This is a genomic window from Modestobacter versicolor, from assembly GCF_041028285.1.
GTDB lineage: Bacteria > Actinomycetota > Actinomycetes > Mycobacteriales > Geodermatophilaceae > Modestobacter > Modestobacter versicolor_A.
In genome coordinates this window covers 1-54,977 of the sequence record NZ_JABGDB010000003.1, presented here as the reverse complement: position 1 = coordinate 54,977, position 54,977 = coordinate 1, and the positions used below count along the sequence as shown (strand labels likewise).

General features: G+C 75.6%; 59 protein-coding genes (1 of these 59 running past the window's edge). 20 read left to right on the top strand and 39 right to left on the bottom strand.

Annotation, left to right across the window (positions count from 1 at the left end):
• A protein-coding gene (locus HL054_RS11495) for a TetR family transcriptional regulator (RefSeq protein WP_369139140.1) crosses the window boundary here: on the bottom strand, positions 1-423 show its 5' portion. Its footprint begins 291 nt before the window's first position; 423 of the gene's 714 nt are visible here — the first part of the coding sequence; it begins with the start codon at positions 421-423; the stop codon falls past the left edge of the window.
• Between the two features lie 109 nt (positions 424-532).
• On the opposite strand from HL054_RS11495, the gene HL054_RS11490 reads away from it, so the two are divergent.
• Entirely contained in the window at positions 533-1,216 is a 684-nt protein-coding gene (locus HL054_RS11490) for a DUF4386 domain-containing protein (protein WP_369139139.1), read from the top strand.
• A gap of 51 nt (positions 1,217-1,267) precedes the next feature.
• Here the strand turns inward: HL054_RS11490 and HL054_RS11485 are convergent, their stop codons facing one another.
• The 7 genes from HL054_RS11485 to mftA form a co-directional block, all read right to left on the bottom strand.
• Positions 1,268-2,200: a vWA domain-containing protein gene (locus tag HL054_RS11485; protein ID WP_369139690.1), complete on the bottom strand. Its 933-nt coding sequence runs from the start codon at positions 2,198-2,200 to the stop codon at positions 1,268-1,270.
• A gap of 60 nt (positions 2,201-2,260) precedes the next feature.
• Positions 2,261-3,247, bottom strand: a complete 987-nt coding sequence (locus tag HL054_RS11480) for an AAA family ATPase (RefSeq protein ID WP_369139138.1) — start codon at positions 3,245-3,247, stop codon at positions 2,261-2,263.
• 53 nt (positions 3,248-3,300) lie between these two features.
• The gene (locus HL054_RS11475) at positions 3,301-4,137 is read right to left on the bottom strand and encodes a mycofactocin-coupled SDR family oxidoreductase (RefSeq protein WP_369139137.1); all 837 of its coding nucleotides are present in this window, start codon (positions 4,135-4,137) and stop codon (positions 3,301-3,303) included.
• On the bottom strand, positions 4,134-4,949 hold the full coding sequence (locus HL054_RS11470) for a mycofactocin-coupled SDR family oxidoreductase (protein WP_369139136.1): 816 nt from the start codon (positions 4,947-4,949) through the stop codon (positions 4,134-4,136). The genes HL054_RS11475 and HL054_RS11470 overlap by 4 nt, the downstream gene beginning before the upstream one ends.
• 146 nt (positions 4,950-5,095) lie before the next feature.
• A complete protein-coding gene (gene mftC / locus HL054_RS11465; RefSeq protein WP_369139135.1) occupies positions 5,096-6,331 on the bottom strand; it encodes a mycofactocin radical SAM maturase in 1,236 nt (411 codons plus the stop codon).
• Positions 6,328-6,714 (bottom strand): mycofactocin biosynthesis chaperone MftB, encoded by a 387-nt coding sequence (gene mftB / locus HL054_RS11460; RefSeq protein WP_369139134.1) that lies wholly within the window; start codon positions 6,712-6,714, stop codon positions 6,328-6,330. The genes mftC and mftB overlap by 4 nt, the downstream gene beginning before the upstream one ends.
• A 26-nt stretch (positions 6,715-6,740) precedes the next feature.
• Entirely contained in the window at positions 6,741-6,863 is a 123-nt protein-coding gene (mftA, locus tag HL054_RS11455) for a mycofactocin precursor MftA (RefSeq protein WP_369139133.1), read from the bottom strand.
• A 134-nt stretch (positions 6,864-6,997) separates the two neighbouring features.
• On the opposite strand from mftA, the gene mftR reads away from it, so the two are divergent.
• Positions 6,998-7,591, top strand: a complete 594-nt coding sequence (gene mftR, locus HL054_RS11450; RefSeq protein ID WP_369139132.1) for a mycofactocin system transcriptional regulator — start codon at positions 6,998-7,000, stop codon at positions 7,589-7,591.
• A 171-nt stretch (positions 7,592-7,762) separates the two neighbouring features.
• On the opposite strand, the gene HL054_RS11445 is transcribed toward mftR, so the two are convergent.
• The 4 genes from HL054_RS11445 to HL054_RS11430 all read right to left on the bottom strand — a co-directional run bounded on the left by HL054_RS11445 (position 7,763) and on the right by HL054_RS11430 (position 11,465).
• Positions 7,763-8,314 (bottom strand): hypothetical protein, encoded by a 552-nt coding sequence (locus HL054_RS11445; protein WP_369139131.1) that lies wholly within the window; start codon positions 8,312-8,314, stop codon positions 7,763-7,765.
• 129 nt (positions 8,315-8,443) lie between these two features.
• Complete coding sequence (locus HL054_RS11440; protein WP_369139689.1) at positions 8,444-9,646, bottom strand: cysteine desulfurase-like protein; 1,203 nt, start codon at positions 9,644-9,646, stop codon at positions 8,444-8,446.
• Positions 9,647-9,658: 12 nt separating this feature from the next.
• Complete coding sequence (locus HL054_RS11435) at positions 9,659-11,077, bottom strand: bifunctional 3-(3-hydroxy-phenyl)propionate/3-hydroxycinnamic acid hydroxylase (RefSeq protein ID WP_369139130.1); 1,419 nt, start codon at positions 11,075-11,077, stop codon at positions 9,659-9,661.
• A 28-nt stretch (positions 11,078-11,105) separates the two neighbouring features.
• Complete coding sequence (locus tag HL054_RS11430) at positions 11,106-11,465, bottom strand: hypothetical protein (RefSeq protein WP_369139129.1); 360 nt, start codon at positions 11,463-11,465, stop codon at positions 11,106-11,108.
• Between the two features lie 171 nt (positions 11,466-11,636).
• On the opposite strand from HL054_RS11430, the gene HL054_RS11425 reads away from it, so the two are divergent.
• From HL054_RS11425 to HL054_RS11415, 3 genes are all read left to right on the top strand, one after another.
• The gene (locus tag HL054_RS11425; RefSeq protein ID WP_369139128.1) at positions 11,637-12,764 is read left to right on the top strand and encodes an NDMA-dependent alcohol dehydrogenase; all 1,128 of its coding nucleotides are present in this window, start codon (positions 11,637-11,639) and stop codon (positions 12,762-12,764) included.
• Positions 12,765-12,875: 111 nt separating this feature from the next.
• A complete protein-coding gene (locus HL054_RS11420) occupies positions 12,876-13,868 on the top strand; it encodes an AAA family ATPase (protein WP_369139127.1) in 993 nt (330 codons plus the stop codon).
• Positions 13,869-13,999: 131 nt separating this feature from the next.
• On the top strand, positions 14,000-14,917 hold the full coding sequence (locus HL054_RS11415) for a vWA domain-containing protein (protein ID WP_369139126.1): 918 nt from the start codon (positions 14,000-14,002) through the stop codon (positions 14,915-14,917).
• On the opposite strand, the gene HL054_RS11410 is transcribed toward HL054_RS11415, so the two are convergent.
• The 5 genes from HL054_RS11410 to HL054_RS11390 all read right to left on the bottom strand — a co-directional run bounded on the left by HL054_RS11410 (position 14,914) and on the right by HL054_RS11390 (position 19,078).
• Complete coding sequence (locus HL054_RS11410) at positions 14,914-15,480, bottom strand: MOSC domain-containing protein (protein WP_369139125.1); 567 nt, start codon at positions 15,478-15,480, stop codon at positions 14,914-14,916. The genes HL054_RS11415 and HL054_RS11410 overlap by 4 nt on opposite strands.
• Positions 15,481-15,573: 93 nt before the next feature.
• Entirely contained in the window at positions 15,574-16,695 is a 1,122-nt protein-coding gene (locus HL054_RS11405) for an XdhC family protein (RefSeq protein ID WP_369139124.1), read from the bottom strand.
• 74 nt (positions 16,696-16,769) lie between these two features.
• A complete protein-coding gene (locus HL054_RS11400) occupies positions 16,770-17,900 on the bottom strand; it encodes a vWA domain-containing protein (protein ID WP_369139123.1) in 1,131 nt (376 codons plus the stop codon).
• Positions 17,893-18,780, bottom strand: a complete 888-nt coding sequence (locus HL054_RS11395) for an AAA family ATPase (RefSeq protein WP_369139122.1) — start codon at positions 18,778-18,780, stop codon at positions 17,893-17,895. The genes HL054_RS11400 and HL054_RS11395 overlap by 8 nt, the downstream gene beginning before the upstream one ends.
• Positions 18,781-18,808: 28 nt before the next feature.
• Complete coding sequence (locus tag HL054_RS11390; RefSeq protein ID WP_369139121.1) at positions 18,809-19,078, bottom strand: hypothetical protein; 270 nt, start codon at positions 19,076-19,078, stop codon at positions 18,809-18,811.
• 111 nt (positions 19,079-19,189) lie between these two features.
• Between HL054_RS11390 and HL054_RS11385 the strand changes: the two genes are divergently transcribed.
• Both HL054_RS11385 and HL054_RS11380 read left to right on the top strand, forming a co-directional pair.
• Positions 19,190-20,182, top strand: coding sequence for an aldo/keto reductase (locus tag HL054_RS11385; protein ID WP_369139120.1), 993 nt, complete (start codon positions 19,190-19,192; stop codon positions 20,180-20,182).
• 116 nt (positions 20,183-20,298) lie between these two features.
• On the top strand, positions 20,299-21,570 hold the full coding sequence (locus tag HL054_RS11380; protein ID WP_369139119.1) for a M18 family aminopeptidase: 1,272 nt from the start codon (positions 20,299-20,301) through the stop codon (positions 21,568-21,570).
• A gap of 3 nt (positions 21,571-21,573) precedes the next feature.
• Here the strand turns inward: HL054_RS11380 and HL054_RS11375 are convergent, their stop codons facing one another.
• Positions 21,574-22,437, bottom strand: coding sequence for a patatin-like phospholipase family protein (locus HL054_RS11375; protein ID WP_369139118.1), 864 nt, complete (start codon positions 22,435-22,437; stop codon positions 21,574-21,576).
• 106 nt (positions 22,438-22,543) lie between these two features.
• On the opposite strand from HL054_RS11375, the gene HL054_RS11370 reads away from it, so the two are divergent.
• Positions 22,544-22,948: an STAS domain-containing protein gene (locus tag HL054_RS11370; RefSeq protein ID WP_369139117.1), complete on the top strand. Its 405-nt coding sequence runs from the start codon at positions 22,544-22,546 to the stop codon at positions 22,946-22,948.
• 18 nt (positions 22,949-22,966) lie between these two features.
• Here the strand turns inward: HL054_RS11370 and HL054_RS11365 are convergent, their stop codons facing one another.
• The 3 genes from HL054_RS11365 to HL054_RS11355 all read right to left on the bottom strand — a co-directional run bounded on the left by HL054_RS11365 (position 22,967) and on the right by HL054_RS11355 (position 25,305).
• Complete coding sequence (locus HL054_RS11365; RefSeq protein ID WP_369139116.1) at positions 22,967-23,203, bottom strand: hypothetical protein; 237 nt, start codon at positions 23,201-23,203, stop codon at positions 22,967-22,969.
• A gap of 121 nt (positions 23,204-23,324) precedes the next feature.
• Positions 23,325-24,773, bottom strand: a complete 1,449-nt coding sequence (gene argG / locus HL054_RS11360; protein ID WP_369139115.1) for an argininosuccinate synthase — start codon at positions 24,771-24,773, stop codon at positions 23,325-23,327.
• 43 nt (positions 24,774-24,816) lie between these two features.
• Complete coding sequence (locus HL054_RS11355; RefSeq protein WP_369139114.1) at positions 24,817-25,305, bottom strand: hypothetical protein; 489 nt, start codon at positions 25,303-25,305, stop codon at positions 24,817-24,819.
• A 52-nt stretch (positions 25,306-25,357) separates the two neighbouring features.
• Here HL054_RS11355 and HL054_RS11350 point away from each other — a divergent pair, with 52 nt between their 5' ends.
• Entirely contained in the window at positions 25,358-25,744 is a 387-nt protein-coding gene (locus tag HL054_RS11350) for a YchJ family protein (RefSeq protein WP_369139113.1), read from the top strand.
• An 85-nt stretch (positions 25,745-25,829) separates the two neighbouring features.
• On the opposite strand, the gene HL054_RS11345 is transcribed toward HL054_RS11350, so the two are convergent.
• On the bottom strand, positions 25,830-26,762 hold the full coding sequence (locus HL054_RS11345) for a serine/threonine dehydratase (RefSeq protein WP_369139112.1): 933 nt from the start codon (positions 26,760-26,762) through the stop codon (positions 25,830-25,832).
• A gap of 95 nt (positions 26,763-26,857) precedes the next feature.
• Here HL054_RS11345 and HL054_RS11340 point away from each other — a divergent pair, with 95 nt between their 5' ends.
• The 5 genes from HL054_RS11340 to ppk2 all read left to right on the top strand — a co-directional run bounded on the left by HL054_RS11340 (position 26,858) and on the right by ppk2 (position 32,011).
• Positions 26,858-27,502 carry an FMN-dependent NADH-azoreductase gene (locus tag HL054_RS11340; protein ID WP_369139111.1) on the top strand — a complete coding sequence of 215 codons (645 nt, stop codon included), beginning with the start codon at positions 26,858-26,860 and terminating at the stop codon, positions 27,500-27,502.
• 135 nt (positions 27,503-27,637) lie between these two features.
• Complete coding sequence (locus HL054_RS11335; RefSeq protein ID WP_369139110.1) at positions 27,638-28,540, top strand: lysophospholipid acyltransferase family protein; 903 nt, start codon at positions 27,638-27,640, stop codon at positions 28,538-28,540.
• Positions 28,530-29,678: a glycosyltransferase family 4 protein gene (locus HL054_RS11330; RefSeq protein ID WP_369139109.1), complete on the top strand. Its 1,149-nt coding sequence runs from the start codon at positions 28,530-28,532 to the stop codon at positions 29,676-29,678. The genes HL054_RS11335 and HL054_RS11330 overlap by 11 nt, the downstream gene beginning before the upstream one ends.
• Positions 29,679-29,741: 63 nt before the next feature.
• Positions 29,742-31,010, top strand: a complete 1,269-nt coding sequence (locus tag HL054_RS11325) for an inorganic phosphate transporter (RefSeq protein ID WP_369139108.1) — start codon at positions 29,742-29,744, stop codon at positions 31,008-31,010.
• 14 nt (positions 31,011-31,024) lie between these two features.
• Positions 31,025-32,011 (top strand): polyphosphate kinase 2, encoded by a 987-nt coding sequence (gene ppk2 / locus HL054_RS11320; RefSeq protein ID WP_369139107.1) that lies wholly within the window; start codon positions 31,025-31,027, stop codon positions 32,009-32,011.
• Between the two features lie 21 nt (positions 32,012-32,032).
• On the opposite strand, the gene HL054_RS11315 is transcribed toward ppk2, so the two are convergent.
• Positions 32,033-33,160, bottom strand: a complete 1,128-nt coding sequence (locus HL054_RS11315) for an NAD(P)/FAD-dependent oxidoreductase (RefSeq protein WP_369139106.1) — start codon at positions 33,158-33,160, stop codon at positions 32,033-32,035.
• 146 nt (positions 33,161-33,306) lie between these two features.
• A complete protein-coding gene (locus tag HL054_RS11310) occupies positions 33,307-34,227 on the bottom strand; it encodes a DUF2382 domain-containing protein (RefSeq protein WP_369139105.1) in 921 nt (306 codons plus the stop codon).
• A 280-nt stretch (positions 34,228-34,507) separates the two neighbouring features.
• On the opposite strand from HL054_RS11310, the gene HL054_RS11305 reads away from it, so the two are divergent.
• Positions 34,508-35,338: a DUF3097 domain-containing protein gene (locus tag HL054_RS11305; RefSeq protein WP_369139104.1), complete on the top strand. Its 831-nt coding sequence runs from the start codon at positions 34,508-34,510 to the stop codon at positions 35,336-35,338.
• A gap of 133 nt (positions 35,339-35,471) precedes the next feature.
• On the opposite strand, the gene HL054_RS11300 is transcribed toward HL054_RS11305, so the two are convergent.
• Positions 35,472-36,311, bottom strand: coding sequence for an aldo/keto reductase (locus HL054_RS11300; protein WP_369139103.1), 840 nt, complete (start codon positions 36,309-36,311; stop codon positions 35,472-35,474).
• 173 nt (positions 36,312-36,484) lie between these two features.
• Here HL054_RS11300 and HL054_RS11295 point away from each other — a divergent pair, with 173 nt between their 5' ends.
• The gene (locus HL054_RS11295) at positions 36,485-37,495 is read left to right on the top strand and encodes a LacI family DNA-binding transcriptional regulator (RefSeq protein WP_369139102.1); all 1,011 of its coding nucleotides are present in this window, start codon (positions 36,485-36,487) and stop codon (positions 37,493-37,495) included.
• A 9-nt stretch (positions 37,496-37,504) separates the two neighbouring features.
• Here the strand turns inward: HL054_RS11295 and HL054_RS11290 are convergent, their stop codons facing one another.
• From HL054_RS11290 to HL054_RS11275, 4 genes are read right to left on the bottom strand one after another with little or no spacing between them, the layout of a single operon-like run.
• Positions 37,505-38,659 carry an NAD(P)/FAD-dependent oxidoreductase gene (locus tag HL054_RS11290; protein ID WP_369139101.1) on the bottom strand — a complete coding sequence of 385 codons (1,155 nt, stop codon included), beginning with the start codon at positions 38,657-38,659 and terminating at the stop codon, positions 37,505-37,507.
• Positions 38,656-39,579 carry a dihydrodipicolinate synthase family protein gene (locus HL054_RS11285; protein WP_369139100.1) on the bottom strand — a complete coding sequence of 308 codons (924 nt, stop codon included), beginning with the start codon at positions 39,577-39,579 and terminating at the stop codon, positions 38,656-38,658. Before HL054_RS11285 ends, HL054_RS11290 begins: the two co-directional genes overlap by 4 nt.
• Before the next feature lie 10 nt (positions 39,580-39,589).
• The gene (hydA, locus tag HL054_RS11280) at positions 39,590-40,963 is read right to left on the bottom strand and encodes a dihydropyrimidinase (RefSeq protein ID WP_369139099.1); all 1,374 of its coding nucleotides are present in this window, start codon (positions 40,961-40,963) and stop codon (positions 39,590-39,592) included.
• Positions 40,963-41,340: an allophanate hydrolase-related protein gene (locus tag HL054_RS11275; RefSeq protein ID WP_369139098.1), complete on the bottom strand. Its 378-nt coding sequence runs from the start codon at positions 41,338-41,340 to the stop codon at positions 40,963-40,965. The genes hydA and HL054_RS11275 overlap by 1 nt, the downstream gene beginning before the upstream one ends.
• A gap of 69 nt (positions 41,341-41,409) precedes the next feature.
• On the opposite strand from HL054_RS11275, the gene HL054_RS11270 reads away from it, so the two are divergent.
• The gene (locus HL054_RS11270; protein WP_369139097.1) at positions 41,410-41,856 is read left to right on the top strand and encodes a nuclear transport factor 2 family protein; all 447 of its coding nucleotides are present in this window, start codon (positions 41,410-41,412) and stop codon (positions 41,854-41,856) included.
• On the opposite strand, the gene HL054_RS11265 is transcribed toward HL054_RS11270, so the two are convergent.
• The 6 genes from HL054_RS11265 to HL054_RS11240 all read right to left on the bottom strand — a co-directional run bounded on the left by HL054_RS11265 (position 41,853) and on the right by HL054_RS11240 (position 49,067).
• Positions 41,853-43,457 (bottom strand): DUF885 family protein, encoded by a 1,605-nt coding sequence (locus tag HL054_RS11265; protein WP_369139096.1) that lies wholly within the window; start codon positions 43,455-43,457, stop codon positions 41,853-41,855. The genes HL054_RS11270 and HL054_RS11265 overlap by 4 nt on opposite strands.
• A complete protein-coding gene (locus HL054_RS11260; protein WP_369139095.1) occupies positions 43,454-44,419 on the bottom strand; it encodes an oligopeptide/dipeptide ABC transporter ATP-binding protein in 966 nt (321 codons plus the stop codon). The genes HL054_RS11265 and HL054_RS11260 overlap by 4 nt, the downstream gene beginning before the upstream one ends.
• The gene (locus HL054_RS11255) at positions 44,416-45,420 is read right to left on the bottom strand and encodes an ABC transporter ATP-binding protein (protein ID WP_369139094.1); all 1,005 of its coding nucleotides are present in this window, start codon (positions 45,418-45,420) and stop codon (positions 44,416-44,418) included. Before HL054_RS11255 ends, HL054_RS11260 begins: the two co-directional genes overlap by 4 nt.
• Positions 45,417-46,337, bottom strand: a complete 921-nt coding sequence (locus HL054_RS11250) for an ABC transporter permease (protein ID WP_369139093.1) — start codon at positions 46,335-46,337, stop codon at positions 45,417-45,419. Before HL054_RS11250 ends, HL054_RS11255 begins: the two co-directional genes overlap by 4 nt.
• A gap of 10 nt (positions 46,338-46,347) precedes the next feature.
• Positions 46,348-47,394 carry an ABC transporter permease gene (locus tag HL054_RS11245; protein WP_369139092.1) on the bottom strand — a complete coding sequence of 349 codons (1,047 nt, stop codon included), beginning with the start codon at positions 47,392-47,394 and terminating at the stop codon, positions 46,348-46,350.
• A gap of 86 nt (positions 47,395-47,480) precedes the next feature.
• The gene (locus HL054_RS11240; RefSeq protein WP_369139091.1) at positions 47,481-49,067 is read right to left on the bottom strand and encodes an ABC transporter substrate-binding protein; all 1,587 of its coding nucleotides are present in this window, start codon (positions 49,065-49,067) and stop codon (positions 47,481-47,483) included.
• A gap of 124 nt (positions 49,068-49,191) precedes the next feature.
• Here HL054_RS11240 and HL054_RS11235 point away from each other — a divergent pair, with 124 nt between their 5' ends.
• From HL054_RS11235 to HL054_RS11225, 3 genes are all read left to right on the top strand, one after another.
• A complete protein-coding gene (locus HL054_RS11235) occupies positions 49,192-49,605 on the top strand; it encodes a Rid family hydrolase (protein WP_369139090.1) in 414 nt (137 codons plus the stop codon).
• Positions 49,602-50,609, top strand: coding sequence for an LLM class flavin-dependent oxidoreductase (locus HL054_RS11230; RefSeq protein WP_369139089.1), 1,008 nt, complete (start codon positions 49,602-49,604; stop codon positions 50,607-50,609). Before HL054_RS11235 ends, HL054_RS11230 begins: the two co-directional genes overlap by 4 nt.
• 259 nt (positions 50,610-50,868) lie before the next feature.
• Positions 50,869-51,306 carry a hypothetical protein gene (locus tag HL054_RS11225; protein WP_369139088.1) on the top strand — a complete coding sequence of 146 codons (438 nt, stop codon included), beginning with the start codon at positions 50,869-50,871 and terminating at the stop codon, positions 51,304-51,306.
• Between the two features lie 4 nt (positions 51,307-51,310).
• Here the strand turns inward: HL054_RS11225 and HL054_RS11220 are convergent, their stop codons facing one another.
• Genes HL054_RS11220 through HL054_RS11205 form a run of 4 tightly spaced genes read right to left on the bottom strand, consistent with a single transcriptional unit; the run spans position 51,311 to position 54,832 of the window.
• A complete protein-coding gene (locus tag HL054_RS11220) occupies positions 51,311-52,231 on the bottom strand; it encodes a tryptophan 2,3-dioxygenase (RefSeq protein ID WP_369139087.1) in 921 nt (306 codons plus the stop codon).
• Positions 52,228-53,247: an LLM class flavin-dependent oxidoreductase gene (locus HL054_RS11215; RefSeq protein ID WP_369139086.1), complete on the bottom strand. Its 1,020-nt coding sequence runs from the start codon at positions 53,245-53,247 to the stop codon at positions 52,228-52,230. Before HL054_RS11215 ends, HL054_RS11220 begins: the two co-directional genes overlap by 4 nt.
• A complete protein-coding gene (locus tag HL054_RS11210; protein WP_369139085.1) occupies positions 53,244-53,564 on the bottom strand; it encodes a TIGR04076 family protein in 321 nt (106 codons plus the stop codon). Before HL054_RS11210 ends, HL054_RS11215 begins: the two co-directional genes overlap by 4 nt.
• A complete protein-coding gene (locus tag HL054_RS11205) occupies positions 53,561-54,832 on the bottom strand; it encodes an amidohydrolase family protein (protein ID WP_369139084.1) in 1,272 nt (423 codons plus the stop codon). Before HL054_RS11205 ends, HL054_RS11210 begins: the two co-directional genes overlap by 4 nt.
• Positions 54,833-54,977 lie beyond the last annotated feature (145 nt).

Below are 54,977 nucleotides of genomic sequence, written 5' to 3'. Positions count from 1 at the left end.
CATGACGTGGTGGGTCAGGTCGACGGAGAACCCGCCGCGCCGGAACACCCCGGCCAGGGCGTCCATATACCCCAGCACGACCGGTGTCCGGTGGGTGCGCGACTCGATGGCCGGGCGCGCCCACGGGTGCCGCAGCACCGCGCGCCGCGCCGCCAGGACGCGCTGCCGGACGGCGTCCTGCCAGCCCAGCTCCGGGTCGACCGGCCCGACCTCCCCGAGCACGACGTCGACCATCCCGTCGAGCAGCTCGTCCTTGTTCGCGATGTGCTTGTACAGCGCCATCGGGACCACGCCCAGGTGCTGCGCGAGCCCTCGCATGCTCACCGCGTCGATGCCGGCCTCGTCGGCGAGCGCGACGGCGGCGGCGAGCACCCGGTCGCGGTTCAGCGGCACCCGACGTGCCGGTGCGGCCCGGTCGGCCATCGGACCCCCGATCCGGACCGGCGCGCGGTCCTTGACAGGCGTACACCGTACACCTACCGTCCGACCGCATAGGTGTACGCCGTACACCTCTGGACGGAGGGGCACGCACATGAGCTCGACCAGACCGACCGCGGTCGTCACCGGGGTCTTCTTCGTGGTGGCTGCGGTCGCCGCCGTCGTCGGCCTCGCCCTGTACGGGCCGGTGCTCGACGACCCGGCATACGTCCTCGGGGCGGGCGCCGACACCCGCGTGCTGCTGGGTGCGGCCTGCGAGGCGCTGCTGGTCGCCAGCGTCATCGGCACCGGCGTGACGCTCTACCCGGTGCTGCGGGCGCACGGCGCCGGCCTGGCCCTCGGCTACGCGGCCGGCCGCACCCTGGAGGCGGCCGTGATCACCGTCGGCATCGTCAGCCTGCTGGCGGTGGTCACCCTCCGCCGGGACGCCGCCGGTGCCGACGCCGACAGCCTGGTCACCGTCGCCCGCGCGCTGGTGGCCGTGCACGACTGGACGTTCCTGGTCGGCCCCGGCCTGGTGATCGGGGTGAACAGCTGGCTGCTGGCCCTGCTGGTGTACCGCTCGCAGCTCGTGCCCCGGCCGATCGCCGTGCTCGGGCTGGTCGGGGGCCCGCTGGTCCTCCTCTCCTCGACCGCGGTGCTGTTCGGCGCCTACGAGCAGCTGTCCCCCCTCGGCGGCCTCGCCGCCGTCCCGGTCGCCGCGTGGGAGATGAGCCTGGCCGCCTGGCTGATCGTCAAGGGCTTCCAGCGGTCCGCCCGCGAGCTCGTGCCGGCCTGAGGCCGGGCCGCCGGTCGCCGGTCACCGGTCGCCGGTCGCCGGTCGCGCTGGTCAGTCGGCGAAGACGGCGGTGAGCGCGGCGGCGACGTCCCGGTGGTCGCGCACCAGCCGGACCCGGCCCCGACCGGCGCGGGCCAGGTCCCGGCCCAGCTCGACGTCGACCTCGCCGGAGGTGTCCAGCAGCACGTCCAGCCGCGGCAGCCGCGCGGCGGTGAGCCTCGGGTCGGGGCCGGCGTTGTGCACGCAGTCGCTCAGCAGCAGCACCCGGGCGTCCCGCTGCGGCACCCCGGCCAGCTGCCGCGCCGCGGTCTCCAGCGCGAAGGTCACGTTGGTCAGCCCCTGGGTGGGCACCCGCAGCAGCAGGTCCAGGACGGCCAGCGGCGCCACCTGCTCCCCGCGCCGCACCAGCACCGCCGCGTCGGACCAGAACGCGACGACGGCCAGCTGGTCGCGCGCCAGCTCCCCGGCCAGCGCGCCCACCGTCGCGGCCGCCGTCCGGAGCCGCTCGCCCTTCATCGACCCGGACACGTCGACGACCAGCACCACCGAGCGCTGCTGCCGGACCCGCTCCCGCACGACGACGTCGGTCGCCTCCGGGAAGGGGTCGCCGGCGATCGCCTCCAGCGTGCGCTCCAGGTCGAGCTCGTCGGACCCGCCGCTCCAGGGGGCGCTGGTCAGCTCGCCGACCCCGCGCCGCGCCCGGCGGTCCCGCGGCGGGCGCGGCACCGCCAGCCGCCGCGCGATCTCCCGCGCCCGCCGGCGCGTGAGCTGGTCGCCCGTGCTCTCCGTGGCCAGGTCGGCGAGCGCGATCAGCTCGGCCGGCTCGTCGGTCGTCCCGGACGCCGTACCCCCCGCCCGGGTGGCCGCGGTCCGGGTGCGCCGCCGGTCACCGGACGAGAGCGCGAGCCCCCCGCCCCCGCGCGCGGGCTCGTAGAGCGACGGCTGGTCGGTCAGCTGCTTGGGCCTGCGGCGCAACGGGCGCATCCCCCGGGGCGCCCCGGACCGGTCCCGTCGGGTCACCGGCGAGTCGGCCTCGACGGCTCTTCAACCAGGCTCGGCCGCCGCCGGCTGCAGCAGGAAGTGGTCCTCCCAGATCTCCCGCAGCACCGCCTCCGGCGTGGACTCCAGCGTCTCGTCGAGGAAGATCCTCCCGGACAGCGCCAACAGCACGGCGTCCAGGACGACGGCGGTGTACTCCTCCGGCAACCCGCGGGGCGGGGCGACCGACGGCTCGTCGGGCAGCGGCACCCCGCGCATGGCGGCCAGCTGGGCGGCGACCAGCGCGGTGTCGATGGCGCCGCGCACGCTGCTGCCCTGCCGGACGTCGTCCCGCTCCCGGGTCGCCCGGGTCAGCGCGACCGCGTCGGCGACCAGCCGGGGCGACTCCACCCCGGTGCGCCGGCCGACGATCCCGCGCTCGGCCTCGGCGTCCTGGTAGCCGATCGCCAGCCGGCACAGCCGGTCGTGCACCGAGGTGGACAGCCGGGTCGTGCCCACGTTGTCGTAGGGGTTCATCGACGCGATGACCCGGAAGCTGGCCAGGGCCTCCACGACGCCGACCCGCGGGACGGCGATCCGGCGCTCGGCCATGGCCGTGAGCAGCGTGTTCAGGGTGTCCTCGGGAGCGCGGTTGAACTCCTCCACGTAGAGGAACCCGCCGGTGCGCATGGCCTCGACCAGCGGGCCGGGGACGAAGTTGTCCGGCGAGTAGTCCTCGCGCAGCACCCGGGCGGGGTCGTGGTGGCCGACCAGCCGGGTCGGGGTCAGGTCGGCGTTGCCCTCGACGAAGACCAGCGGGATGCCCCACTCGGTGGTGATCGACCGCAGCAGCGTCGACTTGGAGGTGCCCGGCGGCCCCTCGAGCAGGACGTCGCGGCCGGCGGCGACCGCGGCGAGCAGCAGGTCCAGCTCGCGTTCCCGGCCGACGAGGTGCCGGGCCACCCGCCCGCGCACCGCGCGGACCGAGGCGCCGTCGTCACCGGTGACCCGCCGTCCGGTCACCAGCGGGTCGTCGTCCTCGTGCCTGCTCATGCGCCCCTCGGTCCCGAGGTCGCCGGGCGGCGTCCCCGCCGCCCGGCGACTGCTCACTTGACGGTGTAGCCGGCGTCGACCGGGAGGGTCACGCCGGTGATGTAGCGCGCCTCGTCGGAGACGAGGAACAGGATGGCGTTGGAGATGTCCACCGGCTCCACCCACGGGATGGGCAGGGCGTTGGTCGAGGCGAAGATCGGCTCGGCCTTCTCCCGGCTGGGTGCCGGGTCGTCGGGCGCGAACAGCCCCCAGGTCTTCTCGTTCTGGATCATCACCGTGTCCACCCCGGTCGGGTGCACGCTGTTGACCCGGATCGAGTGATGGGCGAACTCGTTGGCCAGCGTCCGCATGATGCCCACGACGCCGTGCTTGGCCGCCGTGTAGTGGATCGTGTTCGGCGTCCCCTTGAGCCCGGCGGTGGAGCTGGTGAGCACGATCGCCCCGCCCCGGCCGCCCTCGATCAGGTGCGGCAGCGCCACCTTGCAGGTGTTCCAGACGCCGGTGAGGTTGATGTCGATCATCTCCCGCCAGGCGTCGTCGGTGATCTCCAGTGCGGGCTGGATCTCGAACACCCCGGCGTTGCCCAGCACGATGTCGAGCCGGCCGAGCTGGGAGACGCCGTCGTCCACGGCCGCCTTCAGCGCCGCGGTGTCCCGGACGTCGGCCTTGGTGGCGACGATCCGGCGGTCGAGCGCCTCGACCTGGCGCACCGTCTCGGCCAGGTCCTCGTCGGTGGCCGGCGGGTACATCTGGATCGACTCGACCGGCCCGGCGATGTCGACGGCGATGATGTCGGCGCCCTCCTGGGCCAGCCGCAGCGCGTGGCTGCGGCCCTGGCTCCGGGCCGCACCGGTGATGAACGCGACCTTGCCCTCTACGCGGCCGCTCACTTGGCCAGGATCCCGGCGTCGACGGGCAGGGTGACCCCGGTGACGTAGCGGCCGTCGTCGGAGACCAGGAACAGGATGGCGTTGGAGATGTCCACCGCCTCGATCATGTCCACCGGCAGCAGGTTGGTGATCGCACCGGCGATCGAGGGGTCCTCGGCCAGGAACTTCTCCATCACCGGGTTGACGACCATCGGGGTGTTCACGCCGGTCGGGTGCACGGTGTTCACCCGGATCCGGTGCTTGGCCAGCGTGTTGGCGAAGGTGCGCATCAACCCGACGACGCCGTGCTTGGCCGCGGTGTACCCCTCTCCGCCGGGGCTGTCCCCACCGATGCCCTTGAGCCCGGCGGTCGAGCTGGTCAGCACGATCGCACCGCCGTCGCCCTGCTCGACCATCGTCGGCAGGGCCGCGTGCACGGTGTTCCAGACCCCGGTCAGGTTGACGTCGATGACGTCCTGCCAGGCCTGCGGTGTCTCGCTGCCCTCGCCCATCGGCGCGATGCCGGCGTTGGCCAGCACGATGTCCAGCCGGCCCAGCTGGGCGACCCCCTCGCGCACCGCGGTGTCCAGCGCCGCCCGGTCGCGGACGTCGGCCTGGCTGGCGACGATCCGCCGGTCGAGGGCCTCGACCTCCTTCACCGTCTGCTGCAGGTCCTCCGGCGTGGCCATCGGGTAGGCGACCGAGTCGATCTGCTGGCACAGGTCGACGGCGATGATGTCCGCGCCCTCCTGCGCCAGCCGGACGGCGTGGCTGCGGCCCTGACCGCGCGCCGCACCGGTGATGAAGGCGACCTTCCCTTCGAGCTTTCCCATGCGTCCTTCTCCTCTGACGTCGTCGTCTCGGATCCGGTCTCTCGCCGCGTGCGGCGGGGGATCGATCCCCGGCTCCGTCGTGGAGCCGAGTTCAGGGGCGGCCCGCCGGCGGCAGGGCGGGCCGCCGGCAGCCGGCGCGCTGCGGGTCAGCCCAGCTGCAGCCCGGCCAGCGGGGACTCGTCGCAGATCTTCGCCGGCGGGACGGCCGGCATGCCCAGCAGCGTGGGCTGGCCGCGGACCGGGCCCTTGTGGCTGTGGTCGATGTGGCTCTTCGGCGTGACCAGCTGCAGGTCGCGGGCGGCCAGCGCCGTCTCGCCGTAGCCCTGCACGCACTCCGGGTCCGGGCCGTCCAGCGGCAGGCCGGTGAAGAACTTGGCCGCCATGCAGCCGCCCCGGCAGGAGTCGAAGTGCTGGCACTTGGTGCACGCGCCGCCGGTCTGCGGGTTGCGCAGGTCGGCGAACAGCTCGCTGTTCTGCCACACCTGCTGGAAGCCGCCGGGGGAGCGCACGTTGCCGGCCAGGAAGTTCTCGTGGATGGCGAACGGGCAGGCGTAGACGTCGCCCACCGGGTCGATCAGGCACACGACCCGGCCGGCACCGCAGAGGTTCAGCCCGGGCAGCGCCTCACCGAACGCGGAGAGGTGGAAGAACGAGTCGCCGGTGAGCACGTTGTCGCCGTTGGCCAGCAGCCACTGGTACAGCTCCCGCTGCTGGGCCTGGGTGGGGTGCAGCTGGTCCCAGACGTCGGCGCCGCGGCCGGACGGCCGGAACCGGGTGATCCGCAGCTGGGCGCCGTAGCGGTCGGTGAGCGCCTTGAAGTCGTCGAGCTGCGAGACGTTCTCCCTGGTGACGACGACGGAGACCTTGAAGTCCTTCATCCCGGCCTCGGCCAGGTTCTCCAGCGCGCGGGTGGCGGTGGCGAAGGAGCCGGTGCCGCGGACGGCGTCGTTGACCTCGGCCGTGGCGCCGTCCAGGGAGATCTGCACGTCGACGTAGTCGGTGGCGGCCAGCTGCTGCGCACGGGTGCGGTCCAGCTTGATGCCGTTGGTGGAGAACTTGACGCCGACGTCGTGGCCGACGGCGTAGTCGAGCAGGTGCCAGAAGTCCGGGCGGACGGTGGGCTCGCCGCCGCCGACGTTGACGTAGAAGACCTGCATCCGCTGCAGCTCGTCGATGACCGCCTCGGCCTCGGCGGTGCTCAGCTCCCGCGGGTCACGCCGTCCGGAGGAGGACAGGCAGTGCACGCACGCCAGGTTGCAGGCGTAGGTGAGCTCCCAGGTCAGGCAGATGGGCGCGTCCAGGCCGTACTCGAACTGGTCGATCAGCCGGCCACCGGTGGGGCGCGGCGGCGCTGCGGGGCGGACGGGCAGGACGGCGGTCATGGTTCCTCCGTGGGGGCCGGGCCGGCGGGCGACGCCGTCCGTCGTTCGATCATCTGCGAGCGGGCCAGCGTGGCCAGCGCGGTGACGTAGGCCGGGTGCTGCGCCTCGGGCACGGCGCAGGCGACGAGGGTGCTGGGGACGTCGGGGTGGTCCTGCAGGGCCTTCACCACGGCGACCAGGGGCATCGACTTGAGGAAGGACAGCTTCCGGTTGCCGAAGTGGTAGACGAGCGCACCGAAGGGCTCCGGGCGCAGCGCCACCGACGGCGACTTCCGCCAGGGCACCGAGGGGTCGAACGGGACCTCGTCACGGGGCACGGTCACCGGCTCCGCGACCGGCTGCACGCCGGTCGCGGAGTCGGTCACCAGTGCGGGCTGCGTCACCGGCGTGGCGGTCGACGGCGCGTCGATCAGTACACCCCGCACATGCCGTCGATGGAGACCTCCTCCACGAGGGACTCCTCGACGAGGGCCTCCTCGGCAGCCGCCACGGGGGCGTCGGTCTGGATCTCGGCCTGCGTCGTCTCGGGCATGCGGACCTCCGGTGAGCTGGATCACGGTCGGGACCCCGCAGACGTTAGTGACACCGAGTGCCACGAGCAAGACCCGTTCCGGACTCGTCGCGTCGGGCCGCCGCCCCGGCCCGCCGACGGGGCAGGATGGGGGCATGACCCAGACCGTGGTCGTCGCCGACGCGCGCGAGGAGACCCGCACGCGCATCGAGTCCGCCGCCCTGGACCTGTTCACCGCCCACGGCTTCGAGCGGGTGACCACCGACGAGATCGCCGACGCCGCGGGCATCAGCCGGCGCACGTTCTTCCGGCACGTCAGCGGCAAGGCCGACGCGGTGTGGGGCGACTTCGACGCCCACGTCGTCCGGCTGGCGGAGATGCTGGCGGCCACCACCGACGACGCGTCGGTGCTCGCCTCGATCTGCGCGGCCTACGTCGAGGTCAACGACTACCGCGAGGCCGACCTGCCGATGCTGCGGCAGCGGATGCGGCTGATCCTCACCGAGCCGGCGCTGCAGGCCCACTCGCAGGTGCGCTACGCCGCGGTCGACCGGGTGGTGGCGGCGCACGTGGCGGCCCGGACCGGGGTGGACCCCGACGCGCTGGTGCCGCGGCTGGTCGCGATCAGCACCCGGGCGGCGGCGACCACCGCGTTCGAGGTGTGGCTGGCCGACGGCCGGGTGCCGTTGGGCGCCGCGCTGCACCAGGCCTTCGACGAGCTGGCCGGCGGCTTCCCCTCGCTGCGCTGACCACCGGCCCGGGCGCCGACCCGGGCGCATTGCACGCATACCGGTCGCAGCGCACGCGCTGCGGCCCGTCCGGTGCGACCGGAGTGCGTGCGGTGCGGGGTCCGACGTCGTGCCGCCCGGGACGCGGGGCCTGCGCGGCAGGCCCCGATCCCCGCGTCCCGGGCGCGGACGTCAGAGGGTGGAGTTCTTCTCCGAGATGCCGCGCAGCACCTCGGACGGGCGCTGCTGCTCGCCGGCGTAGGAGCTGAGGACCACCAGCGTGCCGGTGATCGCCGGGATGACCCACTGCAGCTGGTCGAGGCGCTCCTGGGCGGCGGCGATGTCGGCGCGGGCCCGCTTGGAGGGCTTGGTGCCGCGCTTGGACGGCGTGGCGCCGCCCTGCGAGACGACCTTGCCGAGCACCCGGCTGTAGGCGGTGACGCCCAGAGCCGCGGCGGTGAGCACCGTCTTGGCCGCCGACATGCCGCCGACGCCCTTCTGCTGGGCGACCCGGTCCTTGTTGGCGCCGAGCTGGCCGACGCTGCCGATGAGGTGCGCGCCGATGGCGGCGGCGTTGACCGGGGTCCAGCGGTTCCAGCCGGCGTTGGCGACGGCGCCGGTGGCGGCGTCGCTGCCGGCCTCGGCCGCGGCGGGGTTCAGCGCGACCGCGTTGGCCAGCGTGCCGCCGAACCAGGCGGCGAGGCCGACGTCGTGCAGGGAGCGGGACAGCGTGTTGCGGGCCATGGGTGAGCTCCTGTGATCGGGGGTCGGTGCAGCTCCGGTACCCAGGCGTTCCGGTTGCACGCGTCCGATCGGGTGCCGCGTCGATCTGCCCCAGGCCGGACCACGCCCCGGCCGGGGGCCGGCGCCGGCTCAGCTCGCCAGCCACTCCCGCAGGCCGGTGAGCAGCCGGTCGACGTCCGCGTCGTCGGTGTAGGGCGCGAGCCCGACCCGCAGCCCGCCGGCGTCGCCCAGCCCGAGGTGCCGCGACGCCTCGAGGGCGTAGAACGAGCCGGCCGGTGCGTTGACCCCGCGGTCGGCGAGGAACCGGTGGGCGTCGGCGGCGTCCCGGCCGGCGAAGGTGAGCAGCAGGGTGGGGGTGCGGTGGCCCGCCCGCGACCAGAGCGTCACGCCGGGCAGCTCGCGCAGCGCGTCCTCGATGCGGGTCCGCAGCCGGTCCTCGTGCTCCTCCAGGGCCGTCATCGCCGCGGTGAGCCGGGCCCGCCGGTCGCCCTCGGGCCCGGCGAGGCCGGCCAGCAGGTCGATCGCCGCCGTGGTGCCGGCCAGCTGCTCGTAGGGCAGCGTGCCGAGCTCGAACCGCTCCGGGACGGCGTCGGTCGAGGGCAGCAGCTTGTCCGGGTGCAGCGTCCCCAGCAGGGCCGGGGCGGCGACCAGGCAGCCGCAGTGCGGGCCGAGGAACTTGTACGGCGAGCAGACGAAGAAGTCCGCGCCGAGGGCGGTGACGTCGACCGGCGCGTGCGCGGTGAGGTGCACGCCATCGACCCAGGTCAGCGCGCCGGCGGCGTGCGCCAGCGCGGTGATCGCCGGCACGTCGGGCCGGGTGCCGAGCAGGTTCGAGGCGCCCGTGACGGCGACCAGCCGGGTGCTCGGCGACAGCAGGGCGCCGACCGTCGCGGGGTCCAGCTCGCCGGTCGCCGGGTCGAAGTCGGCCCAGCGCACGGTCGCGCCGCGGGCGGCGGCGGCCTGCACCCACGGGCGGACGTTCGCGTCGTGGTCCAGCCGGGTCACCACCACCTCGTCGCCGGGGCCCCAGCCGGCCGACAGCACCCGGGACAGCTCGTAGGTGAGCGCGGTCGCGCTGCGGCCGAACACCACCCCGCCGGGGTCGCCGCCGGTCAGGTCGGCGATCGCCTGCCGGGCCTCCCGGACGACGGCGTCGGCGTTGCGCTCGGCCTGCGTCACCGCACCGCGGTTCGCCATCGGCCGGGTGAGCGTGTCGGCCATCGCCCGGGCCACCTCGACCGGGGTCTGCGTGCCGCCCGGACCGTCGAAGTGGGCGGCGCCGTCGGCCAGGGCGGGGAAGGAGGCGCGGAGGGCCGCGACGTCGAGACTCATCACCGCCAGACGCTAGCCCCGGGCGACGGCGGCGACGATCCGGTCCGGCCGCACCAGCACCGACCGGCCGCGCAGCCAGCGCACCAGCTCCGGGGACCCCAGCTGGTCGGCGCGCAGCACCGGTCCCGGCCAGCCGGCGGGCACCGCGCCGCCGGCGGTCAGCACCGACCAGCCCTCACCGAGGACGTCGTCCAGCCGCCCGCCGCCCGCCACCGCCGGCTGGGGCAGCAGCCCACCGACCGGCGAGCCGGGCGCCCACCCGGGACGGCGGACCAGCGGGCCGGGCCGCAGCGGCGGCGTCCGGCTGGCCGAGGCGAAGGCGGCCAGCCGCGGCAGCCGGCGGACCGCGGCGAGCACGCCCCGCCGGAGCAGCGCCGCCCGGTCGCCGCCGCCGGTCATCAGCCGGCCGAGCAGGACCGCGAGCCGGACCAGCGCGGTGGCGTGCGGCGCGCGCTCGGCCTGGTGGGTGTCCAGCAGGGCGTCGTCGGCGCCGGCCAGGACCGCGGCGAGCTTCCAGCTCAGCTGGTGCACGTCGCGCAGCCCCAGGCCCAGCCCCTGGCCGATGAACGGCGGGGTCAGGTGGGCGGCGTCCCCGCAGAGCAGCACCCGGCCGCGGCGCCATCGGTCGGCCACCTGCGCGGCGAAGGTGTACTCGGCGGCCCGGACGACGGTGCAGCCCGCCGCGCCGAACCGGTCCAGCAGCGCGCCGAGGTCGAGCCCGGCCGCCGTCTCGCCGTCGCGCAGCCGGAACTCGGCGCGGTAGCGGTCGCCGGTGACGGGCATGAAGGTCGCCGGCCGGACCGGGTCGCAGACCTGGTGCACCCCGGGCCAGACGTCCAGCGGGGCGTCGGCCAGCAGGTCGACCACCAGCCAGCGCTCGGCCGGTCCCAGGTCCCGCATCCGCGCCCCGAGCAGCCGCCGCACCGTGCTGTGCGCCCCGTCGCAGCCCAGCACCGCCTCGGCCTCGACCACCTGCTCCTCACCGGTCGCTCGGTCGCGGACGGTGAGACGAACCGGTCCGCGCTGTTCCACGTGCAACACCTCCACGTGCACCACTTCCACGCCGCCGCGCAGCTCCGCCCGCGGTTCGGCGGCCAGCGCGCTGCGGAGCACCCGCTCCAGGTCCGGCTGGCTGAACATCGACGCCTGCGGCCAGCCGTGCTCACCGTCCCCGCGGGGGAACTCGGCGAGCGTGCGGCCGTCGCCGTCCAGCAGCCGGAGCCCGGCCATCGGCCGGCTCACCGCGGCGAAGGCGTCGGCGACCCCGGCCGCCTGCAGCACCCGCAGCGACTCGTCGTCCAGGTGGACCGCCCGCGGGTCGGGGTGCGCGGCGGTGTGCCGGTCCAGCACCAGGACGTCGACGCCGCGACGGGCCAGCAGCAGCGCCGCCGTCACCCCGACCGGCCCGGCGCCGACGACCACGACCGTCACGCCGCCGAGTCTGCCCGCCGCTGGCCGGTCAGCGACCGGCGCGCTCGTCCCGCACGCCGGCCAGCAGCGTCAGCAGACCCCAGGCGGCGGCACCGGCGGCGACCGGGACCCGGGTGGGGCGTCCCGCCAGCCCGGTGCCGAAGGCGGCCGCGTCCCCGCAGTCGGCAAGCACCCGGGCGGCGACGAACAGCCACCGCGCCCGTCCGGCCGGCGCCACGGCCAGCGCGAGACCGAGTGCGGTGTCGCGGACCCCGAGCGAGCGGACCAGCGTGCGGGTGTCCCGGGAGTCCGCCAGCCCGGCCGGCCCGATCAGCACGCCCGGCGCGAGGACGAGGGCCGCGGAGTACGCGGCGGTGGCCGCCCCGACGACGGCGGTGGACGACGGCACGGCGCTCCTCCGGGGTTCGACGACCGCACCATCCGAGCAGCCCGGAGCTGCGCGCGCCACCTGGCACCCGATCGGCCCCTACCCGTCGGTGTGACGCGTGTCATACGGTGCCAGGGTGCGCTCGAGCGCACGTCCGATGCCCTCGACGACGAGGGCGACGAGGAGGTCCCTGTGCCCGTCAACACCCGCGGTGCGATCCTGCGCCAGGCCCCCGGCTCCTGGGAGGTCGTCGACCTCGTCGTCGACGACCCGCAGGCCGGTGAACTCCAGGTCAAGCTGGCCGCCTCCGGGCTGTGCCACTCCGACGACCACATCGCGACCGGCGACATGCAGGTCGGCAAGTACCCCTTCCTCGGCGGCCACGAGGGAGCCGGCGTCGTCACCGCCGTCGGCCCGGGTGTGACGGGCTTCGAGGAGGGCGACCACGTCGTCTTCTCGTTCCTGCCCGGCTGCGGCCGGTGCCGCTACTGCGCCAACGGCCAGCAGTACATCTGCGACTCCGGCGCCAACCTGCTGATCGGCTCCCGGTGGGACGACGCGACGAGCTTCCGGGTCAAGACCTCCGACGGCGAGGACGTCGGGCAGATGTGCGGGCTCGGCACCTTCGCCCAGATCACCACGGTGGACATCCGCTCCACGGTCAAGATCGACAAGAGCATCCCGCTGGACGTCGCCTGCCTGGTCGGCTGCGGCGTCGGCACCGGCTGGGGCACCGCGGTGCAGGCCGGCGAGGTGCGGGCCGGCGACACGGTCATCGTGATGGGCATCGGCGGCATCGGCATCAACGCCGTCCAGGGCGCGGCCCACGCCGGCGCCAGCCACGTCATCGCCGTCGACCCGGTGGCGTTCAAGCGGGAGAAGGCGGTGGAGCTCGGCGCGACCGAGAGCTTCGCGACCATCGAGGAGGCCGGCGAGTTCGCCCGCAGCGTCACCAACGGGCAGGGCGCGGACAAGGCGCTGGTGACCGTCGGGGTGCTCAAGGGCGAGCACGTCGCGCAGGCGTTCGACGCCATCGGCAAGGGCGGGCGGGTCGTCATCACCGGCCTGGGCGACCTCACCGACGTGGGCATCCCGATCAACCCCAGCATGCTGGCGCTGTTCACCAAGGAGATCCGCGGCGCGCTGTTCGGCGACCAGAACCCCAGCTCGGACATGCTGAAGATGCTGCGGCTCTACCAGGAGGGCAACATCAAGCTCGACGAGCTGATCACCACGCGGTACAAGCTGGACGACATCAACCAGGGCTACGAGGACCTGCACGCGGGCAAGAACATCCGCGGTGTGATCGTCTACGACTGAGACGCCCGGGATCAGGTGACCTGATCGTGCGTGCTCCTGGCTCACCTCACATGCTGAGCCAGGAGCACGCACGGTGAGCCCGGACGTCGCGGTGCCGCGGCCCAGCTCGCCGTGACCCCAGCACCGTCCGCAGCGCTCGACGAGGAGCCGACGATCAACGACCCCCGCGCCCCCCAGGACCCGCCGACCCGCCCGGGGGCCGCGCACCCCGGCCACTCCCGACCCGATGCCGCCCGGCTGGACGCCGTCGGGATGGTCCGCACCGCCCGGGAGCGCGTCGTCGCCCGCGTCGGCGAGGCCGAGGTGGTCGCCGCGGCGCTGTCCGCCGGCCGCAACGTCGTCCTGGAGGGCCCGCCCGGCACCGGCAAGACGACGCTGCTGCGGGCGCTCGCCGACGGCACCGGCGTCCCGCTGGTGCTGGTCGAGGGCAACGCCGAGCTCACCCCGACCCGGCTGGTGGGCCACCACGACGCCTCCCGGGTGCTCACCGAGGACTACCGGCCGGAGAACTTCGTGCCCGGGCCGCTCACCCGGGCGATGACCGAGGGCGCGCTGCTCTACGTCGAGGAGTTCAACCGGGTCCCCGAGGAGACGATGAACGTCCTGCTCGGCGTGCTGTCCGAGCGGGAGATGCACGTGCCGCGCTACGGCCGGGTGCCGGCCCGGCCGACGTTCCGGCTGGTCGCGGCGATGAACCCGTTCGACGCCGTGGGCACCGCGCGGATCACCCCCGCGCTCTACGACCGGTCGTGCCGGGTGGCGATGGGCTACCAGGACGAGGACGCCGAGCGCGCGGTCGTCGCCGCGGCCACCGGGGGCCTGGAGGCGCTGGTGCACCGCGCCGTCCGGGCCGTGCGGATCACCCGCGACCACGCCGAGCTGCGGATCGGCGCCTCGGTGCGCGGCGCCATCGACACGGTGCTGATCGCCACCGAGCTGGCCGTCGTGCGGGGTGTCGCCGAGGTCGACGAGCGCACCGGCGCCGACGCCGCCCTGGCCGCGCTGACCGGCAAGGTGACCGTCGCCGACGGGCTGACCCGGCCGGTCGAGGCAGTCGTCTCCGACATCTGGCGGCGGGCCGGTGAGGAGCTGGGAAAAGCCTGACGCCCGAGGCCGAGGAGCCCCGGGGAGAAGGCGTCCCACCACCGCCACCGCCACCACCGCCGCCGAGCGGACTCGCCGACCCGCCCGGCGGCCGGCCGAAGCCGCAGCCCGTCGTCCAGGAGCCCGGCGAGGTGGCCGAGCTGCTCGACGAGCGGCAGGCCCGCCGCACCGGCCGGGACGAGCTGGACCGCGCGCACCCGGAGTTCCAGCAGGTCAGCCCGCAGCTCGGGGAGCTCGACGAGGAGGCGCTCGCCGATCTCGCCGGCCGCGACCCCGACCAGGCCGCCCGGCTGCTGACCGCGCTGGGCCGGGCGTTCGACCCCGGGCTGCGCCGCGCGGCCCGGGCGCTGGCCGCCCGGTTGCCGGTGACCGCGCCCCGCACCGGGGTGCCGGACCGGTCGGGCAGCCGGCGGGTGGTCACCCGGCGCGACCCGACGGGCTCCGACGTCGACCTCGACGCCACGCTCGCCGCCCGCGGCGCCGAGCCGCACTGGCGGGCCGAGCACCTGCACACCCGCGGCTGGCGGGCCACCGGCCGCGCCTGCGTGCTGGTGGTCGACGCCTCCGGGTCGGTGGCCGGTGACGAGCTGGCGGCCGCAGTGCTCACCGCGTCCGCGCTGGCCCAGCGGATGCGTCCCGGCGACGAGCTGGCGGTGGTGGCGTTCTGGTCGACCGCGGTGGTGCTGCAGCCGTTGGGCGCCGGCGTCCGGCCGGACGTCGTCATCGACCGGTTGTTCGACCTCAAGGGCGGCGGGACGACAAACCTGGACCTCGCGCTGCGGACCGCGGGTCAGCAGCTCGCGCGCACCCGGACCGCGGCCCGCGACGTGCTGCTGCTGTCCGACGGGATGCCCACCGACAGCCCCGACCCGCGCCCCGCGGCGGCCGCGCTGGTCCGGGCCGGCGCCCGGCTGAGCGTGCTGGGGCTGTCCGCGGCACCGGAGTCGGTGGAGAACTGCACCGCGCTGGCCGCCGCCGGGGGTGGCCGGGCGGCGGCGCTGCACCGGCCGTCGCAGGCACCGGCCGCCGTCCGGGCCCTGCTGGACTAGCGGGCGCGGGGCGCCGGCCGGACGGCGTTCCCGGCCCGCGCCGGGTCCAGCGGCACCGCGGAACGCAGCACCGCGGGGCCCAGCCGCAGGACGCCGTCGGTGCGGGGCGCGCACCGGATGCCGCCGCGGCCGCGCATGCCGCGGTGCGCGCCGGGGGCCAGCGCCAGGTCCAGCCAGGCGCAAGGGTTCGCGGGCCGGCCGCCGGCGAGCACGACGCCGTCCAGGCTGAACAGCCGGCCGCGCAGGGCCTCGACCTCGGCGCCGCGCAGCACGACGTTGCGCCGGGTGGCCAGCGGGTCGAGCGGACCGGTGCCCAGCTCGGCGGCGAGTGCGTCCAGGCCCTCGGCGGCGATCACGGTCACCGAGGCGTCCCGGTGGGCGGGCACGCCGGCGTAGCGGTCGCCGACGATGCCCAGTCCGGCCCGGACCTCGACCCGGTCCCGCGACTCCACCGCCAGCGCGGCGACCGCGGCGTCCGGCCGGCCGTCCCAGCGGTGCGCCGGGGACGCGAGCAGCCCGACGACCTCGACGTCGTAGCGGTACGGCAGCTCGTCCCCGGTCACCGCTCGATCATCGCGTTCGACCCCACCGTGGGGCGAAGATGGCCATCTCCGCCCCACGGAGGAGGGCGGAGATGGCCATCTCCGCCCTGGGAGCTAGCGGTCGGCGGTGCGGTGGATGGGGCCGGCGATCTCGGTCAGCCGCTCGCCGGAGCCGCCCCAGCGGCCGGAGATGATCTCCGCGGCGATCGACACGGCGGTCTCCTCCGGCGTCCGGGCGCCCAGGTCCAGCCCGATCGGCGAGGACAGGCGCTCCAGCTCGTCGTCCTTGAGCCCGGCCTCGCGCAGCCGGTCCAGCCGCTCGTCGTGGGTGCGCCGGGAGCCCATCGCCCCGACGTAGGCGACCGGCAGCCGCAGGGCGACCTCCAGCAGCGGGACGTCGAACTTCGGGTCGTGGGTGAGCACGCAGAGCACCGTGCGCTCGTCGATGCGCCCGGCGTCCGCCTCGGCCTGCAGGTACCGGTGCGGCCACTCCACGACCACCTCGTCGGCGTCGGGGAAGCGGCGGGTGGTGGCGAACACCGGCCGGGCGTCGCAGACGGTGACCCGGTAGCCGAGGAAGGACCCGACCCGGGCGACGGCGGCGGCGAAGTCGATGGCGCCGAAGACGACCATCCGGGCCGGCGGGGCGAAGGAGGAGACGAACAGGGTGAGGTCGTCGCCGCGCCGCTCGCCGTCGTGGCCGTAGGTGAGCGTCGCCGTCCGGCCGGCCGCGAGCAGGCCGCGGGCGTCGTCGGCGACGGCGTCGTCGAGGTGCTGCTCACCGAAGGAGCCCGACAGCCGGTCCGGCCAGAGCACCATCCGCCGGCCCAGCCGGTCGTCGGGGCCCTTGACGCAGGTGACGACGGCGACCGGCTCGTGCGCGCCGACCGACTCGGCCACCTCGCCCAGCTCGGGGAAGGACTCCCGGGAGATCGACTCCACGTAGACGTCGAGGATCCCGCCGCAGGTCAGGCCCACGGCGAAGGCGTCGTCGTCGCTGACGCCGTAGCGCCGCAGGGTCGGCTCGCCGGTGGCCACGACGTCGGTGGCCTCCTCGTAGACCGCGCCCTCGACGCAGCCGCCGGAGACGCTGCCGACCGCGGTGCCGTCCGGGCCGACCAGCATCGACGCACCCGGTGGCCGCGGTGCCGACCGCCAGGTGCCCACCACGGTGCCCACGCCGACGGTCTGCCCCGCCTGCCACCACCCGACCAGGTCGTCCAAGACGTCACGCATGTGCTTCCTCCAGCATCAGTCGGCCTCGATCAGGCTCGCCGCGAGCTTGCGAGTGGTGAGGGGATCGAGGTCCTTCAAGCACGGGTCATCACCCCTACCAGTTCCTCGAAGGCGGCCAGGCTGTGCCCGGCGACGAAGTGGTCAACGCTCGGCAGCGCCGCGACCATGCCCGCGGTGAGCGGCTCGTAGCCGTGCCGCCCCTTGTGCGGGTTGACCCAGACGACGGCGTGCGCCAGCCGCTGCAACCGGGCCATCTGCTCGGCCAGCAGGTCGGCGCCACCGCGTTCCCAGCCGTCGCTGCAGACGACGACGACCGCGCCCCGGGCGGTCCCGCGCTGCCCCCAGCGGTCCAGGAACGCCTTGAGCACCTCGCCGATCCGGGTGCCGCCGGACCAGTCCGGGATCGCCGAGCCGCTGGCGGCCAGCGCCTTGTCCGGGTCGCGCAGCCGCAGCTCGCGGGTCACCCGGGTCAGCCGGGTGCCGATGGTGAACACCTCGGTGCTGGCCGGCCGGGCCCGGACGGCGGCGTGCGCGAACCGCAGCAGCGCGTCGGCGTAGGGGCTCATCGAGCCGGAGACGTCGACCAGCAGCACCACCCGGCGCGGGCGGGGGCGGGCCCGGTGGTGCGCCAGCCGGGTGATCTCGCCGCCGTCGCGCAGCGCCCGCCGCACGGTGCGGGCGCGGTGCACCGAGCCGTGCGCCGACGGGCTGCGCCGGCGGGAGGCGCGCATCGGGGCGGCCGGCACGAGCAGCGCGAACAGCCGGCGCAGCTGCTCCCGCTCGGGCACGGTCAGGTCGGCGACGTCGCGGTGCCGCAGCACCTCCTGCCCGCTGGCCCGGGTGGCCAGGTCGGTGGGGTCGCCGCCGTCCTCGCCGCCCTGCCCGACGTCCATCGGGGCGCTCTGCACCACCCGCGGCTGCTCGGCGCCGGCGCTCTTCCGCGGCCGCGGCGCCTCGCCGCCGAAGTACGCGGAGAAGGCGGCGTCGTAGCGGTCGAGGTCGTCGGGGCTGCCGCACAGCGTCAGCCGGCCGGCCCAGTAGACGGCGGTGGCGTCCAGGACGTCGAGGTGCCCGACGGCGTCCAGCATCGCCTCGACCCGGTCGGGCGAGGCGGTGACCCCGGCGTGCCGGAGCGTGCGGGCGAACCCGAGGACGGTGGTGACGACGTCCCGGGTCGGCGCTGGAGCGGTGCCGTCCTCACGCACCGAACAGCGCCCCCCGGGCCAGCGCGTGCACGCGGTCGGTGTCCTCGCGGTACTTGAGCACCGCGCCCAGCGTGCGGGCCGCGATGTCGGGGTCCAGCTCCCGGGCGCCCAGCGCGTGCAGCGCGGTCGCCCAGTCCATCGCCTCCGCCACGCCCGGGGGCTTGAGCAGGTCCAGGGTGCGCAGCTTCGCGGTCGCCCCGGCCACCTGGCGGGCCAGCGTCTCCGTGACGTCGGGCAGCCGCCGGCGCAGGATCGCCACCTCGCGCTCGAAGTCGGGGTGCTCCAGCCAGTGGTAGAGGCAGCGGCGCTTGAGCGCGTCGTGCACCTCGCGGGTGCGGTTCGAGGTCAGCACGACCAGCGGCGGCGTCTCGGCGCGAACCGTGCCCAGCTCGGGGATGGAGATGGTGAAGTCGCTGAGCACCTCGAGCAGGAAGGCCTCGAACTCGTCGTCGGCCCGGTCGACCTCGTCGACGAGCAGCACCGCCGGTGAGTCCTCCAGCGCCTGCAGCAGCGGCCGGGCCAGCAGGAAACGGCGGTCGTACAGCGAGGCCTCGAGGTCCTCGGTGCGCTCGGCGGTGCCGGCGGCCTCGGCGGCGCGCAGGTGCAGCAGCTGGCGGCCGAAGTCCCAGTCGTAGAGGGCGTGGCTGGCCTCCAGGCCCTCGTAGCACTGCAGCCGGTACAGCGGCCGGCCGGTGACCTCGGCCAGCGCCCGGGCCAGCGCGGTCTTCCCGACCCCGGCCTCGCCCTCGAGGAACAGCGGCCGGTGCATGACGAGCGCGAGGTACGCCGCGGTGGCCAGGCCCTCGTCGGGGAGGTAGCCGGTGCCCTCCAGTGCGAGGCCGAGGGCGACCGGGTCAGCGGGGAGGGTGGGCTGGCTCACGTCAGCAGCATCCCACCCCGCCGCGCGGTCAGTCGGCGGCCATGGCCTCCAGGTAGTCGTCGTAGCCGGCGATCACGTCGTCCAGGTCGATGACCTCGGGGAAGTCGGCGACCTCCTGGTGCCGGCGCAGGAAGACCACGGTGCGCCGGACGACGTCCTCCTCGTCGTCGGCGCCCAGCCGGTCGAGGGCCTCGGGGGTGACCGTGACGTAGGTGCGGACGTCCTCCAGCTCGCTGGGCTGGACGACCAGGTACGTGTTGTCGCCCTGGGCGTCGATCTCGATGTCGTCGTCGGCCATGTCCCCGCCCTACCCGCACGGCCGCCGCGGTCACACGCCGACCCGGTGGCCGAGCAGCAGGGGCCGGGACTGCGGCGGCGCACCGGACCCATCGGGGGCGAGACTGGGGGCATGCGGACACGAGCACTCGGCACCCAGGGCCTCACCGTCTCGGCGGAGGGGCTGGGCTGCATGGGGATGAGCTCCTACTACGGCGCCTTCGACGACGCGGAGAACCTGCAGACCCTGCACCGGGCGCTGGACCTGGGCGTGACGCTGCTGGACACCGCCGACGTCTACGGCCCGTGGACCAACGAACGGCTGCTCGGGCAGGTGCTGGCCACCCGCCGGGACGAGGTGGTGCTGGCCACCAAGTTCGGCAACGAGCTGGACGGCGAGGGCCGCCGGACCGGGGCCGTCAACGGGACGCCGGAGTACGTGCGGGCGTCGGTGGACGGGTCGCTGCAGCGGCTGGGCACCGACGTGATCGACTTGTACTACCAGCACCGCGTCGACCCGGCCGTGCCGCTGGAGGAGACCTTCGGCGCGCTCGGTGAGCTCGTCGCCGCGGGCAAGCTCCGGTACCTGGGCATCAGCGAGGCCTCGCCGGAGAGCATCCGCCGGGCCCACGCCACCGCGCCGCTGTCGGCCGTGCAGACCGAGTGGTCGCTGTTCACCCGGGACGTCGAGGACAACGGCGTGCTGGCCACCGTGCGCGAGCTGGGCATCGGCTTCGTCCCCTACTCCCCGCTGGGCCGCGGGTTCCTCTCCGGGAAGATCCGCAGCGTCGACGACTTCGCCGAGGACGACTTCCGGCGCAGCTCGCCGCGGTTCCAGGGCGAGAACTTCGCCCGCAACCTCGAGCTGCTCGACCGGGTGGTCGCGCTGGCCGGGGCCAAGGGCGTGACGCCGACCCAGCTGGCGCTGGCCTGGGTGCTCGCCCAGGGCGAGGACGTCGTCCCGATCCCCGGCACCCGGCGGACGGCGAACCTCGAGGAGAACGTGTCCGCGCTGGACGTCGAGCTGACGGCCGCCGACCTCGCCGCGATCGAGGAGGTCGCGCCGATCGGCGTCACGGCGGGCGAGCGCTACTCGCCGTCCGGGATGCGCTGGCTGGAGACGTGAGCGGGTGAGCCGGCGCCCCGACCGATGAGCCGGGTAGCGGCCCGGCTCATCGGTCGGGCAGGCGGCTCCAGCGGGCGGCTCCGGGTCGCCGTCGAGCGGCGGGGCAGGATGGCGGCATGCCGGACCTCTCCCTCGGTGACGACCTGCGCGCGTTCGTCGACGCCTCCCCCTCGCCGTTCCACGCGGTCGCCGAGCTGTCCCGCCGCCTGCGCGCCGCCGGGTTCACCGAGCTCGCCGAGGCCGACGCCTGGTCGCTGGCGCCCGGGGCCGAGCACTTCGTCGTCCGGCACGGCAGCCTGATCGCGTTCCGGGTGGGCACGGCACCGCTGGCCGAGGCGGGCCTGCGGCTGGTCGGTGCGCACACCGACTCGCCCACCTTCAAGGTCCGGCCGCACTCCGACGTCCGGCAGGCCGGCTACCGGCTGGTCGGCGTCGAGCCCTACGGCGGCGGGCTGTGGCACACCTGGCTGGACCGCGAGCTCACCGTCGCCGGCCGGGTCGCCCTCCGCGGCGGCACCACGGCGCTGGTGCAGCTGCCCGGCGCGCCGCTGCGGCTGCCGTCGCTCGCCATCCACCTGGACCGCAGCGTCCGCGAGGGGCTGACGCTCGACCCGCAGCGCGACCTGGTGCCGGTCTGGTCGCGCGACCTGGGCAGCGAGCCCGGCCTGGCCGCGGCGCTCGCGGCGGAGCTGGGGGTGGCCGCGGACGACGTCGTCGGGCACGACCTCGTGCTGGCCGACACCCAGCCGGCCGCCCGGGCCGGCGCCGACGGCAGCTGGGTCGCCGCGCCGCGGCTGGACGACCAGGCCTGCTGCCACTCCGGGCTCACCGCCCTGCTCGCCGCGGACGCCGGCCCGCGCACCCAGCTGCTGGTCTGCAACGACCACGAGGAGGTGGGCAGCGGCTCGATGTCCGGCGCGCGCGGCAGCTTCCTCGAGGACGTCGTCCGGCGGCTGGTCGCGGTGCTGGACGCCGGCGACCCGCAGGCGCTGCCCCGGGCGATCGCGCAGTCGCGGCTGGTGTCGGCCGACATGGCGCACGCGGTCCACCCGACCCGCTCCGACCGGCACGAGCCGGCCCACCGGCCGCAGCTGGGCGGCGGCCCGGTGCTCAAGGTGAACGCCAACCAGGCCTACGCGACCGACGCGGCCTCCAGCGGCTGGTTCGCCGAGCGGTGCGCGGCCGCGGGGGTGCCGGTCCAGTGGTTCGTCACCCGCGCCGACCTGCCCAGCGGCAGCACCATCGGCCCGCTGACCGCCACCCGGCTGGGCATCCCGACCGTCGACGTCGGGGCCCCGATGCTGGCGATGCACTCCTGCCGGGAGCTGGCCTCGGCGCTCGACGTCCCGCTGATGGTGGGCGCGCTCACCGCCTGCTTCACCGACTGAGGGTCACGACCACAGCGCCGCCACCGCGGCCGCCTGGGCCGCACCGACCGCCCGACCGGCCCGGGCCGAGGCCGCCCGCGTCGCCGGGGACAGCGCGTTGGTGCCGAACGCGTCGACCGAGGCCTGGTCGGCGTGCACGACGTGCACCGCGGACGGCGCGAGGGCGGCGATCTCGGCGTCCAGGCTGCTGCCCCACAGGGCGGGCGCCCCCTCCAGCGCGGGCAGCAGGACCAGCACCCGGTCGGCGCCCGCGGCCAGGTCGGAGTTGGCCATCGAGCGGACCCCGCCGTCGACGTGCGGCCGGCCGGCGAGGTCGACCGGCGGCCACACCCCCGGCACCGCGCAGCTGGCGGCGACCGCGTCGACCAGGGCGACGCCGGAGTCCCTGGTGAGCACCGCCAGCGCGCCGGACCGGGCGTCGACCGCGGTGACCAGCAGCCGGCGCTCCGGCCACGTCGGGACGGGCACCCGCGCGGCGATCGCGGCAAGCCGGGCGGCCGGGTCGGTCGTGCGTGCGGCCAGCGCGAGGGCGCCGATCCGCCGCCCGGCGTCCTCCGGCCCCTCGGCGCCGGCCATGGCCGCGTTGATCTGCTCGACCAGCGCCGGCAGGTCGACGTCCACCTCGATCTCGGCCGTCTCCGGGCGGAGCTGGGCCTCGTACAGCTCGTCGAGCGGCACCCCGCTGGTGACCTGGGCGGCCACCGACGACCCGGCCGAGGTGCCGACGACGAGGTCGGCGGCGAGCACCCGGTCGGCCAGCGCCGGGTCGGCGTCGGCCAGCCCGCGCAGCACCCCGAGCTCCCAGGCGATGCCGGCGACGCCACCGCCGGCCAGGACGAGGGCGGTGGCTGCAGCTGGAGTCGTCACGCCGTGCACCGTAGGCGACGGCGGGGCACCGACCGCACCCACCGAGTGGATGTTGCTTTACGCTGTAAACGGCCCGCCCCACGCACGGCGACCGACGGAGACCCTGATGACCGCACTGCCCGCGGACCTGGGCCCCGACTCAGGTCCCGACCCCGGCGTCGACCCCGGCGTCGATCTGGACGTCCTGACGACGGCCGGCCCGCACGGCTGCACGGTCCGGGTCCGCGGCGAGCTGGACACCCGTGGCGCGCCGGTGCTGGTCGACCGGGTGCTGGACGTGCTGCAGCTGCCCGGCGTCCCGGTGGTGGAGCTGGACCTGCGGCAGGTGACCTTCCTGGGCTCGGCAGGCCTCACCGCCCTGGTCACCGTGCACCGGGCGGCCGGGGGCGCGGGCCGGGTGCTGCAGATGCGCTGCGGCACCAGCCGGGCCGTGCTGCGGCCGCTGGAGATCACCGACCTGACCAGTGTCTTCACCGTCGTCGACGGACCGGGCGGGTCGCCGGTCGGCTGACGCCGGGCGGACCCGGGCTCAGGCCGGCAGGCCCAGGGCGGGCATCCGGGCGATGGTCCGCGACCACGCCTGCTGCACCTCGACCGTCCGGCCGGCGGCGAGCCCGGCCGCGCAGGCCAGGGTGTCCCGGCCCTCGCTGACGATGTCCTCGAAGGCCAGCCGGAAGAGCAGCTCCCGGATCTCCTCCAGCGGCAGCCCCGCGTCGACCAACGGCTGCACCACCCACTGCTCCCGCGCCCGCGTGTCCGAGTCCACGCCCCCTCTTCGGCACGGGCACCCGTGGCGGATGCACCAGCGGCGCCCCGGCCCTCCTGCAGGAGGGCCGGGGCGAGCCCCGCCACGAGCTCGCGAGTGGTGGGGGCACGGGGGTCCTTCGTCAGTCGGTGCCGGCCTCCATGGCCGCCCGGTCGAGCAGCTCGTCGGTGGCCGAGACCGTCCCGCGGGAGGCGATCGCCTCGGCCCCGCCGGCCTGCGAGGCGTCGATCAGCCCGGTCGAGGCCGCCTGGGCCGCGCCGATGGACGTCGGCGTGGCACCGCCGACCATCCCCATCCGGGCGTACTGCTCCAGCTTGGCGCGGGAGTCGGCGATGTCCAGGTTGCGCATGGTCAGCTGGCCGATCCGGTCGACCGGGCCGAAGGCGGAGTCGACCGTGCGCTCCATCGACAGCTTGTCCGGGTGGTAGCTGAACGCCGGGCCGGAGGTCTGCAGCAGCGAGTAGTCCTCCCCGCGGCGCAGCCGGAGGGTCACCTCGCCGGTGACGGCCATGCCGACCCACCGCTGCAGCGACTCGCGCAGCATCATCGCCTGCGGGTCCAGCCAGCGGCCCTCGTACATCAGCCGGCCCAGCCGCCGTCCCTCGCTGTGGTAGTTGGCCAGGGTGTCCTCGTTGTGGATGGCGTTGACCAGCCGCTCGTAGGCGGCGTGCAGCAGGGCCATGCCCGGCGCCTCGTAGATGCCCCGGCTCTTGGCCTCGATGATCCGGTTCTCGATCTGGTCGCTCATGCCCAGGCCGTGCCGGCCGCCGATCGCGTTGGCCTCCAGCACCAGGTCGACGGCGCTGCCGAACTCCTGGCCGTTGATGGTCACCGGCCGGCCGTACTCGAAGCCGATCGTGACGTCCTCGGTGGCGATCTCCACCTCGGGGTCCCAGAACCGGACGCCCATGATCGGCTGCACCAGCTCGACGCTGGCGTCCAGGTGCTCCAGGGCCTTGGCCTCGTGGGTGGCGCCCCAGATGTTGGCGTCGGTGGAGTAGGCCTTCTCCGCGCTGTCCCGGTAGGGCAGGCCGTGGGCGACCAGCCACTCGGACATCTCCTTGCGACCACCGAGCTCGGTGACGAAGTCGGCGTCCAGCCAGGGCTTGTAGATGCGCAGCGAGGGGTTGGCCAGCAGCCCGTAGCGGTAGAACCGCTCGATGTCGTTGCCCTTGTAGGTCGACCCGTCGCCCCAGATCTGGACGCCGTCCTCGAGCATGGCGCGGACCAGCAGCGTCCCGGTGACGGCGCGACCGAGCGGGGTGGTGTTGAAGTAGCTGCGGCCGCCGGAGCGGATGTGGAACGCCCCGCAGGTCAGCGCCGCCAGGCCCTCCTCGACCAGCGCGGCGCGGCAGTCGACCAGCCGGGCGATCTCGGCACCGTAGGTGGTGGCGCGGCCGGGCACCGAGCCGATGTCGGGCTCGTCGGCCTGGCCGATGTCGGCGGTGTAGGTGCAGGGCACCGCGCCCTTGTCGCGCATCCAGGCGACCGCCACCGAGGTGTCGAGCCCTCCGGAGAAGGCGATGCCGACGCGTTCGCCGACGGGCAGGGAGGTGAGCACCTTGGACACGACGACGATTATGCACCGGCATGCATGACCATGCAAAGCCGGGTCAGCGGCGCCTCGCGGCCGGCCAGTCCAGCTGCCAGACCTCCCCGGGGCGCAGCGCCGCCCAGCGACGGCGGGCCTCGGTGAGCGCGGCGGCGGCCGCCGCCAGGTCACCCGCCGCCCAGCCGGAGGCGGCGACCTCGCCGGGCAGCACCTCCGCGCCGAGCGACAGCCGGCGGACCAGGTCGGCGAGCCCCTCCGCCTGCTGGATCGCGGCCGCCCGCCGTCGCTTCAGCTGCGCCGAGCGCTCGGCGGCGTGCGGCGGCTGACGGCCGGACACGTGCCGCATGCTCTGCCAGACCACCCCGTCGGCCACGCAGCCCCAGATGCCGTCGGGCACCCGCAGCGCCGTCTCGACCAGCGCGTGCACCAGGTCGTGCGGCAGGTCCGCCCCGCCGCCGGCCCCGCGCATCTCGAACACCACGCCGTCGTCCCGCTCGACCCGGGTCTCCACCGGCCGGCGGTCGGCCATCCGCCGGAACGTCATCCGCACCCTGTCAGCGTCCGACGGCGGTCAACCGAGTTCCGGCTGGGAGACTGCCCCGGTGGCCCCTCGACGCTGCCCCTGCGGCACCGGCCTGCCCTACGCGGAGTGCTGCGGCCGGCTGCACGACGGGACGGCCACCGCCGGCACAGCCGAGCAGCTGATGCGCTCCCGGTTCAGCGCGTTCGCCGTCGGCGACCCGGCGTACCTGCTGCGCACCTGGCACTCCCGCACCCGGCCGGCGGCCCTCGACCTCGACCCGCGGGTCCGATGGACGGCGCTGGAGGTGCTCGCGACGACCGGCGGCGGGCTGCTCGCCGCCGAGGGGACGGTGGAGTTCCGTGCGCACTCCGTCGTCGACCGGACGGCGGGCAGCCAGCACGAGGACAGCAGGTTCGTCCGGGAGGACGGCGGGTGGCGCTACCTGGACGGCGTCGCGCTGCCCTGACGCCGCCACTGCTCCACGTGGGACACCAGCCCGCGGGACACCAGCGGGCTCGACGTCAGCGTGCTCGACGTCAGCGGGCTCGACGTCAGCGGGCGGGGGCCAGCGTGGCGGGGTCGGTGTTGGCGCCGCAGACCACGGTGACCACCCGCTCCCCGGGCGCCGGCACGTAGGCCCCCGAGGTCAGCGCGGCGTGCGCCGCCGCGGCCCCGTGCTCGGCGGCGATCCGGGTGTCGCGCCACAGCTGCTCCCGCGCCGCCACCACGTCGTCGTCGCCGACCAGCAGGCTGACCAGGTCCGGTGCGGCGGCGGCGAGCTCGAAGGCGATCGCGCCGACCCGCCGGGCACCGAGCGAGTCCCGGGCCACCCCGGAGACGGCGACGTCCACCGGCTCGCCGGCCGCGAGCGCCGCGTGCAGGGTCGGCGCGGTCACCGGCTCCACCGCGACCACCCGCAGCTGCCCGGCGACCGCCGCCAGCACCCCGGCCAGCAGCCCGCCGCCGCCGACCGCGACCACCACGGTGTCGGCGTCCGGCAGGTCGGCGAGCACCTCCTCGGCCAGCACGCCGGCGCCGGCGGCGACCTCCGGCTGGTCGTAGGCGTGGCAGAACACCGCGCCGCGCCGGGCGGCGAAGGCCACCGCGGCGGCGTACGCCTCGGCGTACTCGCGGCCGGCCACCCGGACGTCGGCCCCGTAGGCGTGCAGCCGGTCGACCTTGACCGCGGGCGTCCCCTCGGGCACGAAGACCGTCGCCGGGACGCCGATCGACCGGGCGGCGAAGGCGTGTGCCATCCCGGCGTTGCCCCCGGACGCGGCGACGACGCCGGTCGCCGGGTCCAGCTCGCCCCGCTCCGCCGCGGCCAGCTGCCGGTTGAAGGCGCCCCGGGCCTTGAACGACCCGGTGTGCTGGAGGAACTCGGCCTTGAGCCAGGCGTCCTCGTCGACCTGCAGCAGCGGCGTGCGGCGGACGTGGCCGGCGGTGCGCCGCTGCGCGGCGAGGACGTCGTCCCGGGTGATCACCGCAGCACGATACGGCCGGTGGCGGGCCGCTCGGCGGCGACTGCTTGGGTGGGGGTGTGCGGCGACCCCGCGCACCCCGACCCGGGAGGCCCACGATGCCGCACCTGCTGCACCTCGACTCGTCCGCCGACCCGCGCACGTCCGCGTCGCGTGAGGTCACCGCCGCCTTCGTCCGGGGGTGGCAGGCGCGTGGCGCGGACTTCACGGTGACCTCGCGCGACCTGCACACCGACCCGCCGCCGCACCTGCCCGACGCCGCCCTGCACTGGGCGCCGCGGCTGCGCACGGAGGGCGAGTCCGTCGACCCGGCCGACGCCGCCCGCCAGCAGGACTACCTCGACGAGCTGCTGGCCGCCGACGTCCTGCTGCTCGGCGCCCCGATGTACAACTGGTCGCTGCCCTCGACGCTGAAGGCGTGGGTCGACCACGTGCACGTGCTCGGCACCACGGTGCCGTTCGGCGAGTTCGAGGCCCGCCCGCTGGCCGGCCGCCCGGCCGTGGTGGTCTCCAGCCGCGGCGCCAGCTACGACTCCGGCGGCGAGCAGGCCAGCTGGGACCACACCGTCCCGCCGCTGGAGCTGGTGCTCGGCCGGTCCTTCGGCATGGCGGTCTCGGTGATCACCCTGCAGCTCACCCTGGCCGACCGGGTGCCGGCGATGGCCGACCTGCGCGGGCAGGCCGCCGCCGAGGCCGACGCCGCCCGCAGCTACGCCGAGGAGCTGGCCGGCCGGATCGGCTGAGCCCGCGGCCGGACGACGTCTTCGCCGTCCGGACCGGGGCGCGCCAGGCTCCGGCCACCACCCGGTCACCTGGGCGGTCGAACCTGGCAGCGTCCGGGCCTCGTCCAGGGGCCTCCCGACACCCGAGGTGTCGACGTGACCGCAGCCCCGACGTCCGGCCCGTGGCTCCCCCGCTCCGCCTGCACGCCCCGCTGCACCGCCGACCCGGCGCCGGCCGCCGACCCCGCGCTGCGCCGGCACCGGTGGCGGCGGCTGACCGGGGCGCTGGCCGGGGCGGGCGTCGCCGCGCTGCGCGTGCCGCTGACCGGCGCCCGCGGCCGGCGCCGGCTGGTCGTGTGCGCGGCCGCCCGGCTGCTGACCGCGGCCGGGGTCCGGGTGGAGGTGCACGCCTCCCCCGTCGCCTGGCCGGTCGCCGGCCCGCGCTCCGGCCCGCTGGTGGTCGCCAACTCCGTCTCCTGGCTCGACGCCCTCGCGCTGCGCACGGTCGTCCCCGGCGTGCCGGTGGTCCCCCGGGAGCAGGCCGGCCGGCTGGTCCGCCGCAGCGGCGTCGTCACGGTCGACCGGTCCCGGCTCCGCGAGCTGCCCGGCACGGTCGCGCAGGTCACGGCCCTGCTGGCGGGCGGCACCGCCGTCACCGTGCAGCCGGAGGGGGCGACGTCGTGCGGCGCGGAGCTCGGCCGCTTCCGGCCGGCCTTCTTCCAGGCCGCGGTGGACGCCGCCGCGCCGGTCTGCCCGGTCGCCGTCCGGTACCGGGTGGACGGCGGTGCGGCCAGCGCGGTCGCCGCCTCGCTCGCCGGCGAACCCCCGTTCCGCAGCCTGGCCCGGGTGGTCGCCACCCGCGGGCTGGTCGTCGAGGTGCACCTGCTGCCGGCGCTCGACCCGGCCGGCGCCGACCGGCGCGAGCTGGCCGCCCTCGCCGAGTACGCGATCGCGCAGGTCACCGAGGCGCGGCCGCCGGTGGTCACCGCGCACCCGCGCCGCCCGCGGGTGCCGGCACCGGTGCGCGTGCGGCGTCCCGGTGCGGCGCGTGCTGCCTGACCTCCCCGGCGGCCCGGCCGGGCTGCGGGTGGCGGTCGTCGCCGAGACGTTCCTGCCCGCCGTCAACGGGGTGGTCACCTCGGTGCTCCGGCTGGTGGACCACCTCGCCGTCCGCGGGCACGACCCGGTGGTGGTCGCACCGTCCGGCACCGACTACGAGTCCCGCTGCGGCGCGCTGGTGCCGGTGCTGACCGTGCCGGCGATGCGGCTGCCCCGGTACCGGCAGCTCGCCCTGGCCCGGCCGGCCGGTGACCTCACCGCGCTGCTCCGCCGGCTCGCGCCCGACGTCGTCCACCTGGCCTCCCCCGCGGTGCTCGGGCTGGCCGCCGGCCGCGCGGCCCGGACGCTCGGCATCCCGGCGGTGGCCGTGTTCCAGACCGACCTGGCCGCCTACGCCCAGCGCTACCGGCTGCCCGGCGGGGCCGCGGCGGCCTGGCGCTTCCTGCGCACGGTGCACGGGACGGCGGACCTCACCCTGGCGCCGTCCTCGGCGAGCGCCGCCCAGCTGGCCCGGCACGGGATCGGGCCGGTCGCGCTGTGGCCGCGGGGCGTCGACCTGGCGCAGTTCGCGCCCCGCCACCGGGACGACGCCCTGCGCGCGACGCTGGCCCCCCGCGGCGAGCTGCTGGTCGGCGTCGTCGCCCGGCTGGCGGTGGAGAAGCGGCTGGAGCTGCTCGGCCCGCTCAGCGAGCTGCCCGGCGTCCGGCTGGTGGTGGTGGGCGACGGGCCGCAGCGCCGGGCGCTGGCCCGGGCGATGCCGAGGGCGCGGTTCCTCGGCCAGCTCGGCGGCGCCGAGCTCGGCGCGGTCGTCGCCTCGCTGGACCTGTTCGTGCACCCCGGCGCGGACGAGACGTTCTGCCAGGCCGTGCAGGAGGCGCTCGCCGCCGGGGTGCCGGCGGTCGTGGCCGCGTCCGGCGGCCCGCTGGACCTGGTGCGGCACCGGGAGAACGGCTGGCTGTGGGCCGGCGACGACCCGCAGGTGCTGGCCGCCCTGGTCGCCGGGCTCCGCGACGACCCCGCCGCCCGCTCCGCGGCCGCTGCCCGGGCCCGCCCCTCGGTGGCCGGCCGCACCTGGGGGCGGATCGGCGACGAGCTGATCGGCCACCTGCAGCGCGTGCGCACCCCGGTCGCGGCCTGAGTTCACCGAGGGTTCACCGCGGGGCGGAACTGGTTGCCCCCTGCACCGGGCACCGTGCCCGCTGTGGACGTCACCACCCTCACCCTGGTCGGGCTCATCGCCCTCGCCCTGCTGTTCGACTACACCAACGGCTTCCACGACGCGGCCAACGCGATCGCCACCGTGGTCGCCACCCGGGTGCTCAAGCCCCGCTGGGCGGTGCTGTGGGCCGCCGGCTGGAACTTCGCCGCCTTCTTCCTCGTCGGGACGGCGGTCGCCAACACCGTCGGGTCGACCGTGCACACCGAGTTCTTCGGGCCGGCCGTCGTCTTCGCGGCGCTGCTCGGCGCCGTCGTCTGGAACTTCACCTCCTGGCACCTCGGCCTGCCCACCTCCTCCTCGCACGCCCTGGTCGGCGGGCTGGTGGGTGCCGGGCTGACCGCCGGCGGGCTGTCGGCGATCAAGGGCGAGAGCGTGGAGAAGACGGCGCTGTTCGTCCTGGTCTCCCCGGTCGCCGGGCTGCTGCTCGGCTCGGTCGTGATGACGCTGCTCGGCGCCCTGCTGCGCCGGGCGGACGTGCCGCGGACCGAGCGCCGCTTCCGCGCCCTGCAGCTGGTCTCCTCCGCCGCGGTCTCGCTCGGGCACGGCGGCAACGACGCGCAGAAGACGATGGGCGTCATCGCGGCGCTGCTGGTGAGCACCGGGCACCTGGACGCCCCGATCGACGGCGACCTGCCGATCCCGGACTGGGTGGCGCTCAGCGCCTACCTCGCCATCGCGGCCGGCACCATGTCCGGCGGCTGGCGGCTGGTGCGCACGATGGGGTCGAGCATCACCCGGCTGCGGCCGGTGAGCGGGTTCGCCGCGGAGACCAGCGCGGCCGTGGCCCTCTTCGGGTCGACCGCGCTGGGTGCCCCGGTCTCGACCACGCACACGGTCGCCGGCGCGGTCACCGGGGTGGGGGCCGCCAACCGCGGCGCCACGGTGGACTGGGGGGTCTTCGGCCGGCTGGCCGTCGCCTGGGTCGTCACCCTGCCGGCGGCCGCGGCGGTGGCGGCGGTCGCGTACCTGCTGACCACCGCACCGCCGACGGCGGTCTCCGCCGTCGTCATGACCGTGGTCCTGGCCGGGCTCGTGGCGCTGCTGGTGCTGGCCCTGCGCTCGGCGCCCCGGGCCTCCGACGTGGTGCCCGGGGACGACGAGGAGCTGGAGGTGCCGCTGCGGCCGGGCGCCGGCTCGGTGATCGACTCCCGCGGCGTGCCGGCCAGCCGCGAGGTGCTGGAGCGCGGCGGCAGCCTGGCGGAGGCGGAGGCGGCCGCGCGGCGGGAGGATCGTCCCCGCCAGCCCCTGTGACCGCCGGAGGACCCGTGTCCCAGCACCTGCGTGACCGCGCACCCGAGGGCATCCCCTCGCCCGTCCCGGACCTCTCCCGGTGGCGGCTCAACGCGCTGCCGGACGCCAACTCCGACGAGGACTGGGACGACGACCGCGAGCTGTTCGACCCCGAGGGCCGCCGGGTCGACACCTGGCGGGAGGGCTACCCCTACAGCGAGCGGATGGAGCGGCGCGAGTACGAGGTCGAGAAGCGGAAGCTGCAGATCGAGCTGCTCAAGCTGCAGGGCTGGGTGAAGGAGACCGGGCAGGAGCTGGTGCTGGTCTTCGAGGGCCGCGACGCCGCCGGCAAGGGCGGCACGATCAAGCGGTTCACCGAGCACCTCAACCCGCGGGGCTCCCGGGTGATCGCGCTGGACAAGCCGTCGGAGCGCGAGAAGACCCAGTGGTACTTCCAGCGCTACGTGCAGCACCTGCCCGCCGCCGGCGAGATGGTCATGTTCGACCGGTCCTGGTACAACCGCGCCGGCGTCGAGCGGGTGATGGGCTACTGCACCGCCGAGGAGTACCTGCTCTTCATGCGCCAGGCCCCGGAGTTCGAGCGGATGCTCGTCGACAGCGGCATCCAGCTGGTCAAGTTCTGGTTCTCGGTGACCCGCGGCGAGCAGCGCAGCCGGTTCATCGTGCGGCAGATCGACCCGGTGCGGCAGTGGAAGCTCTCCCCCACCGACCTGGCCAGCCTGGACAAGTGGGAGGCCTACACCGACGCCAAGGAGGCCATGTTCCTGCACACCGACACGGCCCACGCGCCGTGGACGGTGATCAAGAGCAACGACAAGAAGCGCGCCCGGCTCGAGGCGATGCGGCACGTGCTGGACCGCTTCGACTACACCGGCAAGGACGCCGCCGCGGTCGGCCGGCCCGACCACCTCATCGTCGGCTCGGCCGCCGACGTGCTGGAGGAGGAGGCCGGCGCCCCGGTCATGCCGCGCCCCGGGGACACCCTGCCGCTGGAGGACTGAGCCCGGACCCGGGCGGGCGTCCTAACGGGTGGGCGTGAAGGGGGTCAGGTCGAACGGTGCCGCCTCGCCCAGCGCGAGGCCCGCGGCGAGCACGCCGGTCAGCGGGCCGTAGGTGAGCCCGTTGGCGCCGAGCCCGGTGGCGAGGACCAGTCCGTCCCACCCCGGGACGGCGCCCAGCAGCGGGTGCCCGTCGGGCGTCACCGGACGGAAGCCCACCCGGGTCTCCAGCACCGTCGCCCCGGCCAGTCCCGGGGCGAGGGTGAGCGCGGCGTCGAGCACCTGCCGCTGACCGGCCGCGGTCACCCGGTCGTCGAAGCCGGCGTCGGGCTCGCGGGTGGCGCCGACCACGACCCGGCCGCCGGGGAAGGCGAGCAGGTAGTGGTGCCCGTGCTCCTCGTCGAGGGTCATCACCGTCGGCCAGTGCGCGGTGCCCCCGTCCGGGACCTGCAGGTGCACGATCTGCCCGCGCATCGGCCCGAGGCCCAGCGCCAGCCCCAGCGGTGCGCACAGCGCCGTCGTCCAGGCCCCGGCGGCGACCACGACCACGTCGGCGTCCAGCTGCTCCTCGTCGACCCGCACGCCCCGCACCCGGCCGGCCGCGGCGACCAGCTCGGCACGGCCGGACCACCGGCGGGCCCCGGCCCGCTCGGCGGCGGCCACGGCGGCGTCCCGGAAGACCCGCCCGTCGACGCGGCCGGTGCCCTCGCTCCAGACCGCGGCGAACGAGGGGTCCAGCACCGGGAAGCTCTCGGCCGCCCGGCCCGGCGCGAGCACCTCGACGCGGCCCAGCCCGGTCCAGCTGCGGGCTGCCCGGGCGGCCTCGAGCTCCTCGGCCATGCCCTGCAGCGCGGCGAGGTCGTGGCTGACGGTCAGCCCGCCGACGGTCGCGTGGCTCGGGTCGCGGCCGGAGTCGGCGGCCAGGTCGGCGGCGAGCCCGGGCCAGGTGGCGCCGGCCAGGTCGCTGTAGCGGGCCCAGGGGCCGCCGGCCGCCGGCCGCCAGGGCTGCACGATGCCGGCGCCGGCAGAGGTGGCCCGCCCGGGCTCCTCGGACTCGACCAGGACGACCTCCACGCCGCGCCGGGCGAGCTGCCAGGCGGTCGTCGCCCCGACGATGCCGCCACCGACCACCACGACCCGGGCTGCTGCCATGCCGTCGATCCTGACCGACGGCCCGGACAGCACAGCACCCGCCCCGAACGGCCGGGGCGGGTGCTGTGGGGTCTGTCAGGTGGTGCGGGTGCTGCGATCAGACGCGGCGGTCGTCGTCCCGGCTGATCGCGTCCTCGGCCTCGTCCTCAGCTGCGGTTGTCTCCGGTCGTGCGACCGGCGACGCCCTGGCCCTCGATGCCGTCGGTGTCGACGCGCTCCTTGCGGACCGTCTCGCTCACCTGCTGCTGCTCGGTGACCGTCTCGGTGTCCAGGCGCACGCGCTCGACCGGCACGGCCTCCTTCTCCACGACGGCGCGCTCGGCGTGCAGCGTGACCTCGTGCTCCTCCTCGGAGATCGCCGGCCCGTCCATCGCGTTGCCCACGTTGGCGTCGGTGATGGGCTCGCGGGTGACCCGGACCTCCTCGTGCGACACGGGCACGGTCTGGGTCACGTTCTCCGTGACGACGTACTTGCGCAGCCGCGCGCGGCCGGCCTCGACCTGCTGGGTGCCGACGTTCACGCGCTCCTCGGACAGCGTCATAGCGTCGTCCGTGGTCGGGCCCGAGGTGTCGTGGCCCTTGGTGCCGTGACGGTTCGTGTCGGTGTACCCGGCGGTGCTGTTCGCCGTGGTGTCGCCGGTCGGGTCGGTCATGCCCGCGCCCATGCCGGTGTTCGTCGTCGTCTGCGCGGTGCCGGTCTGGGTGTACTCGGCCGTGCCGTGCCGGCCGGTGGTCTCGGTGCCGGTGGTGCCGGTGCCGCCCATGTCGTAGTAGCGGTACAGCTCCTCCTCCTCCTGCGGGGAGAGGTGGCCGTCCGTGTCGATCTTGGGGGCGTCCTTCACGGCCGCCTTGCTGACGGGTACGCGCAGGCCGTCGCCGGTGAGGTCGGCGTTCCGGATCGGCACGAAGGTCTCCTTCGTGCCGAACAGACCCGTCTTCACCGTGACCCACTCGGGGTTGCCGGACTGGTCGTCCAGGAACACCTCGGAAGCCGTGCCGATCTTGTTGCCCTCGGCGTCGATGACGTCTGCGCCGATCACGCGGTCGAGGGTGTCGGTGCCGATCATGGTTCCGCTCCTCTGCTCGGGGGATGTGAGGTCGCTCTCTCACCGGGATGCCCGGTCAGCACATCCGGAAACAGGGGGTTCATGATCGATCTGACCCTCCGTGAGGACGCAGCGGCCGGGCCGACCGCCGCGCCGGGGCCGTCCGCGCAGGTCACGCCTCCGATCGGCCCGGACACGCCGCCGCACGGCCCAGGTGCGACACGCCGGGACGGTGCAGCCGTCCGGCAGCTCGGGCGTGTCGCGGCAGCGGTGGGGCGCCGGTCGCGCCGAGCATGGACGGGTGCCTCCACGTTCGCCGTACGACGACCTGGTCCACCCCCGCACGAAGAAGAAGCCGGTCCCGCAGGTCGAGGCGGCGAAGGACGTCGTCGTCGAGGACCCCAGCAGCGGGTTCGTCGGCGCCGTCGTCCGGTGCGAGAAGGACGTCGTCCACCTCGAGGACCGGTTCGGCAAGGTGCGGGCCTACCCGCTCGGGCCCGGCTTCTGGGTCGACGGCCGGCCGGTCGTGCTGGTGCGGCCGAAGCAGAACGCACCCTCCGGCCCGCAGCGCAGCGCCTCGGGGTCGACCTACGTCGTCGGCGCGCGCGCCCGGGTCGCCCGCGAGGGCCGGATCTACGTCGAGGGCAAGCACGACGCCGAGCTGGTGGAGAAGGTCTGGGGCCACGACCTGCGGATCGAGGGCGTCGTCGTGGAGCCGCTGCACGGCGTCGACGACCTGCCCGGGATCGTCCGCGAGTTCCGCCCCTCGGCCGGCCGCCGGCTCGGGGTCCTGGTCGACCACCTGGTCACCGGCTCCAAGGAGACCCGGATCGCCGCTGAGGTCATGCGGACGGGGGCCGGGGCCCCCGGTGCGCACGCACTCGTCGTCGGGCACCCGTTCATCGACATCTGGCAGGCGGTCAAGCCCTCCGTCGTCGGCATCCAGGCGTGGCCCACCGTGCCCCGCGGCGAGGACTGGAAGACCGGCGTCTGCCGGCGGCTGGGCTGGGAGGACGACACCGGCTACGTCTGGGCGCAGCGCATCCTCGCCCGGGTGAAGGTGTGGACCGACCTGGAGCCGACCCTGATCGGCCGGGTCGAGGAGCTCATCGACTTCGTCACCACCGACTGAGGGACGCAGCGACGGCCGCCTTCCCGGGTGGGGTCGGCGGCCGTCGCGTCCAGGCTCAGCTCCGGTGCTCCTGGCTCAGCGCGTGCCGTGAGCCAGGAGCAGCCGGGATCAGGTCACCTGATCCCGGGGGAGGTCATTCCGGGATGTAGTTGAACGTGTCCGGGTCGGGGCCGGTGCGCTCGTTGCGGTCCAGCGCGGTGATCTCGCGCAGGTCGTCCTCGGAGAGCTCGAAGTCGAAGATCGCGAAGTTCTCCTCGATCCGGCTGCGGGTGACCGACTTCGGGAACACGATGTCGCCCCGCTGGACGTGCCAGCGCAGCGTGACCTGGGCCGGGGTCTTGCCGACGCGCTCGGCCACCCGCAGCAGCGCCGGGTCGTCGAGCACCTTGCCCTGCGCGATCGGCGACCAGGCCTCGGTGGCGATCTGGTGCTGGGCGTTGAACGCGCGCAGCTCGTCCTGGGCGAGGTAGGGGTGCACCTCGATCTGGTTCACCGCCGGCACGACGTCGGTCTCGCCGTGCAGCTTGCGCAGGTGGTGGGCGCTGAAGTTGGAGACGCCGATCGACTTGGCGCGGCCGGAGCGGTAGATCTCCTCCATCGCCTTCCAGGTCTCGACGAAGTCCACGTCGATGCCCGGCAGCGGCCAGTGGATGAGGAACAGGTCGACGTAGTCGAACTGCAGCGCGGCGAGGGTGCCGTCGAAGGCGGCCAGCGCGTCGTCGTGGGCGTGGAAGCCGTTGTTGAGCTTGGAGGTCACGAAGACCTCCTCGCGCGGGATGCCCGAGTTGCGGACGCCCTCGCCGACGCCGGCCTCGTTGCGGTACATCTCGGCGGTGTCGATGTGCCGGTAGCCGACCTCGAGCGCGGTCTGCACCGCCTGCGCGGTCTCCTCGGGCTTGACCTGGTAGACGCCGAAGCCCAGCTGCGGGATCTCGACGCCGTTGTTCAGGGTGATCGTGGGCACGGTGGCCATGCGGGGTCCTCCGGTGGTGGGACGGGTGGTCGGACGAGAGTGAGGCGGCACGCAGCGCGACGGCGCGCGACCGACCTGGTCCTGGGCCTACCCGCGCCGTCGCCGGGCTACCCGCGAGGGATCTCACGGCGTCACCGGGAATGCGCACCCGGCCGCTGCCCTAGGTTCGTGCCATGGCAGCGACCCTCATCGCGGTCGCGCAGCTGGCGGGGGTGTCGACCAGCACGGCCAGCCGGGCCCTGACCGGCCACCCCAGCGTGCTGCCCGACACCCGGGAGAGGGTGCTGGAGGCCGCGCGCAGCCTGCGCTACCGGCCCAACCGGATGGCCAGCGCCCTGCGCACCCGGCGGACCGGGCTGATCGGCCTGGTGGTCAACAACCTGTGGAACGCCAGCTTCACCGCCATCGCCGACGCCGTGCAGGCGTGGGGGGTCACCGCCGCGCACCAGGTGCTGGTCTGCTCCACCGACGGCGACCCGGCCCGCGAGGCGGCCTTCCTCGACACCGTCGCCGAGCACCACTTCGACGGCGTGGTGATCGCCGGCTCCGGCGGGAACCACGACCGCATCAACGCCCTGCTGGACGAGGGCACCGCGGTGGTGACGATGAACCGGGAGGTGCCCGGGGCCCGGGCGACGTCGGTGATGCCGGGCTACGGCACCGCGGGCCGGCTGGCCGTCGAGCACCTGCTCGCCGCCGGCCACACCCGGGTCGCCGAGGTCGGCGGCCTCGACCGGTTCACCTCCGGCCGCGAGCAGCACGTGGGCATCGTGGAGGCGCTGGGGGCGGCCGGGCTGCCGGTCGACCCGGCGCTGGTCGAGCGCGGCCCCTTCGAGCCGGGCTTCGGCCGGTCGGCCACCGAGCGGCTGCTCGCGCTGCCCGACCCGCCCACCGCGCTGCTGATCACCAACCACGAGGCGATCTCCGGCGTCCTGGCCGTGCTGTCCGAGCGCCGCATCGACGTCCCGTCGGGGCTGTCGGTGATCTGCACCGAGGACGAGCCGTCCTTCGCCTGGTGGCACCCGCCGATGACGGTGGTCGACAACCGGGCCACCGAGATGGGCCGGGCGGCGGTGGTGCGGCTGGTCGAGCAGCTCACCGGCGCCGACACCGGCGTGCACCGGGACGTCGTGGAGCCGGTGCTGGTGCCGCGCGGCTCGACCGGTCCGCCGCCGCGCCGCTGACCGGCCCGGTCAGCCGCCGGTGCCCGCCGGCCGCAGCAGCCGCTCGGGGCCCAGGCCGGCGAGGTCGACCGGCGGACGGCCCCCGGTGACCAGGGCCGCGGCCACGTCGGCCCACAGCGGCGCCAGCGTGAAGGAGTAGGTGCCGCCGACGGCGACCAGGCCGGGCAGCAGGGGCCCCACCACCGGCATCTCGTCGGGGGTGGCGCCCAGCGGCCCCGGCCAGACCGCCTCGACCGGGCGCCGAGCCAGGGCGGGCAGCACCCGGCCGAGCTGGTCGCGGCTGCCGCGCGTGCTCGCCGGGTCGACGGCCGGGCGCTCGTCCAGCTGCCACGGCGCGGCCGGCCAGCCGCCGCCCACGACGACCCGGCCGAGCGCGTCCTCCTTGACCGAGAAGCCCTCGCCGACGTGCTGCACCAGCCACGGGAGCCGCTCCGGCCCGGTCGGCAGCCGCAGCATCTGGATGGCCAGCGGGGTGAGCTCCATCCGCAGCCCGGCCAGCGCCGCGACCCGGGCCATCCACGGGCCGGCGGCGTCGACCACGGCCGGCGCCGACCACTCCCGGTCGCCGGCGACGACGGTCCAGCCGGTGGCGCCCTGCCGCAGCTCCCGGACCTCGCAGTGCGGCAGGACCTCCGCGCCGGCGTCGACCGCGGCGGCCAGGTAGGCCGGGACGACGAGCTCCGGGTCGGCGTGGGCGTCCGCGGCGCACCAGGACGCGGCCAGCACGCCCGGGCCCAGCAACGGCAGCTCCCGGCGGGCGGTGTCGCCGTCGACCAGCTCGGTGACGATGCCGGCCGCGGCCTCCCAGCCGTGCTTGGCCGCCAGGTCGGCGACCTGCTCCTCGGTCTCGGCGACCATGAACCCGCCGCCGGCGACCAGCCCGGTGGGCCGGCCGAGCTCGGCGTCCAGGGTGTCCCAGCGCTCCCGGGCGGCGCGCTGCAGCGGCATCAGCCGGCGGATGTCGACCGGCACCGTCTGCCCCGGCCGGCGGGTGTGGATGCCCTGGGCGTGCACGTTCGCCGCGCTGGCCCCCGACCCCTCGCCGTTGGGCAGGCCGCGGTCGAGGACGACGACCCGCAGGCCCGCGGTGGCCAGCCGGTGGGCGCAGGCCGCCCCGACGATGCCGGCCCCGATGACGACGACGTCGGCCGTCGCTGCGGTCACCGCAGTCCCGCGCCGTGCAGCGCGGCCTGCAGCTGCGCCAGCAGCGCCGGGTCGGTGAGCGGCAGCAGCGGCGGCCGGACCCAGCCGCCGGGCTGGCCGAGGACGTTCATCCCGGCCTTGACCTGGGCGGTGGGTGAGGCGAAGCGGGCGCTGTAGTCGTTGTTGACCAGGGCCTTCACCAGGGCGCCGTACCGGTCCGACCAGCTCCGGGCGGTGGCCAGGTCGCCGGCCCACACGGCCTCGTAGAACGGGACGGCGAACGGGGCGCCGAGCGCGCCGCCGTCGATGTTGCCGTCCCCGCCCAGGCCGGTCAGGAAGGCCATCCCGCGGCGGTGGATGAACCGGCCGAAGAACCGCACCCGGTCGACCACGGCCTCGCAGCCCTCCAGCGCCTTGAGCTCGTCGCCGGTGCTGTCCTTGATCGCCACGACCCGGTCCAGGTCGGCGAGCTCGGACAGCACGGGCACGCTCAGGTCCACCGCGGTGCCGCGCGGCCAGTTGTAGACCATCCACGGCAGGTCGACCGCCTCGGTGACGGTGCGGTAGAAGGCCAGCACCTCCGCGTCGGAGGGGTGCACGTACGGCGGCGGGGTGGTCAGCGCGCCGTCCGCGCCGGCCTGCCGGGCGTGCTCGGCCAGCCCGATCGTCTCGGCGGCGGTGTAGCTGTTGCAGCCCACCACGACCGGGATGCCCGACCCCGCGAGCGCCGCGACGGCCACCTCGGCCACCCGGCGGCGCTCCTCCGGCGACTGGGCGAACCACTCGCCGGTGGTGCCGTTGACCAGCACGCCGTGCACGCCCTGGTCGCGGTACAGCTGCAGGACCGCCGTGAGGGCGGCCTCGTCCAGCGCGCCGTCGGCGGTGAACGGGGTGGGGGCGGCCGGCCAGTAGCCCCGCCAGTCGACGTCGTCGCGGTTCATCGGTCGCTCCTCACCAGCGCAGCGGAGCGGCCGGCAGGTGCCGGCCGCGGGCGGTGTCGTCGACCACCTGGGAGCCGTCGACCACGACGTGCCCGCCGACCAGCACCGTCGTGGGCCAGCCGCGCACCTCCCGGCCCTCGTACGGCGTGTAGTCGGTGGCCATGTGCAGGCCGGCCGTGGTGATGGTCCGGGCCGCGGCCGGGTCCCAGACGGCGATGTCGGCGTCGGACCCCGGCAGCAGGCTGCCCTTGCGCGGGTAGATGCCGTTGAGCCGGGCCGGCGCGGCCGCGGTCACCTCCACGAAGCGCTCCCAGGACAGCAGCCCGGTGCGCACGAAGGCGTCCTGCACGACCACCAGCCGGGTCTCCACGCCCGGCAGGCCGTTGGGCATCAGCCGGACGTCGGAGTCGATCGTCGTCTTCTGCGCCGTGTCGTAGCAGCAGTGGTCGCTGCCCACGGTGTCGATCGCGCCGCTGACCAGCCGGGTGCCCAGCTCGCGCACCGTGGCGGCCGGCCGCAGCGGCGGGCAGCAGACGAACCGCTCGGGGTGCGCGCCGCCGTAGACGCCGTCGTCCAGGGTGAGGTGGTGGGCGACCGCCTCGCTGTGCGCCCGGACGCCCTGCCGGCGGGCGGTGGCCACCAGGTCCACCGCGGTGGGCGTCGACTGGTGCACGAAGTACACCGGCGTGCCCAGCGACTCGGCGATGGCCAGCACCTGGGCGACCGAGGCGTCCTCGGCCAGCTCCGGCCGGGTCTCGTGGTGGTGCGCGGCGGAGATGCGCCCGGCGGCGGCCTGCTCGGCCTGCTGCTCCTCGATGAGGTGGTTGGCCTCGCAGTGCGCGATGACCATGCCGCCGAGCGGGCCGAGGGTCTTCATCACCCGCAGGAAGGTGTCCTCGTCGGCCATCGTCTCGCCGCGGTAGGTGGTGAACATCTTCACCGTGCGCAGTCCCTCGTCGGCCAGCTGGCGCAGCTGCTCGGCGGTGGTGCCGTCCCACTCCACGACGCTGGCGTGCAGCGCGGAGTCGCACAGCCCCTCCGGCGCCTTGGCCCGCTGCAGCGCGGCGACGTCCGCGGGGGCCTGGCCGGGCCGGGGGATGGCGAAGTCGACGATCGTCGTCGTGCCCCCGGCGACGGCGGCGGTGGTGCACTGCCGGTGGTCGTCGAGGGAGGTGAAGTCGCCCGAGGTGAACCCGACGTGGCAGTGCGGGTCGACCCCGCCGGGCACCACGACCCGGCCCGAGGCGTCGACCTCGTCGGCGGCCCGCACCGAGCCCGGCTCGACCAGGGCGGCGACCCGGCCGTCGGCGACGACGACGTCGACCGGGCCGGACCAGCCGTCGGTGACGACCGTCCCGCCCCGGACGACGAGGTCGGCCCGCATCAGGCCGCCCCGGCGGCGCAGGCGGCCGCCCAGCTGCCGTGCTCGGTGATGTCGGTGCCGCCGGTCTCGCCGACCCGCACGACCATCGAGCAGCTGCCGGTGCCGTCGGCCAGCTCGATGACGGAGAGCTCCAGCTCGGGCGGCTCGCCGGGCAGCAGCTGGTCGCGCAGGGTCGCGTAGTCGACGGCGTACAGCTCCCCGGCGATCCGGGCGCCCCCGTCGGCGACGGGGACCAGGCCCGGGAAGTCGCCGAAGGAGCGGAAGCGGTAGCGCGCGGCGGTCTCCGCGGCGCCGAGGAACTCCGCCCCGGCCAGCGCGCCGTGCAGCGTCCCCCCGCGCATCGCCTGGCCGTTGACGAACATCCGCACCGTGCTCATGGGCTCCTCCTCGATCGGCGTCATGGAAACCTTCCCATGCCTGCGTTACGAACTCGCTAACCTGGTGCCGTGCAGATCCCAGCCGACCCGACCGTGACCGTCCGAGGCGCCCTGGACCAGCAGGCAGGCGAGGCGGTGTGGGCGACCGTGGCCACCGTCTACGCCGGCTTCCTCACCGGTGACGCCCGGGCCGTCGACACGGTGCTCGACGGGAACGTCACCATCTGGAACCACGACCACGCGCCACTGCTGCACGGCACCGCCGACCTCGACGCGGTCCGGGCCGGCCGGGTCGACGCCCCCGCCACCGGCCCGGCGGTCGCCACGCTGACCCCGCGGGAGGTGCTGGTCGACGGCGTGGGCGAGGTCGCCTGGTGCCGGCACCTGCTGGACGTCGGGTACGCCGACGGCACGACCAGCACCGCCCGGGTGACCGACGTGCTGCGCCGGGCCGGCGACGGCTGGCTGATCTGCCACCACCACGAGCAGGAGCTCCCCGCCGCCGGCCTGCCCTAGCCCCGGAGGTCGGGCTCGGTGCCGAGCAGCTCCCAGCGCTGCAGGGCCAGCGGGACGTTGCCCTCCAGCCACAGCCGCTCGTGGAAGGCCCGCAGGTCGAAGGCGTCGCCCTGCGCGGCCACCAGGTCGGCCAGCAGCGACTGGATCTGCAGCTTGCCCACCAGGTAGGTGAGCGCCTGCCCGGGCGTGCCGGCGAAGAAGGCGGCCTCCTCCTGGGCGGTCTCCCGGTCCATCGGCACCCGCTCCTCGAGCAGCCGGGCGGCCCCGTCGATCGTCAGCTCGCCGGTGGCCAGCCGGACGTCGACCTCGACCCGCAGGGCGCGCAGCCGGAGGAAGCGGGCGACCACCACCCGGCTGTGCGGCGCGTCGGACCACAGCCCGGAGTCCAGCAGCATCTCCTCGTCGTAGAAGGCGAGGCCCTCGTTGGCGAGGCTGTCGGTGTACTCGCGGCGCAGCGGGTCGGGATGGGTCCAGGACCAGGCGAGCTGGACGGCGTGCACGCCCTCGTGGGCCACGCCCAGCCGCGGGTCGAGCATGTTGGCCCGGTAGAAGAACGGCAGGTCCGGCGCGGGGTCGGGGGCGTAGGCCACCGGGTCCTGGCCCACCCGGGACGGGCCGAGCAGGTCGTCGGTGACCCCCAGCCCGACCAGCGGCTCGAGCCAGGGCGGGCGCGGCACGAAGGTGTAGGCGCCCAGCTCGGCCGGGATGCGCAGCAGGCCCCGCTGGGCGTACCAGGCGCGCACCTCGGCCTCGGCCCGCACCTCGTCGGCGACGTGGTCGGCCACCGACGCCGGCAGCGGCGGCACCGGCACGTCGGCCGCCGCGGCGGCAGCGACCGCCTCCATCGTCACGGCCCGGGCGAACTCGGTGCGCCCGGCGGCGACCATCCAGTCCAGCGGCTCGGGGGCGAGCGCCACCTGGCGGAGGAAGGCGGTGAACGCCTCCCGGCCGACCGGCCGGAACGCCGGCATCCCCGGGCCGGTGTCGGTGAGCCACCGGGTGAGGCCGTCCAGCGCCTCCCCGGCGACCGCGGCCACCTCCGCGAGCTCCGCGGCCACCGGCGCGGGCAGGGCGCCGATCGCGGTGGTCAGCCGGCTGCCGGCGTCGCCGAGCATGGCGACGGCCACCCCGGCCAGCTCGCGCTCGGCGTGCCCGGTGAGCACCTCGCGGGCGGTCGCGACCGCGCCCGGGACGGCGGTCAGCCGGGTGCGCAGGGCGGTGACCCGGTCCTCGTCGAAGGGCGGCGGCTGCACCAGGGCGTCGAAGACGGTGCCCAGCGTCTGGTCCACCCAGAACGACGGGTCGCGCTGCCAGGAGCGCAGCACGTCCAGCTCCCAGTGCACCCGGGCGAGCGCCGACCCCAGCAGTGCCGCGTCCACCCGGGTGGGCACGTCCGCGCCGGCGAGGTCGATCGCGGCCAGCCGGGCGGCGAACCCGGCGCGGGTCTCGCGGGCGGCGGCCACGGCGGCCCGGGAGAAGTCCGGCGCCCAGGTCGGCGGCCGCTCCATCCGGGGGATGTCGTCGCGGGACCGGGGTGCCTGCAGCCGCCGCCACGCCCAGATCTCCGCGCCGAGGGCCTGGACGTCGTCCCACGCGCTCACCGGGCACCCACCGGGACGCCTGCGGCCTCGAGGTCGGGGGCGAGCACGCAGGCCGCGCGGTGGCCGGGGCCCTGCAGCCGGAGCACCGGCTCCCAGGTGGGGCACTCGGCCTGGACGACGGGGCAGCGCGGGTGGAAGCGGCAGCCCGGCGGTGGGGCCGAGGGGTCGGGCACGTCGCCGGGCAGGTCGGCCGGCAGCAGGCCGCTGCCGTCCGGCGTGGGCACCGCGGCGATGAGCGCCTGCGTGTAGGGGTGCCGGGGGTCGTTCCACAGCGTCGCGGTGGGCCCGACCTCGGCGATCGTGCCCAGGTACATCACCGCCGTCCGGTCGGCGACCTGCCGCACGATGGCCAGGTCGTGGGAGATGAACACGACGGCGACCCCCTCCTCCTTGGCCAGTCCGACGAGCAGGTTGGCCACCTGGGCCTGGGCCGAGGCGTCCAGGGCGGAGATCGGCTCGTCGGCCACGATCACCGAGGGGTCGGCGGCCAGCGCCCGGGCCACCGCGATCCGCTGCCGCTGCCCGCCGGAGAACTCGTGCGGGTAGCGGGTCGCCATCGCCGGGTCCAGGCCCACCCGCTCCAGCAGCGCACCGACCCGGTCGGACCCGGTCCGGCCGCCGGACAGCCGGATGGCGTCGCTGATCTGGGCGCCGACCCGGCGGCGCGGGTTGAGTGAGCTGTAGGGGTCCTGGAAGACCATCTGCAGCCGCCGCTGCGCCCGCGGCCGGGCCCGGCGGCGCAGCGCCTGCACCGGCTCGCCGGCGAAGGTCACCGTGCCGGCGCTGGGCGACACCAGCCCGACCAGCGCGCGGGCCAGGCTGGACTTGCCGCAGCCGCTCTCGCCGACCAGGCCCAGCACCTCACCGGCCTCGACGGCCAGGTCGACGCCGGCCACCGCGCGGACCGGGGACCCGGCGCCCGGGTAGGTCACCTCGACGTCGGTCGCGGTCAGGATGCTCATCGCACCTCCTGCAGCGGAACGGGGGCGTAGGGGTCGACCGGGCAGGCCGACTCCCGGGCGGGGCCGATCTCCAGCAGCGGGGGCACCTGCTGCCGGCAGGACTCCCGGGCGTGCGCGCACCGCGGGTGGAACGGGCACCCGGCCGGCACCGCGCCCAGCGCCGGGGGGCTGCCGGGGATCGGCCGCATGGTGGCGGTGCCGCCCTCGGGCAGGGCGTCGAGCAGGCCGCGGGTGTACGGGTGCCGGGCCGCGGTGAGCACCTCGGCGGTGGTGCCGGTCTCGACCACCCGCCCGGCGTACATGACCACCAGCCGGTCGGCCAGCGACGACAGCACCCCCAGGTCGTGGGTGATGATCAGGACGGCGAGGCCCCGCTCCCGGCGCAGCCGGTCCAGCAGCCGCAGGATGCCGGCCTGCACCGTGACGTCCAGCGCGGTCGTCGGCTCGTCGGCGATGAGCAGCTCGGGCCGCCCGGCCAGGGCCGAGGCGATCGCGATCCGCTGCCGCATGCCGCCGGAGAACTCGTGCGGGTAGCGGGCCAGCGCCTTCCCCGGGTCGGGGATCCGCACCTGGTCCAGCAGCTCCTCGGCCTCGGCCCGGGCGGCCCGGCGGCCGACGCCGTGGTGGTGGCGCAGGTGCTCGGTGAGCTGCCGCTCGACGGTGAGCATCGGGTGCAGCGCGGTGCGCGGGTCCTGGGCGACCATCGCCACCTCCTTGCCGCGGACGTCGCGCAACTGCCGCGCGGGCAGCCCGAGCAGGTCCCGGCCGGCCAGCCGGATCGACCCCGACGTCCGGGCGCCGTGCGGCAGCAGCCCCAGCGTCGCCAGCGCGGTCATCGTCTTGCCGCTGCCGGACTCGCCGGCGACGCCGAGCACCTCGCCCCGGCCGACGTGCAGGTCGACGCCGTCGACGGCGGGCACCATGCCCGCCGACCGGTGCGGCAGCTCCACCCGCAGGCCGCTGATCTCGAGCAACGGCGTTCCCTCCCCAGGGCCGGTCATCCGCGCAGGGCGCGCGCGGTGCGCGGGTCGAGGGCGTCACGCAGGGTGTCGCCGAGGAAGTTGAACGCCAGCACGACGGTGAGGATCGCCAGGCCCGGGAAGAGGCCGACCCACCAGCTGTCGAAGACCTGGGCACCGGCCGACACCATCGCACCCCACTCCGGCGCGGGCGGGCGGGCGCCCAGCCCCAGGAAGGACAGGCCGGACAGCAGCAGGACGGCGTTGCCGACGTCGAGCGCGGACAGCACCAGAACCGGCCCCAGCACGGTGGGGCGCACGTCGACGGCGAGGGTGCGCAGCGCGGAGGAGCCCAGCAGCCGGGAGGCCTGGATGTGGTCCTGCTCGCGGGTGGACAGCACCAGCCCGCGCACCACCCGGGCGTAGGAGGGCCAGGTGACCACGACCAAGGCCAGGACGGCGTTGCGCAGCCCTGCCCCGAGCGCCGCGGTGACCGCCATGGCCAGGATGATGCCCGGGAAGGCGAAGACCAGGTCGGTCAGCCGCATGATGCCGGCGTCGACCCACCGCCCGAAGTAGCCGGCCACCGCGCCCAGCACCGAGCCGACCAGGGTGGCCAGCACCACCAGCAGGATCGCCAGCGGCACGGACAGGCGGGCGCCGTAGAGCACCCGGGAGAACACGTCGCGGCCCAGGTTGTCGGTGCCGAACCAGTGCTCGCCGGAGGGCTCCAGCAGCTTGGGCGCGACCTGGGCCAGCGGGTCGAAGGGCGCGAGCAGCGGCGCGGCGATCGCCACGAGCACCCACAGCACGATCACCACCAGCCCGATCAGCCCCAGCGGCCGGCGCCACGGGGACCGGGCCAGCGTGCGGGCGGCGGTCGGCGCCGCCACTGCGGCGACGTCGGTGTCGCCGGCCAGCGGCGCGGCCGGGACGACGAGCGGGTCCGGGGCGGTCACGACCAGCCCCTCACGACTGACGCAACCGCGGGTCGATGACGCCGTACAACAGGTCCACCACCAGGTTGAGCAGGACGTAGATGATCGCGACCACGACGCTGACGCCCATGATCGCGGGCAGGTCGAGGGCGAGCGCGCTGGTGTAGGCGTAGGCGCCGAGGCCCCGCCAGCTGAAGATCTGCTCGACCAGCACGGTGCCCGACAGCAGCCCGGCGAAGGCCACGCCGGTCACCGTCACCACCGACACCAGCGCGGGACGGAGCACGTGCCGGCGCACCACGGTGAACTCCGGCAGGCCCTTGGCGCGGGCGGCCCGCACGTACTCGTCGCCGAGCACCTCCAGCACCGAGGCCCGGGTGAAGCGGAGCAGCACCCCGACGGTGAAGGAGGCCAGCACCATCGCCGGGAGGACCAGGTGGGCCGCCGCGTCGCCGAAGGTCGCCCAGTCACCGGCCAGCAGCGCATCGACGGTGTAGAGCCCGGTGACCTGCTCCGGGGCCTGGGCGCCCGGGGCCAGCCGGCCGCCGGCGGGCAGCAGGTCGGCCTTGAACGAGACCCAGTAGTAGGCGATGAGCGCCAGCCAGAAGGTCGGCACCGAGACGCCGGTGAGGGAGAGGACGCGCAGCACCTGGTCCGGCCAGCGGTCCCGGTACAGCGCGGCGACGATGCCGAAGCCGACACCGAGCACCACGGCGATGACGATGGCCGCCAGCGCCAGCTCCATGGTGGCCGGCACCTTCTCCCCGAGGTCGCTGGCGACCGGGTTGCGGGTCTGCTGCGAGTCGCCGAAGTCGCCGGTCAGCAGGTTGCCCAGGTAGGTCAGGTACTGCTGCGGCAGCGGCTGGTCCAGCCCGTTGGCCGCCCGGAACGCCGCCACCGCGGCCGGGTCCTCCGACGCACGCTGACCGAGGTTGGCCGTCACCGGGTCGCCGGGGACCGCCTGGGTGAGCAGGAAGGACACCAGCGTGACGCCCAGGCACAGCAGCAGCCCGGCGAGCAGCCGTCGGAGCACGAAGCGCAGCAGCGCGCGGTGCCGCCACGGTGCCCGCGGCGCCACCGGTGCCGGACCGTCGTCGTCGTCCGCACGCCCGGGACCGGGGCCGGGCAGCTGCCCGGCCCCGGCCCGCGGCGGGAGGGCGGTGCTCAGCCGAGGTCCGCGAGGTCGACCGTCCAGCTCGGGTTGAAGGCCACCCCGTCCAGCGACGAGGAGTAGGCCAGCACCTGGGCGGGCTGGATGAGCGGGTAGAACGGACCGACCTCGTTGAGCCGCTGCTGGATCGCGGTGTACTGCTCGGTGCGGGCGCCCTCCTCGAACTCGGAGGCGACGGCCGCGGCCGCCTGCTCCAGCTCGGGGTCGGCCCCGGCCGGCCAGCCGGCGCGCAGCCCGACCAGCTGGCCGGGGGTGAAGACCAGGTAGTCCGACGGGTCCGGGTAGTCCGGGCCCCACGACCACAGGCCCATCTGCTCGGTGCCGGCGCGGTAGCCCTCCAGGGCGGTCTGCACCGGGGCGGGCGCCAGCTCCAGGGTGATGCCGACCTCGGCCAGCTGCTGCTGCACCGCGGCGGCGAGGTCACCGAAGTCGAGGCCGTTGACCTGCACGTCGCTGGGGTAGCTCATCGTCACCGTCGGGTCGGCGACCCCGGAGCGGGCCAGGGCCTCCTTCGCCCGGTCGACGTCGCGGGCCACGGCGTCGGAGGGGTCCAGGGCGCCGAGGAACGTGGTGGGGATGACGCCGGGCGTCTGGCTGGCGCCCTCCCCGGCCAGCTCGACGAGCGCCTCGTAGTCGATGCCGTAGCGGACGGCCTCCTGGAACGCCGGGTTCGACGTGATCGGCGACACGGCCGGGTCGTTGTTGGTGTAGACGAAGAAGACGTTGGCCGAGGCGCTGCTGTCCACCGTCACGTCGCCACCGAGGTCGGCGGCCTGGTCGGCGGAGAGGTCGAGCACCAGCTGGCTGTCGCCGCTGCGGACGTTGACCGACTGCACCGACGACTCGGTGTTGCGCATGACGATCCGGGAGTACGCCGGCGCGTCGCCCCAGTACTCCTCGTTGCGGACCAGCACGACCTGGTCCTGGACGTCGAAGGTGTCCAGCACGTAGGGGCCCGAGCCCTGCGACTCCTCGTTCAGCGCGTCCTCGGCGGTGTCCGCGGTGTCGGCACCCGGGTCGGCGGAGCCGCCGGCCTCGGTGACCGCCGCGGAGTTGACCACGCCGAGCGCCGGGTTGGTCAGCTTGAACGGCAGCGCCGGGTCGGGGGTCGCCGTGGTGAGGGTGACGGTGGTGTCGTCGACCTTGGCCACCGTGACGCCGTCCATCAGGAACGAGGGGTTGCCCTTGACCTGCGCGACCCGGTTGAGCGAGAAGACCACGTCGTCGGCGGTCAGCGGCGTGCCGTCGGAGAAGGTGACGTCGTCGCGCAGCGCCATGGTGTGGGTGAGGCCGTCGGCGGACACCTCGTCGCCGGTGGCGATCAGCGGCAGCGGCGTCGTGGAGTCGGTGCCCTCGAAGGTGAACAGCGTCTCGTAGATGACGTGGTCGACGATCTGGCCGGTCGGCTCGAACATCCGGGCCGGGTCGCTGGTGGTCAGCTGGAAGGAGGTGTCGACGACGAGCGTGCGGTCGTCGCCGGAGCTCGCGGAGCCGCCGTCGTCGTCACCACCGCCCCCGCACGCCGACAGGCCCAGCGTGGCCGCGAGGGCCACGGCGACGGGGTACACGGGGCGGCGCATGGACGACCTCCAGGACGTGGGGTGGTGCTGCGGGCAGAGCGCGTGCGGTGCGTCGGTTGGGAACGTTCCCAGGCGCCAGTACGGTAGCGATCCCAGTCCCGCCGTTGGGTTACGGAGAGATCACATGTCCCCAGCACCTCCCGACCCTGCGCTGCGCGTGCTCGACGGCACCGGCTGGGAGGCTGAGGCAGGTTACAGCCGCGCCGCCCGGGCCGGGTGCTGCGTCGCGGTCAGCGGCACCACCGACACCGGTCCGGACGGCGGCGTCGCCCACCCCGGCGACACCCACGCGCAGGCCCGCGCCTGCCTGGAGCGGGCGGTCGCGGCCGTCGCCACCCTCGGGGCGGGCCGGGAGCAGGTGCTGCGCACCCGGCTGCTGCTGGCCCCCGGCGCCGACTGGGAGGGCGCGGCGCGCGCCCACGCCGAGGTGCTGGGCGACGTCGCCCCGGCCAACACCACGCTGTTCGTCGCCGGCCTGGTCGGCGAGGGCTTCCTCGTGGAGGTCGAACTGGACGCCTGCACCGGGGCCGGCGCATGACCGGCCGGACCAGCCTGCGGCTCAACAACGACCTCACCGTCACCCAGTACGTCGACCTCGTCGTCGCCGCCGAGGCGCTCGGGTTCGACCAGGTCTGGGTCTCCGACGACCTGTTCCTGCGGTCGGCGCCGGTGCTGGTGGCCGCCGCGGCCACCAGCACCAGCCGGATCGGCCTGGGCATCGGCATCATGAACCCGTACTCGGTGCACCCGGCGGAGCTGGCGATGGCCGCCGCCACCCTGCAGGAGCTCTCCGGCGGGCGCTTCCTGCTCGGCCTGGCCGCCGGTGCCGAGGAGTTCCTCGGCTGGGCGGGCATCCCCCGCCCGCTGCCGCTCACCGGGACCCGCGAGGCGGTGCGGGCCGTGCGGTCCCTGGTGCGGGGCGGCCGCCCGGCCGACGTCGCCGGGGCCGGCGCGGACTGGACGGCCGAGGCGTACCTGCGGTTCGCCCTCGACGTCCCGGCCCCGGTCTACGTGGGGGCGATGAGCCCGAAGATGCTCGCGATGGCCGGCGCGGAGGCCGAGGGCGTGCTCCCGCTGCTCTACCCGCCGGAGCACTTCCCGGTCGCCCGGGACCTGGTGGCCGACGGCGCCCGCGACGCCGGCCGTGACCCGGCCGAGGTCGACGTCGCGGCCGCGTTCTGGGTCTCCGTGGACGACGACGGCGCCCGGGCCGAGCGCGCGCTGGCCGAGAAGATCGCCTACTACGGCGCGTCGTTCTCCCCGTACCTGCTGTCCCGCGCCGGGCTGTCCGTCGCGGACTTCGCCGACATCCAGGCGGCGCTGTCCGCCGGCGACCCGGAGCGGGCCACCGACCTGGTCACCCCCGCGATGCTGCAGCTGGGCATCGCCGGGGACGCCGACGAGGTGGTGCGCCGGTGCCGCTGGCTGCAGGAGCAGGGCGCGTCGCACCTGTCCTTCGGCCCGCCGCTGGGCCCGGACCCGGTCGCCGCGGTGACGGTGCTCGGCGAGCAGGTGCTCCCCCGGCTCGCTGCCGCACACTGAGGGGGTGGGCACCCCCGAACGACCGTGGCACCCCGGAGGATCCCAGGCCGGTCCGCCGTCGGGGTCGTCGTCGGGGTCGTCGTCGGGGTCGTCGTCGGGGTCGTCGTCGGGGTCGGAGCACTGGTCGCCGCCGTACCCGGCCGGCCAGGACTGGGAGGCGTCCCCGCCACCGCCGCCGTCCTGGGGACCCGCACCCGGACCGCAGTCCTGGGCCCCGCCACCGCCGGCGCGGCCGCAGCGGCGGGCGCCGTTCCTGCCCGTGCTGGGCCTCGTCACCGCCGTGCTCGCGCTGGTGGCGTCGGTGCTGCCCTACCACCGCACCGAGATCACCGCGGACGGCGCGCTCGAGTACACCGGCTGGGTGCAGCGGTTCACCGGCACCGGCCTCGGCGGCGAGGCGGTCGTGCTCGTCCACGGCGTCGCGCTGCTGCTGGCGTGCGCGGTGCTGGTGGCCGGGGCGGTCGCCGTCCTGGCCTCCGGGGCGCGGCCGTTCGGCCTGGCGCTGCTGGCCACCGGCGCGGGCATGCTCGTCTGCTACGTCGTCTTCGTGACCGCCGACGTGGTCAGCGCGGTCAGCCAGGAGTTCGGCGCCACCACGGTCGGCCCGGGCACCTGGCTGCTGGCGCTGGCCGGCCTGGAGTCCGTCACGGTGCTGCTGCTGGCCTTCCGGGGCGTCGCCCGCACCGACCGGGCCTGACCGCTCAGAGGGCGGTGCGGGCGGCCCACAGGTCGGGGAAGACGACCCGGGCGGCGCTGCGCTCCAGCCAGGCGAGCCCGGCCGACCCGCCGCTGCCCGGCTTGGCGCCCATCGAGCGCCGGACGGCGAGCACGTGCCGCTGCCGCCAGGTGGTGAAGACCTCGGCGACGTCGGTGAGCGCCTCACCCAGCACGAACAGCTCGTTGCCGGGCCGTGGGTCGCGGTAGACCCCGGCCCACAGCTCGGTCACCACCGGGTCGGCGTCGTGCGTGACGGACCGGTCCCGCTCCAGCACGGCGGCCGGCACCGGGAGCCCGCGGCGGGCGAGGTGGGCCAGCACGTCGTCCTCGAGCGAGGGCGCCGCGAGCGCGCGCTGCAGGTCGGCGTGCACCACGGGCAGGCCGCGGTGCGGCCGGACGACCGACTCGGCCTTGAGCCCGAGCAGGAACTCCACGTGCCGGTACTCGTAGGACTGGAAGCCCGACGCCTCGCCCAGGGAGTCGCGGAAGCCGCTGAACTCGGCCGGGGTGAGCCAGAGCAGCGAGCCCCAGCTGGCGTCCAACGAGCGCAGGTGGTGCACCGACCGGCGGACGGAGCCGATCGCGCCGTCCAGGTCGTCGGCCCGGAGCTGCCGCTGGGCCAGCTCCCACTCCCGGCGCAGCAGGGTGAACCACAGCTCCATCACCTGGGTCACCACCAGGAAGGCGGGCTCCGCGGGGTGGTCGGTCACGGTGCGGACCAGCGCCTGGAGCTGCCGCACCCCGACGTAGGTCTCGTACGGCGTCGCCTCGGCGAACTCCACGGTGGGGTCGCCGGCGTTGCGCGCCGCCCGCTCGGCCCGGACGGCGTCGTCCAGCGGCGGCGGCACGGCCGGCCGGATGGCGGCCGGCGGCTCGGGCCGGGAGCCGGGGGTGCGGGTGGTCATGCGGTCTCCTCGGGGGTGGCGCGGTCGATCAGCGGCAGGACCCGGGTGCCGATCAGCTCGACCCCGCGGTCGTCGGTCAGGCCGTGGGGGGTGCCGAACTCGACCCGCGCGGCGCCGGCGTCGACCAGCCGCTGGGCCTGGGCGGCGACCTGCTCCGGGGTGCCGGAGAAGGCGAACAGGTCCAGGACGTCGTCGGGCACCAGCCGGCCGGCGCCGGCGTCGTCACCGGCGGCGACCCGGGCGGCGACCTCGTCGAGCAGGCCCTCGGGCAGGGTGACGGTCGGGTCGAGCCCGGCGACCACGGCCAGGTACATGGCGACCTCGGTGCGCGCCCGGGCCCGGGCGGCGTCGCCGTCCTCGTCGACCACGGTCACCGCGCCGACCACGATGCCCACGGCGTCGTCCGGCCGGCCGGCCCGGCGCGCGCCGACCGCGGTCCACTCGCGCATCACCCCGACCATCGCCGGGTTCGCCGAGCCGCCGACCTTCAGCTCGTCGGCGACCTCGCCGGCCAGGGCGGCGGTGGTCGGCCCCCAGGTGCCCAGCAGCACCCGCGGCGGCGCCGCCGGCAGGGGGTAGCGCAGCGTGGTGCCGGGCGCGAGCGGGTACAGCTCGCCGTCCAGGCCGTCGGCCGAGCCGGCCAGCAGCGCGCGGACCAGCGCGACGGCCTCCCGCAGGTGCGCCACCGGCCGGGGCTGGGGCACGCCCAGCGCCCCCAGCCAGGTGCCGCGGGCCAGGCCCAGGTACGCCCGGCCGTCCGAGGCCCGGTCCAGCGCGGCGAACTGCCCGGCGAGCTCGTAGGGGTGCACCGTGTAGGGGTTCCAGCAGGCCGCCCCGAGCCGGACCCGGGACGTCGCCCGGGCCATCTCCAGCAGCGGCACGACCGGCGGCTGGTACAGCAGGTCGCCGAAGACCGACAGGACGTCGATCCCGTGCTCCTCGGCGGCCGCGGCCAGCCGGGCGTAGTCGCCGGGCGCCTTGTCCGACTGCAGGCCCAGGCCGATCTCGGTCCTCACGTGAGGTCCTCGGGGTCCAGCCGCACCGTGCGGGTGCGCTCGATCCGCATGACCAGCCGCTCCTCCGGGTCGGGGCAGGCGACCAGGTTGTCCCGCTCCAGCCAGTCGGTGGCCGCCAGCCGGCGCTGTTTGGCCGGCAGCAGCGGCAGCACCGACTGCAGGGCGTAGACGCAGAAGTGCTTGCCGTCGGGGATCCGCAGCTCGGCGGAGTTGACCAGCTCGAAGGAGTCGCCGACCGCCAGCCCGCACACCGAGCGGCCGCCGATCGAGTCGACGACCACCCGCAGGTCGTACAGCTCCATGGACTCCTCGCTCACCGCGGTCCTCCTCCATGGCCGCCAGCGCGCAGCCCGTGCGGGTCCGCCGCGTCGTCGCGGGCCACCCGGCCACCCTGCATGACCCAGCGCAGCGAGCGCAGCGCCGACACGTCGGCGGTCGGGTCGCCGTCGACGACGAGCAGGTCGGCGAAGCGGCCGGGGCGGATGCTGCCCACCCGGTCGTCGGCGCCGAGCCAGCGGGCGGGGCCGAGGGTGGCGGCCTGCAGCGCGCGGGCCGGGGTCATCCCGGCCGCCGCCCCGAGCCCGGCCATGTGCTCGAGCTCCCGGACGGTCGCCGTGGTGCCCTCGAACGGCCAGAACGGCGGCATGTCGCTGCCCAGCAGCACCTCGACCCCGGCGTCCAGGGCCATCCGGTAGCTCGCCTCGTGCCGCGCGGCGGCACCCAGCGAGCGCTCCTGCATCCACGCCGGGACGCCGAGGGAGTCGAAGAACTCGCCGCACCGGGTGACCACCAGCGTGGGCACCAGCGCGGTGCCGGCGGCGGCCATCGCGGCGGCCACCTCCTCGGTGAGCTGGTAGCCGTGCTCCACGCAGTCCAGCCCCAGCGCGACCGCCCGGGCGATGACCGCCGCGGGGCCGGCGTGCGCGGTCACCTTGCGGCCCCAGTCGTGCGCCGTCCCGATCACCGCGGCCAGCTCGTCGTCGGTGAGCTGCGGGGTGGAGATCTGCTCGTGCTCCCCGGCGATGCCGCCGGAGATCATCACCTTGACCAGGTCGGCGCCGCGCGCGACCTGGCTGCGCACGCCGCGCCGGAACCCGTCGGCGCCGTCGCACTCGAGGGTGTCGGTGGCGCCGGCACCGTGCCCGCCGGTGCAGCACAGCGCCCGGCCGGCGGTGAAGATGCGCGGTCCGCGCACCTCGCCGGCCTCGATCGCCGCCCGCAGCGCGAAGTCCGCGCCGTCCTTCTCCGCCACGCAGCGCACCGTCGTCACCCCGGCCAGCAGGGTCCGCTCGGCGCCGGAGGCCATGTGGAGCGCCAGCTCGTGCGGACCCATCGCCTCGACCCGGGCCCCGGCCGCACCGGGCAGCGAGAGGGACAGGTGGGTGTGCATGTTGACCAGGCCAGGCAGCAGGTACCCGCCGCCCAGGTCGACCCGGACGGCGTCCGGCGGGGCCGCGGGCAGCACGTCGGCCGCCGGCCCGGCCGCGGCGACCCGGTCGCCCGAGACCCAGACGGCGGCGTCGGGCACCAGCACGCCGTCGACGGCGTCGAACAGCGTGCAGTCGTGCAGGAGCAGGTCGGTCACGGGGGACATGCTGCCTCATCGACCCGCGCCGGTGGGAACGTTCCCGTGCACGCGCCGGGAGCGCTCCCCCCACGCGGTTTCGCGCGCCTTCCCACGCACGGTTTCGCGCGCCTTCCCACGCACGGTTTCGCGCGCCTTCCCACGC

Excerpts from the sequence above, each read along its gene's own strand:
- HL054_RS11255 (WP_369139094.1), bottom strand. The coding sequence starts at position 45,420 with ATGACCGGCCCTGGGGAGGGAACGCCGTTGCTCGAGATCAGCGGCCTG.
- HL054_RS11340 (WP_369139111.1), top strand. The coding sequence starts at position 26,858 with ATGCCGCACCTGCTGCACCTCGACTCGTCCGCCGACCCGCGCACGTCC.
- HL054_RS11405 (WP_369139124.1), bottom strand. The coding sequence starts at position 16,695 with ATGCGTGACGTCTTGGACGACCTGGTCGGGTGGTGGCAGGCGGGGCAG.
- HL054_RS11285 (WP_369139100.1), bottom strand. The coding sequence starts at position 39,579 with ATGAACCGCGACGACGTCGACTGGCGGGGCTACTGGCCGGCCGCCCCC.
- HL054_RS11240 (WP_369139091.1), bottom strand. The coding sequence starts at position 49,067 with ATGCGCCGCCCCGTGTACCCCGTCGCCGTGGCCCTCGCGGCCACGCTG.
- mftC (WP_369139135.1), bottom strand. The coding sequence starts at position 6,331 with ATGACCGCCGTCCTGCCCGTCCGCCCCGCAGCGCCGCCGCGCCCCACC.
- HL054_RS11480 (WP_369139138.1), bottom strand. The coding sequence starts at position 3,247 with ATGAGCAGGCACGAGGACGACGACCCGCTGGTGACCGGACGGCGGGTC.
- HL054_RS11295 (WP_369139102.1), top strand. The coding sequence starts at position 36,485 with ATGGCAGCGACCCTCATCGCGGTCGCGCAGCTGGCGGGGGTGTCGACC.
- HL054_RS11390 (WP_369139121.1), bottom strand. The coding sequence starts at position 19,078 with ATGGCCGACGACGACATCGAGATCGACGCCCAGGGCGACAACACGTAC.
- HL054_RS11220 (WP_369139087.1), bottom strand. The coding sequence starts at position 52,231 with ATGACCACCCGCACCCCCGGCTCCCGGCCCGAGCCGCCGGCCGCCATC.
- HL054_RS11315 (WP_369139106.1), bottom strand. The coding sequence starts at position 33,160 with ATGGCAGCAGCCCGGGTCGTGGTGGTCGGTGGCGGCATCGTCGGGGCG.
- hydA (WP_369139099.1), bottom strand. The coding sequence starts at position 40,963 with ATGCGGGCCGACCTCGTCGTCCGGGGCGGGACGGTCGTCACCGACGGC.
- HL054_RS11440 (WP_369139689.1), bottom strand. The coding sequence starts at position 9,646 with ATGAGTCTCGACGTCGCGGCCCTCCGCGCCTCCTTCCCCGCCCTGGCC.
- HL054_RS11235 (WP_369139090.1), top strand. The coding sequence starts at position 49,192 with ATGTCCCCAGCACCTCCCGACCCTGCGCTGCGCGTGCTCGACGGCACC.
- HL054_RS11310 (WP_369139105.1), bottom strand. The coding sequence starts at position 34,227 with ATGATCGGCACCGACACCCTCGACCGCGTGATCGGCGCAGACGTCATC.
- mftA (WP_369139133.1), bottom strand. The coding sequence starts at position 6,863 with ATGCCCGAGACGACGCAGGCCGAGATCCAGACCGACGCCCCCGTGGCG.
- HL054_RS11260 (WP_369139095.1), bottom strand. The coding sequence starts at position 44,419 with ATGAGCATCCTGACCGCGACCGACGTCGAGGTGACCTACCCGGGCGCC.
- HL054_RS11385 (WP_369139120.1), top strand. The coding sequence starts at position 19,190 with ATGCGGACACGAGCACTCGGCACCCAGGGCCTCACCGTCTCGGCGGAG.
- HL054_RS11275 (WP_369139098.1), bottom strand. The coding sequence starts at position 41,340 with ATGAGCACGGTGCGGATGTTCGTCAACGGCCAGGCGATGCGCGGGGGG.
- HL054_RS11300 (WP_369139103.1), bottom strand. The coding sequence starts at position 36,311 with ATGGCCACCGTGCCCACGATCACCCTGAACAACGGCGTCGAGATCCCG.
- HL054_RS11380 (WP_369139119.1), top strand. The coding sequence starts at position 20,299 with ATGCCGGACCTCTCCCTCGGTGACGACCTGCGCGCGTTCGTCGACGCC.
- HL054_RS11230 (WP_369139089.1), top strand. The coding sequence starts at position 49,602 with ATGACCGGCCGGACCAGCCTGCGGCTCAACAACGACCTCACCGTCACC.
- HL054_RS11370 (WP_369139117.1), top strand. The coding sequence starts at position 22,544 with ATGACCGCACTGCCCGCGGACCTGGGCCCCGACTCAGGTCCCGACCCC.
- HL054_RS11490 (WP_369139139.1), top strand. The coding sequence starts at position 533 with ATGAGCTCGACCAGACCGACCGCGGTCGTCACCGGGGTCTTCTTCGTG.
- HL054_RS11445 (WP_369139131.1), bottom strand. The coding sequence starts at position 8,314 with ATGGCCCGCAACACGCTGTCCCGCTCCCTGCACGACGTCGGCCTCGCC.
- HL054_RS11485 (WP_369139690.1), bottom strand. The coding sequence starts at position 2,200 with ATGCGCCCGTTGCGCCGCAGGCCCAAGCAGCTGACCGACCAGCCGTCG.
- mftR (WP_369139132.1), top strand. The coding sequence starts at position 6,998 with ATGACCCAGACCGTGGTCGTCGCCGACGCGCGCGAGGAGACCCGCACG.
- HL054_RS11470 (WP_369139136.1), bottom strand. The coding sequence starts at position 4,949 with ATGGGAAAGCTCGAAGGGAAGGTCGCCTTCATCACCGGTGCGGCGCGC.